This is a genomic window from Stappia sp. P2PMeth1, assembly GCF_900185735.1.
In the GTDB taxonomy this organism is placed as follows: domain Bacteria; phylum Pseudomonadota; class Alphaproteobacteria; order Rhizobiales; family Stappiaceae; genus Stappia.
In genome coordinates, this window is the sequence record NZ_FYAW01000022.1 from 396,156 (window position 1) to 451,416 (window position 55,261).

The following is a 55,261-nucleotide window of genomic DNA, read 5'->3' on the forward strand; positions in this document are numbered from 1 at the left end:
ACTGCATGATGGAGGGACGTATCACCCTGTCGGGACGGCCGGACGAGCTGTCGCGCGAGGCCATCCACGACGCCTATTTCGGGATAACGCATTCATGATCTGGCTGGACACGCTCATCCAGGGACTGCTGCTCGGCGGGCTCTATGCCCTTTTTGCCGCCGGCCTCAGCCTCGTGTTTGGCATTATGCGGCTGGTCAATCTCGCCCACGGCGACCTGATCGTGCTCGGCGCCTATCTTATACTGGGGATCGGTACCGCTCTTGGCCTCAATCCCTTCGTGGCGGCGCTGATCGCCTTGCCACTGATGTTCCTGCTGGGCTGGCTGTTGCAGACGGTTCTTCTGAACAGGGTGCTGGGCGACGACATCCTGCCACCGCTTCTCGTCACTTTTGGATTGTCGGTGGTCATCCAGAACGCATTGCTCGAACAGTTCACCGCCGACAGTCGCAGACTGCCTGTCGGCCCCATCGAGGCCAAGTCGCTTGCCTTCGGCTCGGTCAGCGTCGGGGTGATGCCGCTGATCACCTTCGCCTCGGCCATTCTCGTGATCCTGTGCCTTAACTGGATCTTCTATCGCACAGCGATCGGACGCGCCTTCCGGGCGACATCGGACGACTCCGTCACCGCGCAGCTCATGGGCATCCGTCCACGCCGGGTCTTTGCGCTCGCCACCGGCATCGCGCTGGTCGTCGCCACGATCGCGGCGCTCTATCTCGGCGCACGGGCGAATTTCGATCCATCGATCGGCCCGGCACGCCTGCTCTATGCATTCGAAGCGGTGATCATCGGTGGCCTCGGCAGCCTATGGGGGACGCTGATCGGTGGGCTCATCATCGGCGTCGCCCAGGCGTTCGGTGCGGCATTGAAGCTCGAATGGCAGATCCTGGCAGGCCACGTCGCCTTCGTTCTGATTCTGCTCGTGCGGCCGCGGGGGCTCTTTCCCCGCGCCCATGATTGAGGATCACAGATGAAGAACGCCCTAGGCCTCCTGTCGCTCCTCGTCATCGTCGCCGCTCTGGCCGTCGTCCCACTGTTCGGCCTGCGCGCGCTTGTCCAGGATCTCTTCATGGTCCTGTGCCTCCTGGTTCTGGCGCTCAATTGGAACATGCTGGCCGGCTTTGCCGGGCTTGTTTCCGTCGGCCAACAACTCTTCGTCGGTGTCGGCGCCTACGTGATGTTCGCCGCGGCCATTTTGTGGGGGCTCGACCCGCTCACCGGCGGTCTGATCGGCGGCCTCGTCGCCATGGTGCTTTCGGTGCCTGTCGCCTTCTTCGTTTTTCGCCTGAACGGCGCCTATTTCGCCATCGGCACCTGGGCGGTGGCGGATATCGCGCGTCTTTCCTTCAGCCAGTGGCAGGCTCTCGGCGGTGGCACGGGCACGGCGCTGCCACGTGGAGCTGCCCGTGACATGCCGGGTGTCCAGTTGCTGCGTGAGGTTCTCGGCGTTTCGCCCGCTGCTGCGGTCGACATGCTCACCTACTGGCTGGCACTCGGGCTGGTCGTCGCGATGCTGGTCGCCAGTTGGATCTTCCTGCGCTCGCGCATGGGGCTTGGGCTGCAGGCCGTGCGAGACAATCCCGTGGCGGCGCGCTCGGTCGGAGTCGATCCGGTCCGGCTGAAGGCGCTTGTTTTCCTGCTCACGGCGTTCGCCACAGGGCTTTGCGGTGCGCTCATCTTCATCCAGACGGGGCGCATTTCACCCGATGCCGCCTTTTCTGTCATCGATTGGACGGCCTTCGTCATCTTCATCGTCGTCATAGGCGGGATCGGCACACTGCCGGGACCGATCATCGGCGTGCTGGTGTTTTACGGATTGCAGCGCCTGCTGTCGGACTACGGCACGGTCTACCTCATCGTACTCGGCATGATCGGCATCGTGGTCATGCTTTTCGCGCGTCGCGGTCTGTGGGGCGGCTTCACGCAATGGACAGGCGTCAACCTGCTTCCGCTCGAACATGCGCCCCCGAAACGCCCGGACACCGGCATCCGGCGCAACACGCGATCCGTTCATGGAGAATAAGCTCATGAGTTATTTCACCGAAACCAATTCCGTTGAGACAGTCAATGCCCGCATGGGGGCGCAGACCGATCCGCGTCTTGCCGAGATCATGTCCAGTCTGGTGAAGCACCTTCATGGCTTCGCGAAAGACGTGAGTCTGACCCAGGAAGAATGGGATTTCGCCATTGGCTTTCTGACAAGAACCGGCCAGATGTGCTCAGGCGAACGGCAGGAGTTCATTCTGCTCTCCGACGTTCTCGGTTTCTCGATGCTGGTCGATGCGATCAACAACCGCCGGCCGGAAGGGGCGACGGAGAACACGGTCTTCGGGCCATTCCATGTCGCCGACGCGCCGATCCGGCAGATGGGCGATTCGATCAATCTCGATGGCAAGGGCGAAAGCTGTCTGTTCGAGGGCCGAGTGCTGGACCTCGACGGCCATCCGATCGAAGGTGCGTCGGTGGACGTCTGGTCGGATAACGCCGACGGCTACTATGACGTCCAGCAGCCCGACATTCAGCCGAAGTGGAACAATCGCGGCCGCTTCATTACGGCGGCGGATGGACATTACAGTTTTGTCGGCATCAAGCCCGTGAGCTACCCGATCCCCGATGACGGACCTGTCGGCAAGATGCTGGGTCAACTCGGCCGGCATCCCTACCGCCCGGCGCACATGCACTATCTTATCACGGCGCCCGGCTATCAGAAGCTCGTTACCCATACGTTTGTCGGCGGTGACGAGTATCTGGAGTCAGATGCCGTTTTCGGCGTGAAGACCACCCTGATCGCGCCTTACGAGAAGGTCGACAACGGTGAGACGCTCTGGCGGTCCCCCTTCGATTTCGTGCTCGTTCCACGGTGAGGACAGGATGCCCAACATCAAGATCTTCGTCGACGAGACACAGTACAGCGCGGTGAGGAGCGGGCTGGCTGCCTTGCTCCCGGATTTGCGGACCGCGCTGTGCTCCAGCCTCAGGGTCGACAATGCGGCGTTCCAGATTGCCGTTATCCCGGTTCTGGGAATGGCGGACCAGCCCCAGGTCAATGTCGAGATGCAGCTTATGCCGCGGCCCGAGCGCACCCGCGAGGTCGTATCCGAACTCGCAGGACAGTTGCGCGCGAGTGTCGCCAAAGCAACCGGTCAGTGCGTGGCGGTGCGCGTCGCCATGCTCGACGCCGCGACCTATGTGGCGTTGAAATAGAGGAAAAACTAAGCCGGTCAGCTCCGTCGGTGGGTGACTTGTTCGGCGTGGTCCATCCGCGCCTGCAACCGTTCCGACTCCGCCTGAAGGAAGGTGATGAATTGCTGTGCCGCAGGCGGTCTCTGTCTGTCGCTCTTGGTCAGGATTCCCAGTTGCCGGTCCGGGTGGTCGATCTTCAGCGGCAACACCGCGAGGGGGATGGTACGCCGTGTCTGGAAGACCACTGAGTAGGGCAGCACCGTCAGCGAATCCGATCCGGTCAGCACCGACTGGATGGATGCCAGCGTGCCGCCGGAAAAATTCACCATGAAGTCTTCTTGGCCGATGGATTTCAGCGCCCGTTCGAGGTCCCGATAAAGCGGGCTGTCGGCCGGCGGAGCAATCCACGGGTAATTGGCGATGTGAGACAGCGAGATCGCCTTGATCCGCGTGAGGGGGTGATCGACGCGGCAGGTAATGACATTGCGACCGGAGAGAAGCGGCAGGAAATCCATGTCCGGCGGCACCTGGCGCGGATGAAGCGGCAGGATGGCAATGTCGAGGCCGCCGTTCTTGAGGCCGGCTTCCAGCGTATCGAGATAGCCGTAGGACTGGTCGATATGGACATCCGAATTGCGAGACTGGAATTCGGCGATCATGGTGGCGATGACGCCATCGGTGAAGATCGGCGAGCCGCCGACGCGGAGCCTCCCGGCCAGTCCCTGGCGAAACCGGCGCACCAGAAGGCTCGCGTCCTTATTGGCGATGCGGATCCTGTTGCCGAGGCGCGCGAGGCTTGCGCCCAGTTCGGTCGGTCGCAGCGGACGGCGGCCCGGCTCGAAAAGCGGCATTCCGATGCGCTTCTCCAGCAGGGCCATGCTCCGTGAAACCGAAGGCTGCGACTTTCCGAGTTCGTCGGCGCCTTCGGTCAGGCCTCCCTTTTCGACGATGACCGCCAGGATCTCTAGATGTTCGCTGTCAATCTTCATAACTCAATGCGATATTATATTCCGCACATCCGATCAATATTCCTGTGTGGCTGGGCTAGCATCCGAGCTGAAATACAGAGCAGCGGAAGCCTGCAGGGGGAGCCTGGTGTCGTTTTTCCGGGAGGAGTTTATCGCGCGTAGCGCAGCCGTGCGCGTTCGCTTCGGTCCCGGCGTGCGCCGGTCCGTCGCAGAGGAGATGGAAGCGCTCGGGGCCCGGCGCGCGTTAATCCTGACCACGCCGCAGCAGGCCGAACTCGCCGATGAGTTCTCCGCCTATTGCGGCGGGCTCGCTGTGGGCAGCTATACCGGCGCAACGATGCACACCCCCGTGTCGGTGTCGGAGGATGCCACTAGGCTGGCGGGTGCACTCGGTGCGGATGTACTGCTTTCGGTCGGCGGAGGCTCGACGATCGGCCTCGGCAAGGCGATCGCGTTGAGGACGGACCTGCCCCAGATCGTTGTCCCCACCACTTACGCCGGTTCCGAGGCGACGCCCATCATCGGCCAGACGGAAAACGGCGTGAAGACCACGCAGTCGACTGCGAAGGTCCAACCGGAGGTCATCCTCTATGATGCCGAACTGGTCACCACGCTGCCGGTGGAAATGACCGTCACTTCCGCCCTGAACGCAATGGCTCATGCCGCCGAAGGGCTCTATGCCCGTGACCGCTCGCCGATCTCCACACTGATGGCAGTCGAGGGGCTGCGCGCCTTCCGCGATGGTCTGCCACGGGTGCTCGCCAATCCGGAGGACACGTCGGCGCGTGGCGAAACCCTCTACGGGGCGTGGCTTTGCGGAACCGTTCTCGGGCAGGTGGGCATGGCGCTTCATCACAAGCTGTGCCACACGCTGGGTGGTAGCTTCGACCTGCCGCATGCGCAGACGCATGCAATTGTGCTGCCGCATGCCATCGCATACAACGCGCAAGCTGCCCTCGAACAGCTCGCGCCGCTGGCCGAGCTTTTCGGCGACAGCAATCCCGGTCGGGGTCTGCGCAGCTTCGCCAAGCAGGTCGGCTCGCCGATGGCGCTGAGAGATCTGGGGCTGGCGGAGGCCGATCTCGACCGTGCGGCAGATCTTGCTGTCGCCAATCCCTACTGGAATCCGCGGCCGGTCGAGCGCGATGCGATTCGCAAGCTATTGCAGGCCGCATGGGCGGGAGAGGAGCTCGCCGTCTGACACTCTTCGGCGGCCCGCGCAGCCCGCCCTTTCGTTCTCTTGGGAGGAGACTACATGCCCGACATCACAACGGATGTCCTGATTATCGGCACAGGGCCCGCAGGTTCGGCAACGGCCGCGCTGCTTTCGACCTACGGCGTCGCAAACATGGCGGTCAATCGCTATCGCTGGCTGGCCAACACGCCGCGCGCGCACATCACCAATCAGCGTGCCATGGAAGTGCTGCGCGATCTCGGGCGCGAGGTCGAGGACGAGGCCTACATGTTCGCCACGCATCAGGACCTGATGGGCGAGAATATCTTCTGCGAGAGCCTCGCCGGTGAGGAGATCGGGCGGATGAAGGCGTGGGGCAATCATCCCCTCTCCAAGGCCGAACATCTGATGTCGTCGCCGACCAAGATGAACGACCTGCCGCAGACCTTCATGGAGCCGCTGCTGTTCAAGACGGCCTGCTCGCGCGGTACCCAGGCGCGGATGTCGACGGAATACCTCCGTCACATACAGGATGCCGAAGGCGTCACCACCACCTGCCTCGATCGTCTGACCGGCCGTGAGTTCACCATCCGCTCGAAATATCTCGTGGGAGCGGACGGCGGGAAATCGCTGGTGGCAGAGAACGAGAACCTGCCCTTCGAGGGCAAGATGGGCGTCGGTGGCTCGATGAACATCCTGTTCAGGGCAGACCTCTCCAAATACGTCGCCCATCGCCCGTCGGTGCTGTACTGGGTCATGCAGCCGGGTGCCGATGTCGGCGGCATCGGCATGGGGCTGGTCCGCATGGTCCGCCCGTGGAACGAATGGCTGATCGTCTGGGGCTACGACATCAACGCGCCCGAACCTGAGGTGACGCCCGAATTCGCCACCGGCGTCGCGCGTCAACTGATCGGCGACCCGGAGCTCGAAATCGAGCTGTTGTCGGCCAACACCTGGACCGTCAACAACTACTACGCCACCAAGACCTCCAACGGCCGCGTGTTCTGCATGGGCGATGCGATCCACCGCCATCCGCCGTCGAACGGTCTGGGCTCGAACACCTCCATCCAGGACGCCTTCAATCTCGCCTGGAAACTGTCGATGGTCCTGAAGGGACAGGCAGGCGAGCGGCTCCTTGACAGCTACGACGCCGAACGGGCGCCGATCGCCAAGCAGATCGTCACCCGTGCCAACCAGTCGATCGCCGAGACCGGCCCGATTTTCGCTGCGCTCGGCATGGCGGAAGGCGTCGACCCCGAGCAGATGCAGAAGAACCTCGAGGCCCGCACCGACGGGACCGCTGAGGCCGAAGCGCAGCGCGAGGCGATCCGCAAGGCGATCGCCTTCAAGAAATACGAGTTCGACGCCCACGGGGTGGAAATGAACCAGCGCTACCGTTCGAATGCGGTGGTGACAGACGGGCAGATCGAGCCGGCGTTCCAACTGGATGCGGATCTGCACTACCAGCCCACCACATGGCCGGGCGCGCGATTGCCGCATGTCTGGCTCTACCGACATAGCGACGGGGCCGAGACTTCCACGCTCGACATCTGCGGCCATGGCCGCTTCACCCTGCTGACCGGTCTGGGCGGAGAGCCTTGGGTGGATGCTGTTCAAAAGGTGGCTGAGGGACTGGGAATCGAGATCGTGACCCACGTGATCGGTCCGCGTCAGAACTACATCGACCACAGTGGCGAATGGGCGCGGCTCGCCGAAATCAGCGACAATGGTTGCCTGCTGGTCCGTCCCGACCACCACGTCTGCTGGCGCGCCACATCGCTTTCAGAAGATCCGAAAGCCGATCTGGGCCGGGTTCTGAAAGCCATTCTGGCGCGATAGTCGCCCCGCTGCGCCCAATCCGCCGTCGTCCGTGCCCGCGTTGCCCTCACGACGTTGAGCCAGGCGCGGTCGTTTCGGGCGCGGCTGGTTCGGGTCGCCAGGTCTGGCGGTGCCGTCGAGGATGGATGCCGAAGCGGATTGTCCGATCTGTCCGGAGACGTGGTCGAAGCACGGCTGGGCGATCCGGGGCAACGGCGTGATCGAATCCCGTCACCCGCTCCAGGTTTCCTGTACTGCAATATGTTACGCGAGGCCGCCGGGAGGCGGCCTTGCCGTTTCTGCCGCCGCTGGCAGGTCGTCTGCGGGAACTTTACCCCGTGCCCGGATCGCTGCGGCCGGCGTCAGTCTCCGCGCGGCCGCTTGCTGGCGCCCGGCACGGCGAAGCGACGGCCGACAACAGCGCGATGGCTGCGAGGGCCTTCTCGTCATGTCCCTGTCCGGACGCTGGCGACGCGGGAAGTGGTGCCGCTGAAGGGACTCGAACCCCCGACCCCATCATTACGAATGACGTGCTCTACCAACTGAGCTACAGCGGCGTATCAGACCGGGGCGGGAGCGCCCCGTATATGACGCGGCACCAGGCCGCGGTCCCGGCGGCGCGGAGCCGATCCGGTTGCTTGCCGAGCCGGTTGGCCGTGCCTGCCTTGTGTGAAGGCCCCGATGGCCGGAACCCTGTCTGTTCCGACAGGACGCTGCCACGGGAAAGGCGATGCCGGACGACCGGTCCGTCAAGGTGGCCGTGTGATAGCGGACAAGCGGGCGGCGCGCAAGAGGCTTTGCGCCCGCCGTCCCCGCTTCGGGCCGGAGCCTGCGGATCGGTGTTTCGCGCGCCTCAGCGCGACAGGTAGGTCGACTTGATCTGATTGGCGATGGCCTGGAACCGGCTGTTCAGCTCGGCGTCGTTCTCGGCCAGATAGTAGTCGCTCGGCGAGGAGGCGCAGTCGTTCATCACCTTCTTGGCCTGGGCATTGCTGCCGATCTGGAAGCCGACGGTGATGATCCTGATGCCGGACTTCTTGACGGCGTCGCACAGGGCGATGGCGCGGGTGGTGGAGGTCGTCGCCTGATCGAGCCGGGCGACCCAGTCATAGGTGGTCCTGGACACCGTCATCGGCCCGTCGAACCAGGTGTTGAAGTCGCCGTCCGTCATCAGCAGCATGTATTTCAGCACGCGCTCGTCGGAATAGGGGGCCGGCTTGCTGGCCGAAGGCCAAAGACCCGCCCATTTCTCCGACAGGGTGTACCAGCCCCAGGCGACGCCGGTCTGTCCGGCTGTGTTGCCGCTGGCCGCAAGATTGGCGATCGTGTGCAGCGGCGTGCCGGGCTTGGAGGAGGAGCCGGGATCGAGGGTCAAGGGAACCAGTTCGGCCTTCGGACAGACGAAGCCGGCGTGGTTGTTCATGCTGCGGCCGTCGTAGTAGTAGCCCCTTCCGCTGCTGGCCTGCTGAGCGCCCGGCCCAATGGCGGCGATGGTGTAGCTCGCGTCCGTATAGGCCTGGGCGCCCGTGCGCTCGGAGACGCAGCCGGGATAGGAGGTGCGGCTGGCATTCGCCCCCTTGGTGGCGAGGTTCGCCCGCGTGGAGCCGATATTGACGCCGCTGGCATAGGGCACCACGGCGATGCGGACCTTCTCGTTGGTCGCGACCGTGTCCGGCGGGACCAGCGTGTTGATGAAATTCGCCGCTGCGTTGCGCAGAGCAACGATGCGGCTGCCGGCCATGGAGCCGGTGACGTCGAGCACCAGCGTCGCCTCGACGCTCTTCGGATAGACCGCCTCGGCGCTGACGCTGACATTCAGCGCATCCGGCCCGAAGCCGGCAAGATGGATGAAATAGGTCGGCACGCTGGAGCGGGCCGAGACCTCGATCACCCGTGTCTCGGTGTTGATCTTCGGCTCGTCGATGATGATCTCGCCGCCGCCGCTGGAGCCCTTGATGTTGGCGCCGAAATAGGCCTGGTAGTTGGCGTCGAGATAGGCCTTGATCTCGCTTTCCGTCATGTTGCGCACGGACAGTTCGCGGGCGACCGCCAGCATCGCGGCATCGAGACCGCGGGCGATGGCCTGGCGCTGGTTGATGGCCCGTGCAAAGTCGAGCCCGGCGCCGCCGGCGACGATGATGAAGATCGCCAGAATGGCGAAGAGCGGCAGGATCGCGCCGTTGCGGTCCCTGCCGAAGCGGCGCGCCTGGCGCCTGAGCGCCGGAAGTTTTCCGTCCGAGTTGCAACTTGCCATCTTTACCCACTCCCGCGCCGGTACGACGACACGGCATTGCTGGCGGGACACTGGCACGAAGGAACGACCGGTTGGTTAAACCGGGTGCCGAAAGTCGGGGGTTTCTGCGGATCGGTTGACGAAGCGTTAAGGCATGAAACCAGCGACGCAGCGGCAGGACCGGGAGGGCAGGCGGACGGTCAGGGTTCGAGCTCGGTGTCCCAGTAGAGGAAGTCGAGCCAGCTTTCGTGCAGGTAGTTCGGCGGGAACAGGCGACCGTTGTTGTGCAGGTCCTGGACGGTCGGGGGGAAGGGCATGTGCATCGGCCACATGCCGATGTCGGCGCAGGACTTGTTGGCTTTGCGGAGATTGCAGGGCGAGCAGGCCGTGATCACGTTGTCCCAGGTGGTCTGCCCGCCTCTCGAGCGTGGGACGAGGTGGTCGAAGGTCAGTTCCTCGCGGGAGCCGCAATACTGGCACTGGAACCGGTCGCGCAGGAAGACGTTGAAGCGGGTGAAGGCGGGATGTCGGCTCGGTTTGACGTAGCTTTTCAGCGAGACGACGCTGGGAAGTCGGAACTCGCTGCTCGGACTTCGGACCGTGATGTCATATTCGGAGACGATATTGACCCGGTCCAGGAAGACGGCCTTCACCGCATCCTGCCACGCCCACAGCGACAGCGGGTAATACGCAAGCGGGCGATAGTCAGCATTGAGCACCAGGGCCGGATGAGCACCTGGAGAGACGGCGAGTGTCACACCTTCGCTCCTCATGCCTGCTTCGCCGACCTCGCGAAGGCGCATCGCAACCGCGATTCGCTTTCGGGCCGGACGACCGAACGCGGCGATAGTGTAGAGCGACAGTGACAGTCTTGTGAAGCCCGGCAACGCGCATGGCTTCACCCTGGCGACGCAGCGTCGCAGGAGAAGCGATCGGGCGCGGCACAGCGGAAAAAGCGCGGGTCCTTGCGGCCCGCGCTTTGCTGTTCCTGTGGTCTTGCGGCGGGCGTCAGCCGTGCGGCCACTCGCGGATGTCGACGAAATGGCCGGCGATCGCGGCCGCCGCCGCCATGGTCGGCGACACCAGATGGGTGCGGCCCTTGAAGCCCTGGCGGCCCTCGAAATTGCGGTTCGAGGTGGAGGCGCAGCGCTCGCCCGGCGCCAGCTTGTCGGCGTTCATGGCCAGGCACATGGAGCAGCCCGGCTCGCGCCAGTCGAAGCCGGCCTCGCGGAACACCTTGTCGAGGCCTTCCGCCTCCGCCTGGGCCTTCACCAGGCCGGAGCCCGGCACCACCATGGCATTGACGCTCTCGCGCACCTTGTGGCCGCGGATGACGGAGGCCGCGGCGCGCAGGTCCTCGATGCGGCCGTTGGTGCAGGAACCGATGAACACCCGGTCGACGGCGATGTCGGTGATCGGGGTGCCGGCGGTCAGGCCCATATATTGCAGCGCACGGCGCTTGGAGGCGCGGCGGTTCTCGTCCTCGATCGCCTCCGGATCCGGCACCCGGCCGGTCACCGAGACCACGTCCTCGGGGCTGGAGCCCCAGGTGACGATCGGCGGCAGGTTGGCGGCGTCGAGGCGGATCTCGGCGTCGAAATGGGCGCCCTCGTCGGTGAACAGCTTCTGCCAGTAGGCGACAGCCTTCTCCCAATCCGCGCCCTGCGGCGCCTTCGGACGGCCCTTGATATAGTCGAAGGTCTTCTGGTCGGCGGCGATCAGGCCGGCACGGGCGCCGCCCTCGATCGACATGTTGCAGACCGTCATGCGGCCTTCCATCGACAGCGCGCGGATAGCCTCGCCGGCATATTCGATGACATGGCCGGTGCCGCCGGCCGTGCCGATCTCGCCGATGATCGCCAGGATGATGTCCTTGGCGGTGACGCCGTCCGGCAGGGTGCCGTCGACGGTCACCCGCATGTTCTTGGCCTTCTTCTGGATCAGCGTCTGGGTGGCGAGCACATGCTCGACCTCGGACGTGCCGATGCCATGGGCGAGCGCGCCGAAGGCGCCATGGGTCGAGGTATGGCTGTCGCCGCAGACGATGGTCATGCCCGGCAGGGTGAAGCCCTGCTCGGGACCGACGATGTGGACGATGCCCTGGCGCAGGTCCGTTTCGCTGTAATACTCGACGCCGAATTCGGCGGCATTCTTCGCCAGCGTGTCGACCTGCAGCGCGGATTCCGGATCGTCGATGCCGTGGCTGCGGTCGGTGGTCGGCACGTTGTGGTCGACCACGGCCAGCGTCCGCTGCGGCTGGCGCACCTTGCGGCCGGTCATGCGCAGACCCTCGAAGGCCTGCGGGCTGGTCACCTCATGCACCAGATGGCGGTCGATATAGAGCAGGGCGGTGCCGTCTTCCTGGGTCTCGACGACGTGGTCGTCCCAGATCTTGTCATAGAGCGTGCGCGGAGCGTTCATCTGTCTCTCCTGGGATATCGGGTCCGGCGCGGGCCTTTAAGGTCTCCGGCCGGGTGCCGCTCGTGGCGGCGGAATGCGGTCTTGGGGAAACGTTTCGGCCTTTACCCGGCAGCGGCGCTGTCAGGCGAAAGGCCGGCGGTAAGGCCGGGATCGCCGGGCGAGGCGAAAAGCGCGTGGAACCGCGCCGGCAGGCGGCGGCGGTCGCCGATCTCGATGCGTTGCCAGCGGCGGGTGCGGGTCGGGCGCGGACGCGTGCAGGCCTGCGCGACCCGGGCGAGGCCGGCGGGCTGCGATGTCCTGCCGCGCGGCGGCGCGGGCGTCCTGTCACACGGTGCGACCGGCATGGTCTCCAGCGGCTCCAGCTTCCGACGCTGCCGGTCCCTCGCCGCCTCGGCGGGCGGCCGGCATGTCGATCGACAACGGGCCACGTCCGACGGCGGCGTCCGGCCCCTGGAGACCGCGCCTGCCGATGTGATGCCCGTTCCCTTTCATTTGCGCCGATTGCCTTGCCGGGTCAAGGCCGCAGTTGCCTGCGCGGCCCCGCCCGGGAGGAGCGTGCGACGGACATCAGCGCATCAAGCCCGGCAGCAGCAGCACCAGCGAGGGCACGGCGACGATCAGCGCCAGTCGGACGATGTCGACGAGGATGAAGGGAACGATGCCGCGGAAGATCCGCCCGAGCGGCACGTCCGGCAGCACCGTCTTCAGCACGAAGACGTTGAGGCCGACCGGCGGGGTGATCAGGCTGATCTCGGTGACCACGACGACGACAATGCCGAACCAGATCAGGTCGTAGCCGAGCGCGGCCATCATCGGCGCGAAGATCGGCACGGTGAGCAGCACCATCGAGAGGCTCTCCAGCACCATGCCGAGGCAGAGATAGACGCCGAGGACGGCGAGCAGGATGCCCCAGGGCGGCAGGTCGGACGCGGTCGCAAGGCCCGACAGGGCCGCCGGCAGGCCGGCGATATTGACGAAATTGGAGAAGATCAGCGCGCCGATCAGCACCATGAACATCATCGTCGTGGTGGCGGCGGTGTCGGCCAGCGTTTCCAGAAGCGTCGCGACGGTCAGCCGTCGGCGGGCGAGGGCAATGAGGAAGGCGCCGCTGGCGCCGATGCCGGCGGCCTCGGTGGCGGTGAAGACGCCGGCATAGATGCCGCCGATGACGAAGGCGAACAGGGCGGAGATGCCGGCGACGCCGGAGAGCGCCCGGAAGCGTTCGCGATAGGGCAGGCGTTCGGCCGGCGGGCCGGCTTCCGGGCGGAACCAGCAGACCGCGCGGACGGCGGCCATATAGCCGAGGACGCCGAGAATGCCGGGAATGATGCCGGCGATGAACAGTTTGGCGATGTCCTGCTGGGCGGTGACGCCGTAGAGCACCAGGATCACGGAGGGCGGGATCAGGATGCCGAGCGTGCCGCCGGCGGCGATGACGCCGCTCGCCAGCCCGTCGTCGTATTTGTAGCGGCGCATCTGCGGCAGGGCGACCTTGCCCATGGTCGCGGCGGTGGCGAGCGAGGAGCCGCAGACGGCGGAGACCCCGCCGCAGGCGACGGCGGTGGCCATGGCAAGGCCGCCGCGGCGATGGCCGAGCCAGGCGTGGCAGGCGGCGTAGAGCTCGTCGGAGAGCCCGGCGCGGGTGACCAGATTGCCCATCAGCACGAAGAGCGGCACCACCGACAGCGGATAGGACAGGCCGGTGTCGAAGGCGGTCTGCCCGACCATCGCCATGGCCGGGGCGAAGCCGAGGATCATCGTCAGGCCGAGACCGCCGACGGCGGCCATCGCGACGGCGATCGGCACGCCTGCGAACATCACGACAACGAGAATGACGAGGCCGGGAAGCCAGGTTTCCATGGTCTTGCGAGGTCCCTCGGGAGGTGGACGAGGCGGCCGTTCAGGGCTGCCGGCGCAGGATCAGCATGGCGGCGACGAGCGCGGAGACGCCGGTCAGGACCGCCATGACGAGGGCGACGGGTCCTAGCGGAATGCCGAGATAGACCGTGGCATCGCCATAGGAGGTGTAGTCGCGCCCGAGCAGGGCGAGCCGCCAGGTCAGCAGCGCCAGCACGGCCGCGGTGACGGCGAGCGACAGCCGCGCCAGAGAGCGCCGCGCCGCGCCCGGCAGCCGGCCGGTGAGAAGATCGACGGTGACATGCTCGCGCCGCGCGGTGACGATCGGCAGGCCGACGAAGACGACGAGCGCCAGCAGCACCTCGGTCAGCTCGAAGGCGCCGGGCAGCGGCCGGTTGAAGACATAGCGGCCGATGACGTCGACGAAGGTCACCGCCATCATCACCAGCAGCAGCAGCGCGGCGACGAGCTGGAGGAGGCGCGTCGCCACGGCGAGCGGCCGGAAGGGGCTTGCGCCCCCGCCGGTCGCGCCGTCGCGGGGCTCGCCGGTCATTTCGCCGCGGCGATCTCGGCCTTGAGCATGTCGATGGCGGCCTGGCCATCGATGCCGACGGCGGCGGCCGCATCGAGGAAGCCCTTCTCGACACCGGCGAGCTTGTCGGCGATGGCGGCGGTCATCGTCTCGTCGGCGGTGGTCTGGGCGACGCCCTTTTCCTCCATCACCTTGACGCCGGCCGCGTCGGCCGCGTCCCAGGCCTGGCCGGCCATGCGGGCCATGGCCTCGCCCGAGATGCCGTCGATGGCGGCCTTGTCCTCGTCCGAGAGCTTGTCCCAGGCGCCGCGGTTCATCACCACGAAGAAGGAGGTGTTGTAGAGGCCGCCGGGCACCGAGACGCCATGGCGGATCACCTCGTCGATGCGGAAGAAGGGCACGGACTCCGGCGGGAACAGGATGCCGTCGGCAACGCCGTTGGCGAGGATCTCGTAGACCTGCGGCGAGGGCGCCTGCACGCCGACCATGCCGAGCCGCGAGGCGATCTCGGCGACGATGCCGCCGCCGATGCGCATCTTCAGGCCCGCAAGGTCGTCGACCGAAGCGACCGGCTTGGCGGTGGTGTAGATGCCGCCCGGACCATGGGTGAAGACGGTGAGCAGCTTGACGCCCTCGTGCTCGTCGGCCTTCGACAGCATCGCCTCCTGCACCTTCCAGTAGGCGACGGACAGCGCCTCGGCGCTGTCGGACAGGAACGGTCCCTCGACCAGCGGCGTCAGCTTGAAGCGGCCGGGCGTGTAGCCGTGGACGCCGTAGCCGATGTCGGCGGCGCCGGAGCGGACCAGGTCGAACTGTGCCGGCGGCTTGCCGATCGGCGCGGCCATGATCTCGACCTTGACGCGCCCCTCGGTCGCCTTGGCGACCTCGTCGCCCCAGGGCGCCAGGATGTCCTTGACGATGGGGTGGGAGGGCGGCAGCCAGTTGGACACGCGCAAGGTGGTCTCGGCGGAGGCGGCAGTGGCGAGGCCAAGCGCCGCGACCGCGGTCAGCATCCCGATGAATTTCCGCATTTCAGTCCCCTCTGTCTGGTTCTTGCAATCCGGTCAGGCGCTTTGCTTCTTGCCGGATGCTTTGAGCGCATCCTCGGCTATTTTCCTGACCCTTTCCAGTTGGATCTTGCCGAGCGCATTGCGCGGCAATTCCTGCGCGAAAACGACGGATTTCGGGTGCTTGTAGCGCGCCAGACGCCCGTCGAAGCCTGCCAGCACCGCCTCCGCGGTGAGCTCTTCGTCCGGCTCGGCGACCACCACGGCGACCGGGCTTTCGCCCCAGCGCGGATCGGCGACACCGACCACGGCGGCTTCCTTCAGACCCTCGATCTCACTGAGCACCCGTTCCAGTTCGGCCGGGTAGATGTTCTCGCCGCCGGAGATGATGACGTTCTTCAGCCGGTCCTTGAACCAGAAGACGCCCGCCTCGTCGCAAAGGGCAAGGTCCCCGGTGCGGAACCAGCCACCCCGGAACGTGTCGGCGGTCGCCGCTACGTTGTTCCAGTAGCCTTGCGTGATGTTGCCGCCCTTCAGCTCGATCTCGCCGATCTCGCCGGGACCGGCATTGCGCTCGCCGAGGCGGATGCGGGCCCTGGTGTGCAGGCCGGGGCGGCCGATGGCGCCGAATTCGGCCGCCGGATCGCCACGCCGCTGGTAGATCGCCACCGGCCCGGTCTCGGTCGCGCCATAGACCTGCAACACCGGCACGCCGCGCTCGACGAAGGCGCGCATCAGGGCGTGCGGCACGTCGGAGGAACCGGTCGCCACCAGCCGCAGCGAGGACAGGTCCGCAGTCTCCCAGCCGGGATGGGCGATCAGCGCGGCCAGCATCGCCGGCACCAGGACGGTCAGGTCGGGACGCTGGTCGCGGATCGCGGCGAGCGTCGCGCCGGGATGGAAGCGGTCGTGCAGGATCACCGTTGCGCCGGCATAGAGAGCCGGCGTCGTCTGGATGTTGAGCCCGCCGACATGGAACATCGGCAGGACGGTCAGCACCGTGTCGGTGGCGGCGATCTCCTGCATGTGCAGGGCGTTCAGTGCATTGGCCTCGACGGCGGCCTGGGTCAGCACGGCGCCCTTTGGCCGACCGGTCGTGCCGGAGGTGTAGACGATGAGAAGGGGATCCTGCGCGCTGCCGTCGCCCTCGCCATGGGCGAGCGGCGCGACCTCCGCTGTCAGGCGGGCGAGCCCGCCCGTGGCCGGGTCGGCGAGGAGTGCCTCGGGAAGCGGGGCGATGGTAGCCATCGCGGCAAGGGTTGCGGCGAAATCCGGCTGGTGCACCAAGAGCCTGGCGCCGCTGTCGGCCACCGCATGGGCGAGTTCCGGCGGGGCCAGGCGCCAGTTCAGCGGCACGACGATGGCGCCGAGCCGGGCGGCGGCGAAGGTCAGCAGAAGCTGGTCGGGCGAATTGGTGCCGAGATAGGCGATCCGCTCGCCGCGCGTGATGCTATGGCGGACGGCTAGCGCGCCGGCCAGCCGGCCGATGCGGGCGGCGAGTGCGGCGTAGTCGATCCGCTCGTCGCCGAAGACCAGGGCCGTCTTGTCCGGGGTGAAGCGCGCATGCGCCTCGATCCAGTGGTCGATCGACGTCACTCGTCGGTTTCTCCCGGCAGGTAGAGGCTTTCGCGGCCGATCCGGTCGAGGCAGATCTCGGCGGTCCAGGGCAGCATCAGGGCGCCGCAGCGGCTGTCGCGATACAGCCGCTCCAGCGGCAGTTCCTTCAGCATCGACTGGCCGCCGCAGGTGCGGATGGCGAGCTGGCAGATCTCGTTGGCGTTCTCCATCACCGTGTAATGGGCGGCCCAGGCGCGCAGCATCTGCTCGCGCGAGGGATCGGGGCCGGCCTCGGTGATCGCCTGGAACCACAGCGCCTTGGTCTGCTCCAGCATCAGGTGCATCTGGGCGACGCCCATCTGCTTGGTCGGGAACATGCGCCGCTTGACCGGCGGCAGGCCGGGCCACTCGCCGCGCAGGTATTTCACGGTGAAGTCGAAGGCCGCCTGGGCGATGCCCATATAGGTCGGCGACAGGGTCATGAACATGTGCGGCCAGCGGCTGGCGGCCTGGTAGTAGACGCCGCGCGGCATCAATGCCTCGTCCTCGGAGACGAAGACGTCCTTGAACAGCAGGGTGCGCGAGACGGTGCCGCGCATGCCGAGCGGGTCCCAAGGGCCGACCACCTCGACGCCCTCGGCGGTTGCCGGAACGGCGATATACATCGTGTCGCGGCGCGAGGGCCGCTCGCCCTCCTTCATCTCGCCGCAGAGGATACCGTAATAGTCGGCATGGCCGGACAGGGAGGCGAAGATCTTCTTGCCGTTGATGATCCAGCCGCCGTCGACCTTGCGGGCGGAGGTGGAAAAGGGCACGGCGCCGGCCGCGGCCGCGCCGCCTTCCGAGAAGGGCTGCGAGTAGATAGCCCCGCCTTCCAGGATGCGCCTATAGTGAACGGCACGGCGCTGGCGATGCAATGCGCGCTCGCCGGCCTCGATTTCCAGGTCGTCGGTCAGCGCGCCGGTCCACAGGCAGGAGCAGACATGCATGTTCCAGGTCAGCGCCGTCGCGCCGCAATAGCGGCCGATCTCGGCCGCCGTCATCATATAGGCGCGGAACGGGGCGCCGTGGCCGCCGTCCTCCTTCGGCACGCAGATGCCGAGCAGGCCGGCCTCGTGCATGTCGCGGTAGTTCTGCGTCGGGAACACCGCGTCGCGGTCGACGGCTTCTGCACGCGGGGCGAAGCGGGACTTGGCCACCCGGCGGGCAAGGGCGGTCAGCTCCTCCTCCTGCTCGGTCAGGCGGAAGGCCTTGGGATCGAAGATCGGCTTGTCCATGTCGAGCGTCTCGAGATCGGCGACGGTCATCGGCCTGTTCCCTCTTGCGGCGTCGTTGCGCCGGTGGTCGTTTTCAGGAAATCGCGCAGCGCCGCCTCGAAGGCCTGCGGGCATTCCAGCGGCGCCAGATGACCGGTGCCGGGCAGCTCCATGTAGCGGGCATCGCGCAGCTTCTCGCCCATCCGGCGCATGGTCGGGGCGGGCGCGTTGCGGTCGACCTCGCCGGCGACGAGCAGCACCGGCACGGCGATGTCGGCCAGCGTGGCGCGCGCATCGAAGGTGGCAAGGCAGCGGATCGCCTCGCGATAGGTCGCCTCGGGCACCCGGCTCATGGCGTTGGTCGCGGCGGGCACGGCAGCGGGGTCGGCGGCCGGTCCGACGAGGTCCGGCACGAATTCGCGGGCAAGCTCGGGGATCGTGCGGCCGGCATCGAGCGGGGCCAGCCGCTCGGCGACGAAGCGCTTCTGGAACTCGCCGTCGCGGCTGCCGAAGGCGGCGGTGGTGGCGGACAGAACCAGGGTGCGCACGCGGCTCGGATGGCGGGCGACGAAGTCCTGCGCCAGCATGCCGCCGATGGAATGGCCGAGCAGGTCGACTTGGTCGAGTCCCAGCCGGTCGAGAAAGGCGAGCAGGGCCTCAGACAGGGCCGGGAAGGTCATCGGCGACAAGAGCGCAGTGCCGCCGTAGCCGGGCAGGTTCCAGCCGATGGCGTCGTGATCGCGGCCAAGCCCCTCGATCTGCGGCGCGAACATCTCCGCGTCGGCGCCGATGCCATGCAGCAGCACGACGGCGCGCTCGCCCCCGGTCCTGCGGATGTGGTCGGGGCGGCTCATCGCAGCGCCTCGATCAACTCGCCGTCCACCACCACCGGGTCGCCGTCGAGGGCGATGGTGCAGCCGCGCACCGGGATGTCGAAATGGCCCTTGGTGAAGCGGCCGGCGAACTCGTTGGCGCCTGTCGAGAACAGGAAATTGCCCGAATAGGCGCGCACTTCCGTGCCGTTGGTCTCGCGCTGGTCGTACATGGTCAGCGCCTCGTAGCGGGCGCCGGCATTCATGCCGAAGCCGACATGGGCGACCGCATAGGCCTCGCGCTCGCCCCAGGCGGCAAGATAGCGGCGGGTCAGCTCGGCATCGGTGCCCTCGCCCTCGATCTGCGTCACATAATCGTCGACGATGGTGAGGCGGACGGGGCGCTCGAGATAGCGCTTGAAGGTCAGGTTGATGTCGCCGGCATCCAGCACCAAGGTGCCGTTGACGCTGTGGGCGGCGGGGAAGCTGACGACGAGGCCGGCGGGCCAGTGGGCGACGGAGCCCGGCCGGTCGCACCAGCCCCAGACGCCGACGGTCGAGGCGCCGGTCATGGCGACCTTGAGATCGGTGCCGGCGGCCGACGTGACGGTCATCTCGCGCGCCGCGCGGATGCGGGCGACCGCCTCGCGCACCCGGTCCTTGTCGCGCGGCTGCGGCAGCAGGCGCTCCAGCGCGTCCGGATGTTCGTTTGAAATCATCAACATGCGGGCGCCGCCAGCAATGATGCGCGGCAGCTCGGGCGCGTGCAGCAGGCCCTCGACCGTCAGGTCGACGACAAGGCCGCTGGCGGCAAGGGCGGCAATCGCCGCGTCCTGTCCGGTGAGCGCTGCCGAGGCGCCGGTCGAGCGCACCGGCACCGGCGCATCCTGCGGCGGCGTCGGCACGACCACATGGAAGGGGCGGGCGCCGAGGCGCTGCAAGGCGAGTTCGGCGATGTGGACGTTGAGGGCGCGCGATTGGGTTTCGGAGAGGATCGCGACACTCTCCCCCGGCGCCACCTTGCACAAGGAGAAGACGGCCGCGAAGGCGTCGATCCACTTTCCCTCGATCCTGTCGGCGAGCATCAGATCCTCCTCCCGATCCGTCCTGCCAATCGCTGTGCGCCGGTCGGGCCCGGCACGGCCCGACCCGTGCCAATCGGCGCTTTGTTGCGCCGACGGGGCATTTTCCGCAGCAAGCGAAAAGAACTTGGAGGATCCTAGCAATTTCATTATTGTATGAAAAGGAATAATTTTGAGCATGAAGTTGTTGCCGGCCGGCAACGGCAGCCCGAAACCCCGACGGCGCGAGGACAGGCCATGATCAGCGACCACCGCAGCTTCCGCAGCGCCCTCGGGCGGTTCGTCACCGGCGTCACCATCGTCACCACGCTGGACGAAGCCGGCCGGCCGGTCGGGCTGACGGCGAATTCGTTCAATTCGGTCTCGCTCGATCCGCCGATGGTGCTGTGGAGCCTGGCGCGAAAATCGCAGAATCTCGCCGTTTTCCAGCGGTCCCGGCACTATGCGGTGAACATTCTCGCCGCCGATCAGCGGGCGCTGTCCGAGCGATTCGCGCGGCCGGTGGAGGACCGTTTCGCCGGGGTTTCGTGGCGACCGGGGGCCTGCGGCGTGCCGGTGCTGGCGGGGGTAACCGCGGTGTTCGAGTGCCGCAACGAGACCCGGGTGGAGGGCGGCGACCACCTGGTTTTCCTCGGGAGGGTCGAGGCCTTCGACCATGCCGACCGCGCGCCGCTGATCTATCATTCCGGACGCTACGCGACCGCGAGCTATGCCGATCCCTCGGCTGTCCTGCCCGAATGAGAGGCGTGCAATGACCGACACCGCGGCAGACGGCCCGTCCGGGCGCTTCGTCGACGGCTATCTGCTCTACCTGCTGGCACGGGCGTCGAGCGTCGCCAGCGCCGAATTCCACGAGGAAGTGCGGGCGCGCGGCGTGCCGGTCGTGGTGTGGCGGGTCCTCGCCTCGCTGAAGGGGGCGGACGAGGGGCTGACCGTCGGCGATCTGGCGAAAAGCTGCCTCGCCAAGCAGCCGGCGATCTCCAAGACCGTCGACAAGCTGGTCGGCAAGGGGCTGGTCGACCGCCACGAGGACGCCGAGGACCGGCGCCGGGTGCGGGTGCGGCTGACGCCGGCGGGCGAGGCGCATGTCGACGAGCTTATCCTCGCCGCAAGGGCGCATCAGGCGCGGCTGGTCGAGGCGATCGGAAAGGGGGAAATCGAGACGCTGCGCCGCGCCCTGCTGCGGCTGATCGAGCGGGCGGGAGCGGGTGCTCCGCCCGTCGAGGTCGATGCGATCCCGGATGAATAGCTATTTAATTTCAGTGTGTTACCAATATTGAGAAAAATTGAGACGGATTTTGCAAAATTCCGTCTCAAAATCCCGAAAAGTTGCGCTGTTGCATCCAAACGCCGCAACGGGTTCAATCGGCCCGCACGCCCCGCCGGGGTCTGCCGCAGGCGGGTCAGCATGTATCTCGACGTCCAGCACCAGCGTACCTTCTACGACCTGCCGCTCGGGCGGATGATGCGGGTGCTGGTCGGCGCGCGGATCCGCGCCCGCTGGCCCGACCTGACAGGGCGGGCGCTGCTCGGGGTCGGCTACGCCGCGCCCTACATGCGGCCGTATCTGGAAGAGGTGGAGCGGTGCATCGCCGCGATGCCGGCGGCGCAGGGCGTGGTCGCCTGGCCGCGCGGCGGGCGCAACTCGGCGGTGCTGGTCGACGAGACCGAACTGCCGTTCCCCGATCACGTCTTCGACAATGCGCTGGTCGTCCACTGCCTCGATCATTGCGGGGATGCGGAAGCGCTGTTGCGCGAGATCTGGCGGGTGCTGGTGCCGGGCGGGCGGATGATCGTCGTCGTCGCCAACCGGCGGGGATTGTGGGCGCGCTCGGAGATATCCCCGTTCGGCTACGGCCGGCCGTTCTCGCGGGGGCAGATCGAGGGGCTGCTGCGCGCCTGCCAGTTCCGCCCGTCGGGAAGCGACGAGGCGCTGTGCCTGCCGCCGACCCGCTCGCGGCTGGTGCTGCGCAGCGCGCCGGCCTGGGACCGGATCGGCCGCCGGCTGTGGCCGGCCTTTGCCGGGCTGCTGGTGATCGAGGCGGAGAAGCAGTTGTTCCGCGGCGCGCCGGCCGGCGGCGAGACGCGGCTGCTGAAGGCGCTGCGCCCGGTCTTCGTGCCGGAGGGCGCCGCGCCCGGCATGAACGGGCGCGCCGGCTCCGGGTTCAGCAAGTCCGGCCTTACGAGCGTTTCAGCAGGAACAGCGCCTGTTCGCCGATCAGGTTCCAGACCCACCAGGGCGCGGTGAAGCCGACCGGCCGGCCGCGCGCATCCAGCGCCATCGACTTGACGATCCGCGCATCGGCCTCCTGGCACAGGGCGACGAAGTCGCGGATCGTGCAGAAATGGATGTTCGGCGTGTCGTACCAGGAATAGGGCAGGTAGTCGGTGACCGGCATGCGGCCGCCGAGCAGCAATTGCAGCCGGTTGCGCCAGAAGCCGAAATTCGGGAAGGAGACGATGACGTTGGAGCCGATCCGCAGCAGCTCCTCCAGCACCCGGCGCGGCGCGTAGGTCGCCTGCAGGGTCTGGCTGAGGATGACGAAGTCGAAGGCATCGTCCGGATAGTCGGCAAGGTCGCGGTCGGCGTCGCCCTGGACGACGGAGAGGCCGCGCGCGACGCAAGCATTGACGCCGGCCTGCGACAGTTCCAGCCCCCGCCCGTCGACCTGTTTCTCGCGGATCAAAAGGTCGAGCAGCTCGCCCTCGCCGCAGCCGATGTCGAGCACCCGCGAGCCGGGCGCGACGAGATCGGCGACGAGGCGATGGTCGCCGCGCGCGCCGCCGCCCGCCGCCTGCGGCGCGGTGGTCGGAACCGGCGGCGCGTCCACCGCCGCCTCGGGTGTGCTGATGGCCGTCACGCTCATGCGATCCCTCCCGCCGGCGGGGCGATCCCGCGCGCATGCGCCGCGCCGGTCAGGAAGCCGAGCACGGTGCGGAACATTTCCGGCTCGTCGAGCAGGAAGGCGTCATGGCCGCGGTCGCTCTCCACCTCGACGAAGGAGACGTTGGCGGCGGCCGCGTTCAGCGCCTTGACCACCGCCTTGCTCTCGGCCGTGGGAAACAGCCAGTCGGAGGTGAAGGACATGACGCAGAAGCGGGTCGGCGAATGCAGGAAGGCGCGCGGCAGCGAGCCGCCGAAATCCGCCGCCAGGTCGAAATAGTCCATCGCCCGGGTGACATAGAGATAGGAATTGGGGTCGAACCGGTCGACGAAGGTCATGCCCTGGTGGCGCAGGTAGCTCTCGATCTGGAAATCGGCGTCGAAGCCGAAGGTGATCGCCTCGCGGTCCTGCAGGTTGCGGCCGAACTTGCGGTGCAGCGCCGGGTCGGAGAGATAGGTGATATGGGCGGCCATGCGCGCCACCGCCAGCCCCTTGGAGGGGCGCACGCCGCGCTCGAAATAGCGCCCGCCGCACCAGTTGGGATCGGCCATCACCGCCTGGCGGCCGACCTCGTGGAAGGCGATGTTCTGCGAGGAATGGCGGGCGGCGGCGGCGATCGGCACGGCGGAGAACACCCGCTCGGGATAGCTCACCGCCCATTGCAGCACCTGCATGCCGCCCATCGAGCCGCCGACCACGGAAAACAGCGTCTCGATGCCGAGATGGTCGAGCAGCACCGCCTGGGCGCGGACCATGTCGCGGATCGTCACCAGCGGCAGGTCGAGGCCCCAGCGCCGGCCGGTCGCCGGATTTGTCGAGGCCGGCCCGGTGGTGCCGAGGCAGCCGCCGAGCACATTGGCGCAGATGACGAAGAAGCGGTCGGTGTCGACCGGCCTGCCGGGGCCGACGAGCAGCGACCACCAGCCGGGCTTGCCGGTCAGCGGGTTGCGCGAGGCGACATACTGGTCGCCGGTCAGCGCGTGGCAGACGAGAATCGCGTTGCTGCGGTCCTCGTTCAGCGTGCCATAGGTCTCGTAGGCGATCTGCCAGGGATCGAGCACGGTGCCGCAATCGAGCTGCAAGGCCCTGTCGCCGCCGAACTTCTCGACGCGGCTCGACGGCGTGTCAGCCTCGCTGGCGGGCGCGGCCCGCAGCTCCGGCGGGCCCTGGTCCAGTGGGCTCTGTTCGGCGGTCGTGTCCTTGCTCATCTGCGCCGGACATCCTCCTGATGGCGTTCCTATAGCGGCGTTCCGTTGGCGGCGTGGCAGCGGCCCGAAACCCTTCGGCGCGCCGGCTGCAACGCGCCCGCAGGCCCGTTCCGGCTCCTTGCCGGTTCCTGGCCGGGCCCCGTCCTGGCTCCCGTCCGGGCTCCCGGCCTGCGGGACCACGAGACGTAGGAGCACGTCCCGACAAGGTCAATGTTTTCTTTTGCTTTCGCAAGGCGCACTGCCTATGAGTATGCGCTGGCCGGCGCCTGCTCGAAAGCGGGCGCCGGCCGGTGTTCTTGCAAGCGGCCGGCCTGCCCGCCGGCCGAGACAGCCCGCAGTCAGGAATTTCGGCCATGCTGACGACCGCCGATCCCCGTTCCCCGTCCCGTCCCGAGCCGCGTCCCGGCATTCTCGACATCGCCGCCTATGTGCCCGGCCGGACCAAGTCGACGGGGGGCGCCAAGCTCCACAAGCTGTCCTCCAACGAGACGCCGCTGGGCCCGAGCCCGCGCGCCGTGGAGGCGTTCAGCGCCTGCGCCGGCCATCTGGAGCTCTATCCGGACGGCGGCTCGACGGGCCTGCGCGAGGCGATCGCCGATGTCTATGGCCTCAACCCGGAGCGGATGATCTGCGGCAACGGCTCGGACGAGATCCTGGAGCTGGTGGCGCGCGCCTATATCGGCCCGGGCGACGAGGGGCTCTACAGCGAATACGGTTTCCTGGTCTACAAGATCGCCGTGCTGGCGGCCGGCGGCACGCCGGTGGTCGCGCCGGAGCGGGACCTGACGGCGGATGTGGATGCGCTGCTGGCGCGGGTGACGCCGCGCACCAAGGTGGTGTTCCTCGCCAATCCGAACAATCCGACCGGCACCTACCTGCCCTTCGACGAGATCCGCCGCCTGCATGCCGGCCTGCCGCCGCATGTGCTGCTGGTGCTGGACGCGGCCTATGCGGAGTATGTCCGTCGCAATGACTACGAGGCCGGCGTCGAACTGGCGGCGACGGCGGAGAACGTGCTGATGACCCGCACCTTCTCCAAGATCTATGGCCTTGCGGCGCTGCGCATCGGCTGGGGCTATGGCCCGGCGCATGTGATCGACGCGCTGAACCGGGTGCGCGGGCCGTTCAACGTCTCCGCCGCGGCACAGGCCGCCGGCATTGCTGCGGTGCGCGACCGCGCCTTCCTGGAAACCGCCGTCGCCCATAACGACACCTGGCTCGCCTGGGTGAGCCGGGAAGTGGCGGCGCTGGGCCTTGCGGTCACGCCGAGCGTCGGCAATTTCGTGCTGATCCACTTCCCCGAGGAGCCCGGCCGCACGGCGGCGGAGGCCGATGCCTATCTGAGCGCGCGCGGATGCGTGCTGCGGGCCGTCGGCGCCTATGGGCTGCCGAATGCGCTGCGCATGTCGATCGGCAGCGAGGAGGCCAATCGCGAGGTCGTCTCGGTGCTGAAGGAGTTCCTCGCCGGGCGCTGAGGCGTCCCGGCGATGGCCGCCGCGCCCGGCGCCGGCGGCCGCAAGTGTCAGGCCTTTTCATGTCAGATCCGAAATTCCGCCGCCTTGCCCTGATCGGCATCGGCCTCATCGGCTCTTCGATCGCGCATGCGGCGCGGCGCGAGGGGCTGGCCGGAGAGATCGCCATTTCCACCCGCTCGGAGCAGACGCTGCGCCGGGCCGAGGAACTGGGGCTCGGCGACAGCTATCATCTCGATGCCGCCGAGGCGGTGAGCGGTGCCGATCTCGTCATCCTCTGCGTGCCGGTGGGCGCCAGCGAGGCGGTGGCGAAGTGGATCGCCCCGGCGCTGGCGCCGGGCGCCATCGTCACCGATGTCGGCTCGACCAAGGCCTCGGTGGTGCGGCAGATGGCGCCGCATCTGCCGGACGGGGTGCATTTCATCCCCGGCCATCCGATCGCCGGCACCGAACATTCGGGCCCGGATGCGGGCTTCGCCGAGCTGTTCCGCAACCGCTGGTGCATCCTGACGCCGGTGCCGGGCACCGACCCTGCGGCGCTGGAGCGGCTCTCGGCCTTCTGGCGGGCCTGCGGCTCGATGGTCGACACGATGGATGCCGAGCATCACGACCTGGTGCTCGCCATCGTCTCGCATGTGCCGCATATCATCGCCTATAACATCGTCGGCACCGCCGACGACCTGGAGACGGTGACCAAGTCGGAAGTGATCAAGTATTCCGCCTCGGGCTTCCGCGATTTCACGCGGCTTGCCGCCTCCGATCCGACCATGTGGCGCGACGTCTGCCTGCACAACAAGGACGCGATCCTGGAAATGCTGGCGCGCTTTTCCGAGGACCTGTCGGCCTTGCAGCGGGCGGTGCGCTGGGGCGACGGCGAGGCGCTGTTCGAGCTGTTCACCCGCACCCGCGGCATCCGCCGCTCGATCGTCGAGGCGGGCCAGGAGACCGACGCGCCGAATTTCGGCCGCGACGCCAAGCGGTAGGCGGATTTCGGCGGATCGGTCGGGGCGGGATCGCTCGCGGCCAGGATCAGTCTCTGATGGGGTGGACCTCGTCGCGGCCGGGGCAGGTGGCGAGCGCCTGGCGCGCCGTGCGGCCGTCGCCGAGCGGCGCATCGGGCCAGATCTCGGCCAGCGGCACCAGCACGAAGGCGCGCTCGCCCATGCGCGGATGCGGGATGGTCAGGCCGTCCTCCTCGATCCGCGTGTCGCCATAGATCAGCACGTCGATATCGATGACGCGCGGGCCCCAGCGGACATCGCGGACGCGGCCGAGGCCGCGCTCGATCTCCAGGCAGCGGTCGAGCAGGGCGCGCGGCGACAGCCGGGTCTCGATCACCACGCAGGCATTGCGATAGTCGTCCTGCGGCACCGGCCCCCAGGGCGGGGTGCGGTAGTCGGAGGAGCGGGCGACGACGACGATGCCGGGCGTTGCGGCCAGCGCGGCGAGCGCCGCCTCCAGATGGCCGAGCGTGTCGCCGATGTTCGATCCGAGGCCGAGCGCGGCGCGCACCAGATCCTCGTGTTGGGCTGCGCTCATCCGGCGTGCTCGCTCATGGTGGCATGGGCGATGCGGGCGGCATCGACATGCGGCTGGACATTGTGGACGCGGACCATCGCCGCGCCCTTGATGAAGGCGATGGTGTGCAGGGCGAGGGAGCCGTAGAGCCGGTCTTCGGTGTCGACGTCGAGCACGGCGCCGATCAGCCGCTTGCGCGAGGCGCCGACCAGCAGCGGCAACCCGTGGCGGGCGAAATGCTCCAGCCGGTTGATCGTCTTGTAGCTCTGGTCCGGCGTCTTGCCGAAGCCGATGCCGGGGTCGAGCATCTGCCGCTCCGGCGGAATGCCGGCACGGGCGGCGAGCTCCATCGAGCGCTCGAAGGAGCGGTCGATATCGGCGATGATGTCGAGGCCGGGATCGGTGGTGTCGCGGTTGTGCATCATGATCACGGCGGCGCCGGTCTCGGCGATGGTGGCGGCCATCGCCGGATCCTTCTGCAGGCCCCAGATGTCGTTGACGATGACCGCGCCGAGGGCGCAGGCCTTCGCGGCGACGTCGGCCTTGTAGGTGTCGATGGAGACGGGCGCGCCGAGGGCGATGATCGCCGCCAGCACCGGGGCGAGGCGGCGCCATTCCTCCTCGGCCGGCACCGGCAGGGCGTTCGGCCGGGTGCTCTCGGCGCCGACATCGATGACGTCGACGCCATGCGCGATCATCCGCCGCGCGCTGGCGAGCGCATCGTCGCGGGCAAGGAAGCGGCCGCCGTCGGAGAAGGAGTCCGGCGTGATGTTGAGGATGCCCATCACCCGCGGCCGGTCGAACGGCAGCACGCCGCGGCTATGGCGCAGGAGGCGCGGCGCCCGTGCCTGCGGGGCCGGCGAAGGGGACCCGTGCTCCCGGTGAGATGATGTCATGCGCGATGCCCCGGCTTGTGCGATGCCCCGGTCTGGCGCGGACCCGCTGCGGCGCGAGGTCCCGGCCCGGCACCACGGCCGGGGCGTTTCGCTCGCGGGTTTGCGACGTTCGCCCCGCCGCGTCAAGGCCCAATCGCATGACGCGGCATGCCGCAGCGTCAGGCCTTGCCCGGCGCCGCGTCGCGGCGGGCGTTGATCCGGCCGAGCAGCAGATAGGAGGCGACCGCGACGAACAGCATTGCCGGCGGCACCAGGGTGATGCCGAGCAGCGGATTGCCGAGCGCGGCGATCACCAGGCTGCCGAGGAGACCGGCGCCGAATTGCAGGAAGCCCATCAGCGCCGAGGCGGCGCCGGCCATGCGCGGAAAGCCCTGCAGCGCCGCGCTGGTGGTGGAGGGAAGCGACAGGGCGAGGGAGAAGGCGAAGGCCCCGACCGGCAGCATCACCCCGAGAAAGGTCGGCGGCAGCAGCAGCAGCGAGGCGAGCAGCGCCGTGGCGGCGACGACCATGCCGGTCATGCCGAAGGGCAGCAGCCGCGCCGCGTCGACCCGGCGCATGGCGATGCCGGCGACGATGGTGCCGGAGATGAACGAGCCGGACTGCACCATCATGCCGAAGCCGAACTGGCTCGGCGTCAGGCCGACATGGTCGATCATCACGAAGGGCAGCACCGAGGCGAGGGTGTAGATGGTGCCGATGCCGAAGCCGACCAGCAGGCTGGGCTGCATGTAGCGCGGGTCGCTCAGCAGCGCCCAGTAATTGCGCAGCAGCACCCGCGGCCGCAGGTTGGCGCGGTCGATATAGGGATTGGTCTCGCGCAGGCAGGCGAGCACCGCAAGGCCGAGGACAAGGCCGTAGATCAGCATCGCCCAGAAGATCTCGCGCCAGCCGAACAGTTCCAGCGTGACGCCGCCGATGGTCGGCGCCAGCGCCGGGCCGACCGCCAGCATCATGGCGATGGTGTTCATGATCCGGGCCGAGGTCTGGCCGGTGAACTGGTCGCGGACGATGGCGCGGGCGACGGCGACGCCGACCGAGGCGCCGACGCCCTGCAGGGTGCGGGCGACGATCATCCATTCGATGGTGGGGGCGAAGGTCGCAAGCACCGTCGAGGCGAGATAGAGCGCCAGGAAGACGATTGTGACCGGCCGGCGGCCGAAGGCGTCCGACAGCGGGCCGCAGACGAGCTGGGTCAGCGCGAAACCGGCGAAATAGGCGGTCAGCGTCAGCTTGACCGCGCCCTGCGTGGTGCCGAAGGCCTCGGCCAGCACCGGCATCGCCGGGGTGTAGAGGGCCATGGTGATCGGCCCGATGGCGACCAGCGCGGCGCCGAGCAGCGAGGTGTGCATCTCGCTCATGATCGGGCCGCCGTCCGGCGGGGCCGGCCGCCCGGTCTGCGCGCGCGGGGCGCCGGGGGCAAGGGCGGGGTCGAGCGGGGGAAGGCTGTCGATCGCCTGGGAAACGGGGGCGGTGCTGCTCATGCGCGGTCCGATTGGTCGGGTGTCTGGTCTGATGCGGGGTCTGATGCCGGGTCGGGGGAGGCGTGCAGGTTGGCGTGCATGCGCTCGAGCAGGGCATAGACCGCGTCCATCTCCGGCCGGCTCATGCCGGCCAGGGCGGCGCGGCGGATGGCAAGGCCCTCGGCATGAATGCGGTCCAGCACCGGTTCGGCCGCCGCCGTCAAGGCGACGAGCTTGGCCCGCCGGTCGGACGGGTCGGGGCGGCGGGCGACGAGGCCGGCCGCCTCCAGCCGGTCGAGGAAGCCGCACATGGTCATCGGCTCGACGCCGAAGCGCTCGGCCAGCGCGCCCTGGCGCTGGTCGGGATAGTGCTCGACGAAGGCGAGGGTGCGGGCCTCGCCGACGGTGAGGCCGGTGTCGGCCTCAGCCAGCGCCTTCTCGAAGCGGCGGCGCAGCAGCCGGGCGATGTCGCCGACGAGAAACCCGAGCGGCCGGGTCGGGAGATCGGGTTCCATAAGCTTCCCAGATAATATGGCTGCCTTATCAAATGCGCCCGTCCCGCGCGCCTGTCAAGCCGGCGCCGCGTAATGCTGCGTTGCAAGAATCCGGCTCTGACTGTATAGAGGGCGCGAAAATCCGCGGGTCCCGGTGGGCCCGCGTTGTCATTTCCGGAGCAGCCAGCACATGGACTTGCGCAATATCGCCATCATCGCGCACGTCGATCATGGCAAAACCACCCTGATCGACGTGCTGCTGAAGCAGTCGGGCGCCTTCCGCGACAACCAGCGCACGGAAGAGCGGATGATGGATTCCAACGACCTGGAGCGGGAGCGGGGCATCACCATTCTCGCCAAGGTCACCTCGCTGACCCATGGCGACACGCGCATCAACATCGTCGATACGCCCGGCCACGCCGATTTCGGCGGCGAGGTCGAGCGCATCCTGCACATGGTCGACGGCGTGGTGCTCCTGGTCGACGCGGCCGAGGGGCCGATGCCGCAGACCAAGTTCGTGCTCGGCAAGGCCTTGAAGCTCGGCCTTCGCCCGATCGTCGCGATCAACAAGATCGACAAGCCGGACCAGCGCGCCGAGGAGGTGCTGGACGAGGTGTTCGACCTCTTTGCCGCGCTCGACGCCAACGAGGAGCAGCTCGACTTCCCGGTGCTCTACGGCTCGGCCAAGCAGGGCTGGATGGCGAGCGATCCGGAGGGTCCGAAGGACTCCATGGACCCGCTGTTCGATCTGGTGCGCGCCCATGTCAAGCCGCCGAAGGCGGAGCCGGGCGCCTTCCGCATGCTGGCGACGACGGTGCAGGCCAACCCGTTCCTCGGCCGCATCCTGACCGGGCGCATCGTCTCGGGCGAGGCGGTGCCGAACATGGCGGTCAAGGCGCTGTCGCGCGACGGCAAGCTGGTCGAGACCGGCCGCATCTCCAAGGTGCTGGCCTTCCGCGGGCTGGAGCGCCAGCCGATCGACAAGGGCGAGGCGGGCGACATCGTCTCGATCGCCGGCCTCAGCGAGGCGACCGTGTCCGACACGATCTGCGCGCCCGAGTTCAGCGAGCCGCTGCCGGCCCAGCCGATCGATCCGCCGACCCTGTCGATGACCTTCCGCGTCAATGACGGGCCGCTGGCCGGTACCGAGGGCGACAAGGTGCAGTCGCGCGTCATCCGCAAGCGGCTGATGGACGAGGCCGAGGGCAATGTCGCGCTGAAGATCGAGGACAGCACCGAGGCCGACGCCTTCATCGTCGCCGGCCGCGGCGAGTTGCAGCTCGCGATCCTGATCGAGAACATGCGCCGCGAGGGCTTCGAACTGTGCGTCGGCCGTCCGCGCGTGGTGTTCCGCACCGGCGAGAACGGCGAGCGGCTGGAGCCGATCGAGGAAGTGATCATCGACGTCGACGAGGAGCATTCCGGCGTCGTCGTGCAGAAGCTGTCGGAGCGCAAGGCCGACCTCCTGGAAATGCGCCCGTCGGGCGCCGGCCGTACCCGGCTGGTGTTCCACGCGCCGACGCGCGGCCTGATCGGCTACCAGTCGGAGCTCTTGTCCGACACGCGCGGCACGGCGATCTTCAACCGCCTGTTCCACGACTACGCGCCGTACAAGGGCGAGATCGCCGGCCGTCACACCGGCGTCTTGATCTCCAACGGCGACGGCGAGGCGGTGGCCTATGCGCTGTTCAACCTGGAAGAGCGCGGACCGATGCTGATCGATCCGGGCGTCAAGGTCTATCGCGGCATGCTGATCGGCGAGCACACGCGCGGCAACGACCTGGAAGTCAACGTGCTGAAGGGCAAGCAGCTCACCAACGTGCGCGCGTCCGGCAAGGACGAGGCGGTGCGGCTGACGACGCCGATCCGCCTGTCGCTGGAGGCGGCGCTGTCCTACATCAACGACGACGAGCTGGTCGAGGTGACGCCGAAGACCATCCGCCTGCGCAAGGCGCTGCTCGACCCGCATGACCGCAAGCGGGCGGAGCGGGCGGCGACCAAGCAGAGCGCCTGAGGCGCCTCGCAAAGCGCCATCGCCGGATTTGGAGCGGGGATTTGAAGCGGGCGGGGGGAAACCCCGCCCGTTCGCGTTTCGGGCCCGCTTTCGTTTCCGGAGTGATCAGTGCGGCCGGTCGGCGACCCGCGACAGCAGGGCAAGGCCGGCGGCGAAGAACAGCAGGATCACCGCCATGCCGGCCGCCTGGCTGGCGGTGGCGGCGGTGACGAGGCCGACGAGGAGCGGGGCGAGGAAGCTCGTCACCTTGCCCGACAGGGCGAAGAGGCCGAAATAGCGGGTCATTGCGCCGGGCGGCGAGACATGCACCAGGAGCGTGCGCGAGGCGGCCTGCAGGGGACCGGCGGCGGCGCCGAGGAGGCCGCCGAGCACCAGGAAGATCTGTTCCGGCAGGCTGGAGAAAAGGCCGGCTCCCGGCTGCGCGGGAGCTGTCTCGATGACGAAGAACACCGTGTCGCGGTCGACCGAGACGAGGCCGAGGCCGCACAGGATCAGCACGAGAAGGGCGCCGGAGATCACCCGCTTCGGCCCGAGCCGGTCGTCGAGCCGGCCGCCGATCACCGCGCCGAACGTGCCGGTGATGGTCAGCAGGATGCCGAAGGTGCCGATCTCGATGGAGGACCAGCCGAGCACGCCGGCGGCATAGATGCCGCCGAAGGCGAAGAGCGCGACCAGCCCGTCCTTGTAGACCATGTTGGCGGCGAGGAAGAGCACCATGCGGCGGTCGGCGCGGGCCTCGCGCAAGGTGGCGGCGAGGTCGCCGAGGCCCTGGCGCACGGCGGCGCCCAGCGTCACCGGCCGGCGCGGCACGTCCGGCACCAGGAGGAACAGCGGCAGCACGAAGACGACATACCAGATCGCCGAGAACGGACCGGAGGCGCGGTCGCCGGCGCGCGTCGCCGGATCGAGCCCGAAGATCGGCTCCAGCCCCAGCATCGTCAGCCCGGTCTGCGGGCTGGCTGCCATCAGGCCGAGGGCGATGACCAGCGAGACGAGGCCGCCGGCATAGCCGAGCGCCCAGCCGTTGCCCGACAGCCGGCCGAGCCGGGCGCGGGGCACGAGGTCCGGCATCATGGCGTTGTTGAAGACGGTGGCGAATTCGACGCCGAGCGTCGCGACGGCAAAGCCGACAAGCGCGATGGCGATGGCCCATGGCTCGCCCGGCACGGCGAACCACAGGGCGGCGGAGCCGACGAGCAGCGGCACCGAGAAGCCGGCGATCCACGGCTTGCGGGCGCCGGTGCGGTCGGCGATGGCGCCGAGGACCGGCGCGAGCAGGGCGATGGAAAGGCCGGCGGCGGCGGTGGCATAGCCCCACAGCGCCTGGCCTTGCGCCGGCGTTGCGGCCAGCGCGGAGGCGAAATAGGGCGCGAAGACGAAGGTGGTGACCAGCGTGAAGAAGGGCTGGGCCGCCCAGTCGAAGAACAGCCAACTGACCACCGCGCCCCGGCGCGGCGGCAGCAGGCCCCCCTCGCCGGAGTGCGCGACATGCGCCTCCCCGGCGAGGTCGGCGGCGGCTTGCGATGCGCTCATCCGGCAAGCTCGGCGAGCAGGCCGGCGGCGACCGAGAATTTCGACACCGACAGGTCGCCCTCGATGATCTCGCCGGCCGCCCGCGCGGTGCGCGCGACGCGCGCCTCGTTGGCGGCGAGCCAGGCGTCGAAGCCGCCGGCGGCCAGCGCCTCGGCGGTGACGTCGCGATGGGCGCCGGCCAGCGTCGCCCGCGCCCGGTCGAGCGCCAGCCCGTCATAATAGTCGGAGATCTTCAAGGCCCGCGCCTTGGCCTCCATCGCGCCGAGGCGGAAATGGCCGGCGACGCGGAAGAACACCTCGGCGACGTCGGTCAGCTCGCGCCCGGTCTGCTCGGCGATCAGCACGATGTCGGGCAGCGCCGCCTCGACCGGCAGGCGGGCGATGCGGGCGGCCAGCGGATCGGGGACGCCGGCATCGCAAAGACGCTGGGTCTGCGCCTCAATTTCGGCCTTGAGCGCCGGCTGCACCAGCCCGGCCAGCGTCGGGGCGAGGGCGGCGATGCCGGTGCCGAAGCGCGAGACGACGGATTCAAGGCCGCCGGCGAAGGAGACGTTGCGCAGGAACCACACCGACTGCTCCAGCACCAGATCCTGCACCGCGCGGTAGAGGCCGAGCTGGACCTGGCCGTCGATCAGGGTGTCGAGCGCGTCGATCTCGCCGTTGAGGATGGTCAGGCCATAGGCGTCGCGCACGGCGGCGAAGGCCTGGGCGATCTGCGCCGGCTCGGCGCCGGTCTGGTCGGCGATGCGGGTGAGGAAGGTCGGGCCGCCGCGGTTGATCATCGAATTGGCGAGCATGGTCGAGATGATCTCGCGCCGCAGCCGGTGCCCCTCGATCTCCGCCGCATAGGCCTCCTGCATTTCCGGCGGGAAGTAGCGGAACAGCTCGCGCGCCAGATAGCTGTCGTCCGGCACCGAACTGTCGAGCAGCCGGTCGAACAGGGTGATCTTGGCATAGGCGAGCAGCACGCCGATCTCGGCGCGGGTGAGGCCGGTCTCGCTAGCTGCAAGCTCGTCGAGCGCCGCCTCGTCGGGCAGTTGCTCGACCGCGCGGTCGAGCAGGCCAGCCTGCTCCAACTGGCGCATCATCCGCCGCTGGTAGCCGAAATCCTCCATGCCGCGCGCTTCCGTCAGGCTGATCGCCAGCGTCTGCAGGTAGTTGTTGCGCAGCACCAGGTCGGCGACCTCGTCGGTCATCGCCGCCAGCAGCACGTTGCGGTCGGCGACGGTCAGCCGGTTGGCGCGCACGGCGGCGCCGAGCGCGATCTTGATGTTGACCTCCATGTCGGAGGAATTGACGCCGGCCGAATTGTCGATGGCGTCGGAATTGCTGCGCCCCCCGCGCCGGTTGAAGGCGATGCGGGCAAGCTGGGTCATGCCGAGATTGGCGCCCTCGCCGATGACCCTGGCCCCGACCTCGCCGGCGGTGACGCGGATCGCGTCATTGGCGCGGTCGCCGACATCGGCATCGCTCTCCTCCGCCGCGCGGACATAGGTGCCGATGCCGCCGAACCACAGCAGGTCGACCTGCATCTTCAGGATGGCGTTCATCACCTCCTGCGGCGTCGCCTTGGCCTTGGCAAGGCCGAGCATCTCCTGCGCCCGCGGCGACAGCGGGATCGACTTCGACTGGCGCGAGAAGACGCCGCCGCCCTCCGAGATCAGCGCGGTGTCGTAGTCGTTCCACGAGGAGCGGCCGAGGTCGAAGACGCGCTTGCGCTCCTCCCAGCTCGTGGCCGGATCCGGATCGGGATCGAGGAAGATGTCGCGGTGGTCGAAGGCGGCGACCAGGCGGATCGCCTTCGACAGCAGCATGCCGTTGCCGAAGACGTCGCCCGACATGTCGCCGACGCCGGCGACGGTGAAGGGCTCGCGCTGGATGTCGCGGTTCATCTCGCGGAAATGCCGCTTGACCGCCTCCCAGGCGCCGCGCGCGGTGATCGCCATCTTCTTGTGGTCGTAGCCGGCCGAGCCGCCGGAGGCGAAGGCATCGCCGAGCCAGAAGTTGCGGCTCTCCGAAATGCCGTTGGCGGTGTCGGAGAAGGTCGCGGTGCCCTTGTCGGCGGCGACCACCAGATAGGGGTCGTCCTCGTCGTGGCGGACGACGCGCTCGGGCGGCCAGACCTTGTCGCCGGACAGGTTGTCGGTGACGTCGAGCAGCGAAGAGATGAAGATCTTGTAGGCCTTGGTGCCCTCGGCGAAGACCTCGTCGCGGCTGCCGCCCTCGGGGAGCAGCTTCGGCACGAAGCCGCCCTTGGCGCCTACCGGCACGATCACCGCGTTCTTCACCTGCTGCGCCTTGACGAGGCCGAGCACCTCGGTGCGGAAGTCCTGCGCCCGGTCGGACCAGCGCAGGCCGCCGCGCGCCACCTTGCCGAAGCGCAGGTGCACGCCCTCGACCCGCGGGCTGTAGACGAAGATCTCGCGGAAGGGTCGCGGCAGCGGCAGGTCCTCGATGCGCTGCGGATCCAGCTTGAAGGCGAAGGTCGGCTTCGGCTGGCCATGGGCGTCGAGCTGGAAGAAATTGGTGCGCAGCATCGCCGCGATGATGTTGCCGAAGCGGCGCAGGATGCGGTCGTCGTCGAGACTGTCGACCTTGTCGAGCGCGTCGGTGATCTCCTGCTCGACGCGGGCCGCGCCAAGGGCGCGGTCGGCGCCGTCGAGGCCGGGATCGAAGCGCAGGTGGAACAGCTCGACCAGCCGGGCGGCGACGTCGCTGTAGCGGTTCAGCGTCCGCCACATGTAGTCCTCGGAAAAGCGGATGCCGGCCTGGCGCAGATAGCGCGACAGGGCGCGCAGCATGGCGATGTCGCGCCAGGCGAGCCCGGCATTGAGGACAAGAGCGTTGTAGCCGTCGGATTCCGCCTGGCCGCGCCACACCGCCAGGAAGATCGCCTCCAGCCGGCCGCGCAGGTCGTCGGTGAGGTCGATGTCGCCGCCGCCGGCCGGCTCCAGCGTCAGCTCGTGCAGATAGGCGAGCGGCCGGTCGGACGGGGTGATGCGGTAGGTGCGCTCGTTGATCACCTTGAAGCCGATATTCTCCAGGATCGGCACGCGCGCCGACAGCGGGATCGGCCGCAGGTGGTGATAGACCTTGAGCACGACCCGGCTGGGCGCATCCTCCGGCCGGCGGGAGAAGGCAAGCGCGGTGTCGGAGGCTTCGCCCAGCTTCTCGACGATGCGGATGTCCGCGAGCGCCGTCTCGCCGCCATAGAGCTCGCGGTAGCCGGCCTGGAAGGCGTCGGCATAGCGCGTCGCCTGTTCGAGCGCCTTGTTGCCGCCATAGGCGGCGCGCAGCGCCTCGCGGAAGCCGTCGGCCCAGGTGCGGACGATGCCGGCGACGTCCTGCTCCAGATCCTCCTGGGCGGGGTCGGGCGTCTCGCCCCGGTCGCGGCCGACGATGAAGTGGACGCGGGCGAGCGGGCCTTCCGGATAGGTGACGTACCAGGCCGACAGGCGGCCGTCATAGACCCTGGCGAGATAGGCGCCGATCTTCAGCCGCACCTCGGTGGTGTAGCGGTCGCGCGGCACGTAGCACAGGATCGAGACGAACCGGTCGAAGCGGTCGCGCCGGGCCAGCACGCGGATGCGCGGGCGCTCGTCGAGCTGCAGGATGGCGAGGGCGAAATGATAGAGCAGGTCCGGGTCGATCTGGAACAGCTCGTCGCGCGGATAGCTCTCCAGCACGTTGGTCAGCGCCCGGCCCGAATGGCTGTCGGGATCGTAGCCGGCGCGCGCCAGCACGCTGTCGACCTTGCGCCGCAGGAAGGGAATGCTGCGGGTGGAGAGCGTGTAGGCGGTGGCGGTGAGCAGGCCGACGATGCGCAATTCGCCGGCGAGCTCGCCGGTCTCGTCGAACACCTTGACGCCGACATAGTCCATGTGGACGCGGCGATGCACCCGGCTCTTGACGTTGGCCTTGGAGACGATCAGCGGCTCCGGCTTCATCAGGAATTCGCGGATCTCCGGCGTGATGACGACGAATTCCGAGCCGCGGCGCAGCACGCGCACGTCCGGATCGGCGAGCAGGCCGAGGCCCGAGCCGCGCCGGTGCGACAGCTCGCCCTCGGCGACGCCGCCCTCGAAATAATATTCGCGCATGCCGAGCAGGGTGAAATTGTCGGCGGCGAGCCATTCGAGGAACTGGATCGCCTCGGCGAGCTCGTCGACCGGCACCGGCGGTGGAGTGTTCTTGTAGGTGGCGATGGCGGCGGCAAGGCGCTCGCGCATCGGCACCCAGTCGGTGACGGCGGCGCGAACGTCCTTCATCACCTGGTCGAGCCGTTCGGCGAGCTGCTCGCGCTCGATGCTGGCGTCGATCCGCCCGACATGGATGTGGATGACGCTCTCGCGGCGGGTGCCCTCGGCCTTCGCCTTGGCCGTGCCGTGGAAGGCGAGGAGCCGGCCGTCGGCGTCGCGCTCGACCGTCAGGATCGGATGCAGCACCAGGCGGGCCTCGAAGCCGCTCGCCTGCAGCTCGCCCATCACCGAATCGACGAGGAACGGCATGTTGTCGTTGAAGATCTCGACGAGGGTGACCTCGTCGAAGCGGCTGTCCTCGCCGGTCGGCGCGGGATTGTAGATGTGGACGCGGTGGGAGCCGAGCGGGTGGCTCGCCATCTCGGCCCAGGCGGTGCGGGCGATGGCCATCAGGTCGCCGGCCGGATAGCTGATGAGATCCTCCGCCGCGCCGCGCGCGAACAGGTCGCGCGCAAACCCTCCCACATCGGGTTCGAGCGCGCCCGCCACCGTGTCGATCAGTTGGGCTTTTGCTTGCTCACGTGCTTCGGGCATTGGTCCCCCACCATCCGGGTCATGTCTGAACGGGTGTCATCCCATCGCGCCCGGTTCTCGTGTTTGCACCGGGCTTGGCTGGCGCGGGGTGCATCCCGCGGTCGCCGCCGGTAGCACGGCATGCTAGAGCGAGTAGGGGCGCGAGGGAATCCTTTCCCGAACCGGATTCACCGCTATCGGTCAAAGGTGTCCGAATTCGGAAGGGCTTACCGATATCGCCGCAAGATCTAAGGGAGGAGCATGACATGGACGCAACGGACCGGCCGATCGCGCTGGCGATCGCGGACGAGGGCGAGCTCAGCGAGGCGACGCGCGCCTATTTCGACAAGTGCCGCGAGAAGCTCGGCATGGTGCCGAACGTGCTCGCCGCCTATGCGTTCAACGAGGCGAAGCTTGCCGCCTTCACCCAGATGTACAACGACCTGATGCTGGCCGACAGCGGCCTCAGCAAGCTGGAGCGCGAGATGATCGCCGTGGCGGTGTCGGCGGTGAACCGCTGCTTCTACTGCCTGACCGCGCATGGCGCGGCGGTGCGCCAGCTCTCGGGCGAGCCGGAACTCGGCGAGCTGATGGTGATGAATTACCGCGTCGCCGAACTGTCGCCGCGCCACCGGGCGATGCTCGATTTCGCGGTGAAGCTGACCGAGCGGCCGGCGGAAATGCAGGAGGGCGACCGGCAGTCCCTGCGCGATGCCGGCTTTTCCGACCGGGACATCTGGGACATTTCGGCGGTGGCGGCCTTCTTCAACATGTCGAACCGGGTGGCCGCGGCGACCGACATGCGCCCCAATCCCGAGTATCACGCGATGGCGCGCCAGCCGGCGACCGCCTGAGACCGCGATCCGCCGCACCGGCTCGACCGGCGCACATGACAGGGGCCGCGCCCTGGTGTAGAACGCAAGCCGATGCCCGCGACCGGAGCCCCTTCGGCCGCCGGCAGAGCATTGGCTGCCCGGAACGCTGTCGCTCCGGAGGGGCCCCTTTCACGGAGACGAACCATGGTCGCGAAAGTGTTCATCGACGGCGAAGCCGGCACGACGGGTCTGCAGATCCGCGAGCGCCTGGCCCGTCGCCGCGACCTCGAACTCCTGTCCATCGCGCCGGAGCGGCGCAAGGACCTCGGCGCCCGCGCCGAGCTGCTCAACGCCTGCGACGTGACGATCCTGTGCCTGCCGGACGATGCGGCGCGCGAGAGCGTCGCCCTGATCGAGAACGACACCACGCGGGTGATCGACGCCTCGACGGCGCACCGGGTCACCGAGGGCTGGGACTATGGCTTTGCCGAGATGACGGCCGGGCAGGGCGCGGCGATCGCCGCCTCGAAGCGCGTCGCCAATCCGGGCTGCTATCCGCAAGGGGTGATCGCCTGCCTGCGGCCGCTGATCGATGCCGGGCTGCTGCCGGCCGACCATCCGGTGACGGTCAACGCCATCTCCGGCTATTCCGGCGGCGGGCGGCAGATGATCGAGGCCTATGAGGCGGAAGGGGCGGCCAAGCCGGCCTTCCTGCCCTACGCGCTGACGCTCAACCACAAGCACCTGCCGGAGATGACGCGCTTTGCCGGCCTCGCCGCAACGCCGATCTTCGTGCCGGCGGTCGGCAATTTCGCGCAAGGCATGGTGACGGCGGTGCCGCTGCGGCTCGAGAGCCTTGCCAAGGCGCCGACGGGGGCCGAGATCCACGCCGCGCTGGAGGCGCATTACGGCGCGCTGGAAGGCTCCTTCGTCGATGTCGCGCCGCTCAGCGGTTCCGACAAGGCGCCGGACCTCGATCCGGAGATCTTCAACGGCACCAACCGGATGCGCCTGCATGTCTTTGCCAATGACGCAAGGGCGCAGGTGGTGCTTATGGCCGTCTACGACAATCTCGGCAAGGGTGCCTCGGGGGCGGCCGTGCAGAACCTCAACCTGATGCTCGGTGTCGACGCCGCCACCAGCCTTGCCGCCTGATCGCGTCCGTTTTCGCAGGAGAAACGCCCATGGAGAAATTCACCACGCTGACCGGGGTCGCCGCGCCGCTGCCGATCATCAACATCGACACGGACATGATCATCCCGAAGCAGTTCCTCAAGACGATCAAGCGCACGGGCCTTGGCTCCGCGCTGTTCCACGAGATGCGGACGCTGGACGACGGCGCCGAGAACCCGGATTTCGTGCTGAACCAGCCGGCCTATCGCAAGGCGCAGATCCTGGTCGCCGGCGACAATTTCGGCTGCGGCTCGAGCCGCGAGCACGCGCCCTGGGCGCTGCTCGACTTCGGCATCCGCTGCGTGATCGCGACGAGCTTCGCCGACATTTTCTACAATAACTGCTTCAAGAACGGCATCCTGCCGATCGTCGTCAGCCCGGAAGACCTGGAGAAGCTGATGGACGACGCCAAACGCGGCGCCAACGCGACGCTGACGGTCGACCTGGAAGCCCAGGAGATCCGCGGTCCGGACGGCGGCTCGATCGGCTTCGACATCGACCCGTTCCGCAAGCACTGCCTGCTCAACGGTCTCGACGACATCGGCCTGACCATGGAGAAGGCCCCGTCGATCGGCGCCTTCGAGAGCAAGGTCGACGGCGAGCGCCCCTGGATCTGAGGGCGGAGCGTTTTTCGTTGCCAGGGCCGGCGCTTGCGTCGGCCCTTATTGGTTGTGAAGCGCCGGCGCATGCGCCGGTCCTTTTTTGGCTGTGAAGGGCTGGCGCTTGCGTCGGCCTTTTTGGTTGTGAAGAGTTGGCGTGATCGTCGGCTCTTTTTGTTTTTGGGGGGTGCATTGGGGGAGCGCTGTCGAGAGGCCCTCGGCTCGCCGGTCCCGGGTCGCGCTTCGCTTGCCCGGGAGGACGCCGGGAGAGGTGTGCGTCTGGGAGGAAGACGGGAGGGTGCGTGTCCTCGCCGCCGCTCTGGGAACGAATGGGCCCCGGCGCGCGGCTTCGCCTTGGCCGGGGTGACGGCCGAGAGGATGCAAGGTGCTGCCACCCTCTCGGAGGTCATCCCGGTCCAGCGCAGCGCAGAACCGGGACCCATTGGCACCCTTGGCAAGCATGAGACGGGCGGCGCTCGTTCCACCCTCCGCTGTCACGCCTGCGCAGGCAGGCGTCCAGTATCCGCTGGGGCGGATGGTGGCGCGAAGCTAGCCGCCACCGGCGTTCCGGCGGCCGTCGGCGACCCTGTGGCACCGTCACGGCTCGAACCGCGCGACCTGGGGTTACTGGTTCCCGGTCTCTGGCAAGCCTGAACCGGGATGACATCCTGCGGGTGGGGCTCGCGCGGACGTGTCCTCGCCGCCGCTCTGGGAACGAATGGGCCCCGGCGCGCGGCTTCGCCTTGGTCGGGGTGACGGCCGAGAGGATGCAAGGTGCTGCCACCCTCTCGGAGGTCATCCCGGTCCAGCGCAGCGCAGAACCGGGACCCATTGGCACCCTTGGCGGGCATGAGACGGGAGCGCATCGCCACCTCCACGGCTGTCACGCCTGCGCAGGCAGGCGTCCAGTATCCGCTGGGGCGAATGGTGGCGCGAAGGCAGCCGCCACCGGCGTTCCGGCGGCCGTCGGCGACCCTGTGGCACCGTCACGGCTCGAGCCGCGCGACCTGGGGTTACTGGTTCCCGGTCTCCGGCAAGCCTGAACCGGGATGACATCCTGCGGGTGGGGCGGACGTCGGAGGATCGCTTCCGCCGTTCCTGCGCTCCAACCCCTCCCGGCGTCCTCCCGGACGGCACGCCAGCGCCGAGCCGGGATCGGCGAGCCAAGGGTAGACGGGGCGCGCGCCCGGATGTCCCCACAACCGCCGTGCCTCTCCGGTCCCGCATCTCCGCTGCGCTGCGTGCGGGATGACGAGGGGAGAGGTTGTACGAGCGGGGCTTTTCCTCACGGCGGTGCAGGGCGGCTTCACCAAAGCTTGAACAGGCGTGCCGCGACCGGCACCCTGCAAGGGGATATGTCTCCCGTGACAGGCCCCGGACACGGCCCGGGGTGGGGCTAGAGGCAAGCGGGTGGACGCGGCGCGAATGGACAGGCAGATGCAGGCTCCACACTCTGGCGACCGAGGGCAGCAGGTCCCACGGCCGGGGCGGCCGCGATACCAGATCTCTCTCCCGTGGCGGGAGCGCAACGGGCGCTTCTCGCCGCTGGGGCTCGTCGTGCTGCTGGCGATCCTGCTGCCGGGCGCGCATCTCGCCTATGGGCTGCTCGCCGGCACGCTCGGCGCCAAGCCGGTGACCGCGGCGCTGCACGGGGCCGGCGACTGGGCGATCCGCTTCCTGCTGCTGTCGCTGCTGGTGAGCCCGCTGCGGCGGGTGACCGGCTGGGGCAAACTGATCGGCATCCGCCGGATGCTGGGCCTTGCGGCGGCAGGATACGCGCTGGCGCATCTGACCCTTTATGCGGCCGACCAGTCCTTCGATCTTGCCAAGGTCGCAAGCGAGATCGTGCTGCGCATCTATCTGACCATCGGCTTCGTCGCGCTGGTCGGACTGCTGCTGCTGGCCGCGACCTCGACCGACGGGGCGATCCGCCGGATGGGCCAGAACTGGCACCGGTTGCACCGGCTGACCTATGGGATCGCCGTGCTGGCAGTGATCCACTTCTTCCTGCAATCGAAGGCGGATGTGACCGAGGCGGTGCTGATGGCCGGCTTCCTGTCGGCGCTGTTCGCCTGCCGCATCGCCCACAAGCTGGGCCTGAAACTGACGTCGCCCTTGGTGCTGGCGGGGATCGCGGTCTTTGCGGGGCTCGCCACCGCCGGCATCGAATACCTGTGGTACGCGCTGGCAACGGGAATTCCGGCGGAGCGGGTGCTCGCCGCCAATCTCGACTTCCGCTACTCGATCCGCCCGGCCTGGTGGGTGTTCGGTGTGATGCTCACTGTTGCCGCCCTGCCCTTGGTGCTGAGGCTCGGGTCCTGGGCACGGCAGGCGGCCGCGCCAGGCGCGGCGGGGCGCGGCTGATCCTTCGCGCGGCGGATTTTCGTCATTTTTCCGGGAAAGGCTGCGAGAGGATCGGGCGAGAAAAATAAATCGTACACAATTATATTGTGCACGATCTAATTTGCCCCTATATAGGGGCGGCACCGAGCCACACTCGGCGATGCAGCAACGCACACGCAAGGAGACCGATATGGCCATTCTCTACACCGCCCACGCTTCCGCCACGGGCGGGCGCACCGGCAATGCCAAGTCCGACGACGGCCGCCTGGAGGTGACCCTGTCGACGCCGAAGGAACTCGGCGGCGACGGCGGCGCCGGCACCAATCCGGAGCAGATGTTCGCGGCCGGCTATTCGGCCTGTTTCCTCGGCGCGATGAAATTCGTCGCCGGCCAGCAGAAGCTGAAACTGCCCGAAGAGACGCAGGTCGCCGCGGATGTGGGCATCGGCCCGCGCGACGACGGCACCGGTTTCGGCATCGCCGTGACGCTGACCGTCACCATCCCCGGCCTCGACAAGGCCGAAGCGCAGACCCTGGTGGAAAAGGCGCATGTGGTGTGCCCCTATTCGCACGCAACGCGGGGCAACATTCCGGTGACGCTCAACGTCGCCTGAGCGCGACCTCAGGTCCCGCCGTTGCCCTCGCCGTTCTGCGCGGCGCGGCGGGACTCGCGAAAGGCGCTGTGCTCGCGCTCCAACTGCTCCAGCACGGTGCCGACACGGGCCAGCGCCCCGGCGGTCGCGCGGAAGCGGCCCGCCCGCGCCTCGAACAGGCGGCGGGCGATCTCGGGAAATTCCTGCAGCATGCGCTTGAACAACGCCCGGCGGATGCGGATCACCTCGGTGGGGCCGACGGCGACGGCGCGGGCCGGGCGGCGCGTCTCGACCAAGAGCGCCGTCTCGCCGATCAGGCTGCCGGGGCCGAAACTGCCGAGCTCCTGGCGGTCCTCGCCCTCGCCCTCCAGCAGCACCGCGCCGCTGGCGACGACAAGGCCGGCATCGGCGCGCTCGCCGGCGATGAACAGCACCTCGCCGTCGCGATAGGAGACATTCTCGGCCGAGAAGGCGAGCAGGCGCATCTGCTCGTCCGGGAATTCGGCGAGCAACGGCACCTGGCGCAGCAATTCCATATCCCGGGCGAGACTCATGTCTTGAGCATTACGCCGAAGCCGGCAGGCTGCACAAGCCCGGAAACCGCTTCGCCCGGCCGGCGGGCGGACTGCCGGTGGACAGTCGGCCCGGCTGGGCAAGGTGCCGCCGGGCGGCAAGACCTTCCGCGGGGATCAGGGAACCAGCTTATAGCCGCCGGCCTCGGTCACCAGCAATTCGGCATTGGAGGGATCGCGCTCGATCTTCTGCCGCAGCCGGTAGATATGGGTTTCCAGCGTGTGGGTGGTGACGCCGGAATTGTAGCCCCAGACCTTGGTCAGCAGCACGTCGCGGGTCACCGGCTGTTCGCCGGCCCGGTAGAGGAACTTCAGGATCGAGGTTTCCTTCTCGGTCAGGCGGATCTTGCCGCCGGCCTCGTCGGTCATCAGTTTCTGCGCCGGGCGGAAGGCATAGCGGCCGATGGTGAAGACCGCGTCCTCGCTCTGTTCGTGGCTGCGCAGATGCGCCCTGAGGCGGGCGAGCAAAACGGCGAACTTGAACGGCTTGGCGACATAGTCGTTGGCGCCGGCCTCCAGCCCGAGGATCGTGTCGCTGTCGGTGTCGTGGCCGGTCAGCATGATGATCGGCGCCTTGAAGCCCTTCTTGCGCAGCAGCTTCACCGCCTCGCGGCCGTCGATATCGGGCAGGCCGACATCCATCAGCAGCAGGTCGGTATGACCGTCCTCGGCCAGCTTGATGCCGGTGGCGGCATTGGACGCCTCGCGCGTCTCGAACTCCTCGTAGAGCGAGAGCTGCTCGACCAGCGCCTCGCGCAGATCGTCGTCGTCGTCGACGATGAGGATTTTGCGTGCGGGCATGGACGTGTCCTTTCCTGAGCGAAGGGCATGGCGCGGAATCTGCACCGGTTTTCCTGACATAAGCAAGCGGACACGATTGCGCGAGGGCGGATTGACGCAAAGCCCGGCTTGCGCCAACACATCCTGCTCACGCAACCTTGAGACCCGTGTGAGGACGCATCCGCCATGACGCTGGACCTTGTCGCGCCGCGCCGCCGCCCCGCCCTGCCGCGGGAGGGACAACGGGGCGAAACCTTGCGGGTCCGCACGCTTTCGGCGGGTGCGACGCGCGGGGTGCTGCAGTTCGGCGGGATCGTCGTGCCGTGTGCGCTCGGGCGCGGCGGGATTTCCCGCTTCAAGCGCGAGGGCGACGGGGCAACGCCGGCCGGACGCTTCGAGCTGCTGCAGGTCTATTATCGCCGCGACCGGGGCGGGCGTCCGCGCTCGGCCCTGCCGGTTGCGCCGCTGCCGCGCGCCGGCTGGTGCGACGCGCCGGGCCATCCGCGCTACAACGCGCTGGTGCCGCTGCCCTGTGCCGCCTCGCACGAGGATCTGTGGCGGGACGATCCGCTCTATGACATCGTCGTGGTGCTCGACTGCAACCTCCATCCGGCGGTGCCGGGACTGGGCAGCGCCATCTTCTTTCACCTGGCGCGGCCCGGCTACACGTCGACGGAAGGCTGCGTCGCGGTGGCGCGGGCGGATATGGAACGGCTGCTTTCCGCCTGCGGTCCGGGGGCGGCCATCGAGATCGGCTGAACGGCGGGGCGCGATTGTCGTCCGCGCGTTGAACACTGCGTCCAGCGGCCGGGCACTGTTACGATGGGGCAGGGCGCCTATCTTTGGCGAAACGATCCGCAACGCCCGCCTTGCAGAGGGCGGGAGAAAGGCGAAGTCCCATGTCCGTCAGACCCGTGACCCATCTGGAGACGGCGAAGCCGACGCTGGAAGGCGCCGGCGTCAAGCTGCACCGCGCCTTCGGCTTCGGCGATCCGACTGCGCTCGACCCGTTCCTGCTGTTCGACGATTTCCGCAACGAGCGGCCGCAGGACTACAAGGCCGGCTTTCCCTGGCATCCGCATCGCGGCATCGAGACCATTACTTATGTTCTGGCCGGCACCGTCGATCATGGCGACAGCCTCGGCAACCAGGGCACGCTGGGGGCGGGCGACATCCAGTGGATGACCGCCGGCAGCGGCATCATGCACCAGGAGATGCCGCAGGGCGATGCGAAGGGGCGGATGCACGGCTTCCAGCTCTGGGCCAACCTGCCCTCCGCGCTGAAGATGACCAGCCCGCGCTACCAGGACGTGCCCTCGACCGAGATCCCGGAAATCACCGACGACGACGGCACCCATGTGCGCGTCATCTGCGGCGAGTTCTGGGGCCGGCGCGGCCCGGTCGACGGCATCGCCGCCGACCCGAACTATGCCGACATCTTCGTGCCGGCCGGGCGCACCAAGCGCTTCAAGGTCGACACCTATCGCAAGGCCTTCGCCTATATCTTCGAGGGCTCGGGCACGTTCCGCGATGCCTCGCAGCCCTTCGGCGTGCTGCTGGAGAAGGAGGTCGACGGCGAGGAGGTGCATGTGCGCGACGAGAGCGGCGACCGCACCCTGGTGCGCTTCGGCACCGGCGACGAGGTGACCGTGACCGCCGGGCCGAACGGCATCCGCTTCCTGCTGGTCTCCGGCGCGCCGATCCGCGAGCCGGTGGCCTGGCACGGGCCGATCGTCATGAACACCCGCCAGGAGCTGATCCAGGCGGTGAGCGAGCTGCAGAACGGCACCTTCATCCGCGAGGGTGCCCGGCGCTGACCGACGCGCCGGGGAACACGTCCGGGCGGCAGGTCCGCCCGGACGCTGCCGTCCCGTCCCGGCTTTCTGCGGCCCGCCAGTGCGGCGAAACACGCGAAGACTGGAACCGCGCGGCCTTTTCCGCCATATAGACGGGAACGGCCGGTCGCGCCTTGCCCGATATCGGGTGGCGCGCCGCAGATGGCCTGCCCCGAGCGACAGGCGGCGGGCGGCGAGATGGACGATTTTCGCGATGAGCGAGCGCAGGATTCCCTTTCTGAAGATGAACGGGCTCGGCAACGATTTCGTTGTCTGGGACGCCCGTGAGGCCCCCGTGCGCCTCGATCCGCAAGCGATCCGCCAGATCGGCGCGCGGGATGGCGGCATCGGCTTCGACCAGATGATCACGGTGGAGCGCAGCCCCGCCGGGGCGGATGCCTTCATGCGCATCCACAACCGCGACGGCGGCGAGGTCGACGCCTGCGGCAATGCCACGCGCTGCATCGGCCGGCTCCTGATGGAGGAGAGCGGCGGCACGGCCGCCACCATCGAGACCAATGCCGGGCTGCTGAAGGCCCTGGCGACGGACAGTCCGCGCCGGGTCACGGTGGACATGGGCCGGCCGCGCTTTGCCTGGAACGAGATCCCGCTGGCCGAGGAATTCCACGACACGCGGGCGATCGAGCTGCAGATCGGGCCGATCGACGCGCCGATCCTGCACACGCCCTCGGTGGTCAATGTCGGCAACCCGCATGCGATCTTCTGGGTGCGCGATCTGGATGCCTACGATCTTTCGCGCATCGGGCCGATGCTGGAAAACCATCCGATGTTCCCGGAGCGGGCGAATATCTCGCTCGCCCATGTCCTGTCGGACAAGGAGGTCGAGATCCGGGTGTGGGAGCGCGGCGTCGGGCTGACAAGGGCCTGCGGCACGGCGGCCTGCGCCGTCGGCGTTGCCGCCGCGCGCGACCTGCGCACCGGGCGCAAGGTGCGGGTGCTGCTGCCGGGCGGGCCGCTCGACATCGAGTGGCGCGAGAGCGACGACCACATGCTGATGACCGGCGACACCGAGGTGGAGTTCGAGGGGCTGCTCGACCCGGAGACGCTGACCTTCGAGAAGACCGCCCCCGGCGACCGGCCGATCCTCGAGGTGGTCCGGTGAGCATCGACGTCGTCACGTTCGGCTGCCGCCTCAACGCCTACGAATCCGAGGTGATGAAGCGGGAGGCGGAGGCCGCCGGCCTCAAGGATGCGATCCTGATCAACACCTGCGCGGTGACGGCGGAGGCGGTGCGCCAGGCGCGCCAGTCGATCCGCAAGGCCCGGCGCGACAATCCGGGCGCGCGCATCATCGTCACCGGCTGCGCCGCCCAGACCGAGGCGGAAACCTTCGCCGGCATGGCGGAGGTCGACCTCGTCCTCGGCAATTCGGAGAAGCTGGAGCGCGCCTCCTACGGCCGCGTCGCGCAGTTCGGCCTCGACGACAGCGAGAAGATCCGCGTCAACGACATCATGAGCGTGCGCGAGACGGCCGAGCACCTGATCGACGGGCTGGAGGGCCGGGCCCGCGCCTTCGTGCAGGTGCAGAACGGCTGCGACCATCGCTGCACCTTCTGCATCATCCCGTTCGGGCGCGGCAATTCCCGCTCGGTGCCGATGGGCGTCGTCGTCGACCAGATCGCACGGCTGGCGGACAACGGTTACCGCGAAGTGGTGCTGACCGGCGTCGACATCACCAGCTACGGCGCCGACCTGCCGGGGGCGCCGAAGCTCGGCGATCTCGTCGCCAAGATCCTCAAGCTGGTGCCGGGGCTCGACCGGCTGCGGCTGTCCTCGATCGATTCCATCGAGGCGGACCCGGCCCTGATGCGGGCGATCGCCGAGGAAGAACGGCTGATGCCGCATCTGCACCTGTCGCTGCAGGCCGGCGACGACATGATCCTCAAGCGGATGAAGCGGCGGCACCTGCGCGCCGACACGATCGGCTTTTGCGAGGAAGTGCGCCGGCTGCGCCCGGACGTGGTGTTCGGCGCCGACATCATCGCCGGCTTCCCGACCGAGACCGAGGCGATGTTCGCCAATTCGCTCGCCATCGTCGACGATTGCGGGCTGACGCATCTGCATGTCTTCCCCTTCTCGCCGCGCAAGGGCACGCCGGCGGCGCGCATGCCGCTACTGCCCCGCCAGGTGGTGAAGGAGCGTGCCGCGCGGCTGCGCGAAAAGGGCGAGGCGGCGCTGCTCGCGCATCTGGAAGCCGAGCAGGGGCGCGAGCGGCAGGTCCTGATCGAGCGCGAGGGGCTGGGGCGCAGCGAACAGTTCACCCAGGTGGAGTTCTCGCCCGAGGCCGCGGACGGCAAGGCGGCGGGCGACCTTGTCAGGCTGCGCATTGCCGGGCATACCGGGCGGCACTTACTCGGCGTAACCACCGGTCGACAGGCGGCATGACGGCATGAGCGAGCAGAAACGCGGGTTCCTCGGACGCCTGTTCGGCGGACGGGAGGCGCCACCGCGCCCCGAAGCGCCGGAAACGCCCGAGACGCCCGAGACGGGCGCACCCCTGCCGGAGACCGGGGCTGGCGCCGAGGCGGCGCCCGAAGCACTGCCTGAAGCAGTGCCCGAAGCGCTACCCGAAGCCGCTCCCGAGGCCCGGCCGGACGACCTGCCCGATGCTGCGGCCGACGAGCCGGCGGCCGACGCGGCTGTTGAAGAGCCCGTTGAGGCACCCGTCGAGGCGCTCGCCGAAGAACCGGCCGAAGAGCCCGCCGAAGACCCCGAGACACAGCCGGAGCCCGAAGCCGGGCCCGAGCCCGAGCCGCGCCGCTCCTGGCTGTCGCGGCTGACGGCGGGCCTGTCGCGCTCCTCGGCCTCGCTGACCGGGGGCATCTCCTCGCTCTTCACCAAGCGCAAGCTCGACGCGGCGACGCTGGAGGAGCTGGAGGACCTGCTGATCCAGGCCGATCTCGGCGTCGAGACGGCGATGGCGATCACCGAGCGCATTGCCGAGGGTCGCTTCAACAAGCAGATCTCGCCGGACGAGGTGCGCCGGATCCTGGCCGAGGAAGTGACCAAGGTGCTGGCGCCGGTGGCCCGGCCGCTGGTCGTCGAGACCGGGGACAAGCCGCATGTGGTGCTGGTGGTCGGCGTCAACGGCACCGGCAAGACCACGACCATCGGCAAGCTGGCGGCGAAACTGACCGCCGAGGGCCGCAAGGTGATGCTGGCGGCGGGCGACACGTTCCGCGCCGCCGCCGTCGAGCAGTTGAAGATCTGGGGCGCGCGCACCGGTGCGCCGGTGATTGCCCGCGACACCGGCGCCGATGCGGCCGGCCTCGTCTTCGACGCCATGCAGGCGGCGCGCGCGGCGGGCTGCGACGTGCTCCTGATCGACACGGCCGGGCGGCTGCAGAACCGCGCCGAGCTGATGGCGGAGCTGGAGAAGGTGGTGCGGGTGATCCGCAAGCACGACCCGTCCGCCCCGCACAGCGTGCTGCTGACGCTGGACGCGACGACCGGCCAGAACGCCATGAACCAGGTCGAGATCTTCGGCCGCACGGCCGGCGTCACCGGCCTCGTGATGACCAAGCTCGACGGCACCGCACGCGGCGGCATCCTCGTCGCCATCGCCGCGAAACATGCCCTGCCGGTGCATTTCATCGGCGTCGGCGAGGGCATCGACGATCTCGAACCCTTTACCGCGGAGGAGTTTGCCTCCGCCATCGCCGGCAAGGAAACGGAGAGCTGATGGAATTCGAACAGGGACCCAACGCGCCGGGCCGCAAGGAGCTGTCGCCGCTCCTGAAGCTGGCGCTGGAACTGGGGCCGCTGGTCCTGTTCTTCCTCGCCAATGCGCGCGGAGACCTGCTCTACGAGCGGTATCCGGCCTTGTCCGTGCTGGGCGCGCCGATCTTTCTCGCCACCGCCGTGTTCATGGTGGCGATCACCGTGTCGCTGGCCGTTTCCTATGCGCTGACGCGGCGCCTGCCGGTGATGCCGGTGGTGTCCGGCATCGTCGTGCTGGTGTTCGGCGCGCTGACCCTGTGGCTGCATGACGAGCTGTTCATCAAGCTCAAGCCGACCATCGTCAACGCGCTGTTCGGCTCGGTGCTGCTCGGCGGGCTGCTGTTCGGCAAGGCGCTGCTCGGCTATGTCTTCGACAGCGTCTTCCGCCTCGACGACGACGGCTGGCGCAAGCTGACCTTCCGCTGGGGGCTTTTCTTCTTCTTCCTCGCCGTCCTCAACGAGGTGGTCTGGCGGGCCTTCTCCACCGACTTCTGGGTGTCGTTCAAGGTGTTCGGCGTCATGCCGATCACCATCGCCTTCACCCTGTTCCAACTGCCGCTGATCCAGCGCCACGCGCTGGAGGACGAGACGGACCGCGCCGGCTGAAAGTGCCGGCGGCGGCCTCGTCCCGCCGTCAGTTCAGGCTGTCGAACCAGATCTTCCATTGCGGCACGGCGCTGGCGAAGGTGCCGCGATGCGAGGTGGGGCCGGTGGTGACCGCCTCGACATTCGGATTGCCGGCGCCCATCGCCTGCTGATAGGTCATCGCCAGCCGGCCGAGACCGGTGGCGATCGCCTCGTCCGCCTCGCCGTAATAGGTGCGCACCGGCGTCGCGTAGAGCCAGCGATAGACCTCCGTCCCCGCGACCAGGCGGCCATAGGCCGAGGCGGCGAAGAAGCGGGCGTCGAAATACTCCGCATTGAGCAGCTCGTGCAGGTCGGTCGGGATCTTCGTCGGATCGACCGGCTCGCGGGCATAGGCCTTGCGCGCCAGTTCGTAATGCTCGTCCTTGATCAGCGACCGGGCAAGGCCGGGCACGCCATAGTAATTCTCGAAAGAGAAGGCGGAGAGGATGAACAGGCTGTTGACCCAGTCGGCATCGTTGGCGCGCGGATAGCTGAGAAAGCCGTTGAGCGCGGCGAAGACGTCGATCGGCGCGCTGGCGGTGGCGGTGGCCTTCACCGAGGTGCCGGACTGCTCCAGCCGCTCCAGCATGGCGAGGGTGACGAAGCCGCCCTGCGACCAGCCGCCGAGATAGAGCCCGTCATCGGCAAGGCCGAGATGGGCGATCCCCGCGCGGCCGGCGCTGAGCATGTCCTGCGTCGCCTGCTGGTGGCTGGCCTTGACCATGTAGCCCTCCGGCTCCGCCGAGGTGCCGAGGCCGAAATAATCCGCACCGATCAGCAGGTAGCCCTGGCCGGCGAACTGGGCGATCATCAACTGGGTTTCCGGCGACTGGTCGGCGAAGGAGGGCACCTGCTCCTTTCCGTAGACCGTGCCATGCTGGTAGGAGACCAGCGGCAGGCGCGTCGCCTCGACCTCCGGCACCGCCAGCAGGCCGCTGGCCACAGTCGGCCGGTTGCCCTGTTCGGGGATCACCGAGCCATAGGTGACCCGGTAGAGGCGCACGGCGTTTGTCGCCGGCGTGTAGGCGACTTTGATGCCGAAGAATTTCGGCGTGTCGACGCTCAGGATCGTGTTGAGCGCGTCGACATCGAGCCGGCCGACCAGTTGATAGCTGACGGTGGAACTGACCTCGACGGGGGGCTCAAGAGGCGCCGCGGCGGGTTGATCGGCGCTGACGCCGGGCGAGGCGACGGCTCCGCCGAAGAGGAGCGCCAGGACGGCGATTGCGCGGCGGGGCAACAGGCGGGCAAGCTGCATGAGATCCGGTCTCCCGATAAGGCCCCAAGCGGGCGCCTCATCGGTACACCGGATATGCGAAGATATCGTTGCCGGCCGCGACGCGCTCAGTAGTCGCCGAGCTTCATCTCCGGCTCGTAGTCGACGCCGTCGACTTCCTTGATCACCGCCTGGCCGCAGATCGTCAGCCCGCGCACCGCGTCGAAGGAGAGCTGCGGCGAGCCGTGCAGGTGCCAGCCCTTGTTGAGCGCGGCGGTGACCCGGTGGCAGAAGGCGCTGTCGTCGGGGCCGGTGATGAAGCGATAGAGTCTCATGGGGGTGTTCCTTGCTGCTGGATCAGGCGTTGCGCGCGGCGATGGCGTCGGCGATGGCGACGAGGCGGGCGCCCATTTCGGCGTGAAGCCGCTCGACCATGCGGCCCTCGACCTGGATCGCGCCCTTGGCGGCGTTTTCCGGCCGCTCGAACTCGGCGATGATGCGGCGGGCCCAGGCGATGTCGGCCTCCGCCGGGCTGAAGGCGGCGTTGCAGGGGGCGGCCTGCTTCGGGTGGATCAGCGTCTTGCCGTCCATGCCCATTTCGGCGCCCTCGCGGCATTCGGCGGCAAAGCCGGCCTCGTCGTCGAGCGTGTTGTAGACGCCGTCGACAATGTCGATGCCATAGGCTCTGGCGGCGGCGAGACAGGTCATCAGCCAGGGCCGCATCGGCGCGCGCCCCGGCACCAGGGCGGCGCGGGTTTCCTTGGCCAAATCGTTGGTGCCCATGACGAAGCAGGCAAGCCGCGTTTCCGGATTTGCGGCGGAAGCGGCGATGGCGGCGGCGTTCAGCATGGCGAGCGGGGTTTCCATCATCGCCCAGAGCCGGACGTTTGCTGGCACGCGTGCGGCGTTGAGCTTGTGCGCGACGCGCTCCAGATCGGCCGGCGAGGAGACCTTGGGCAGCAGGATCGCATCCGGCCGGGCGGCCATCGCCATGTCGAGATCGGCCGGCCCCCAGGGCGTCGACAGGCCGTTGATGCGGATCACCACTTCGCGGTGGCCGTAGCCGCCCTGCGCCAACGCTTCGCGGATCTGTTCGCGGCCGGTCTCCTTGGCGTCAGGCGCGACCGCGTCCTCCAGGTCGAGGATCAGCGCGTCGACGTCGAGGCTGCGGGCCTTGTCCAGCGCGCGGGCGTTGGAGCCGGGCATGTAGAGGACGCTGCGGCGGGGGCGGATCGTGGCGGGTGCGGTCATCGGGCCTCGTCTCCTCAAGGTGGCGCGGGTGAGCGTCTTCCTCTAGGCGCTGGTTTCCTCCTCCGCCAGCCGTCTTTTCGTCGGAGAGCGGAAGATCATGTCCTTTGCGGCAACCACCGCGCCGAGGGTGACGAGGGCGCAGGCGAGCGCCACCACGGTGGTGAAGGCGCCGAAGCCGAAGGCGATCAGCAACAGCGTCGACAGAACCGGCGCGGCATAGGCGCCGGCGCCGAGCACCTGGATGTCGCCGCGCTTGACGCCGATGTCCCAGACGAAGAAGGCAAGGCCGACCGGGAAGGCGGCGAGCGCCAGCACGGCGCCCCATTCGCCGGGACCGGCCGGCCAGACGGTCGTCTCGAAGGCGAGATGGGCGGCGAGCGACAGGGCCGAGGTGCCGAGGCAGAAGCCGGCGACGGCCTCCGTCGGCACCTTGCCGAGCCGGCGCGAGAGCACCGAATAGCTCGACCAGAACAGCGCCGAGGCGCAGGCCGCGAGATAGCCCGGCACATGGGCGGGATCGAGCGCCAGCCCCTTGCCGCCGGTGACCAGCAGCGCGGCGCCGGCAAGGCCCAGCAGCGTGCCGAGGATGTGATGGGCCTTGAGCCTTTCGCCCGGCAGCAGCGCCGAGAACACGACGATCAGCAGCGGCCAGGTGTAGTTGATGAGGTTGGCATCGACCGGCGGGGCGTTGCGGATGGCGGTGAAGTAGAAGAAATGGAAGCCGAACAGGCCGAGCGTGCCGAAGGCCATCACCCCGAGCGACTGGCGCATCCGGGCAAGGCGGCCGGTCAGGCCGAGCCAGAGCGTCGCGGCAAGACCGGACAGGCCGAAGCACAGCGCGTTGAGCAGGAAGGGCGGCACCTTACCCGAGGCGGCGCCGAACAGGCCGAGGGTCGACCACATCAAGACGGCGGTGAGACCGATCAGGGTGGCGCGCAGGCGGCCGGAGGCGGCAAGGCTGGGCTCGGACATCGGGCGGGTTCCGGATGGAAGATGGCAGGTCGACGACTATTCGCAGCCAGCCGCGCCGGCGTCAATCGCGCGCCTACGCGCTGTTACCATGCAGACCATCTGGCAGTTGAAATCGCGGCGTCATTCGGGGCAAGGTGACGGCCCGGTCCGGCATGGCCCGGCAAACCAATCCCTGTTTCGGAGTGTTCATGAGCACCATCGCCATCAAGCAGCTCGGCCCGGATGACGCACCGGCGCTGGCCCCGCTGATCGCCGAATACGCCCAGGCGCTGAAGCGCGGTGCGCCGCGCCGGCCCGACCAGTTCTACGCCGAGCGCATCCTTGGCGACCGGACGGCGGAAGTGATCGGCGTCGAATACGAGGGGCGGCTGGTGGGCTTTGCCATCTATTTCGACCTGCCGGAGATCATTTCCGGCCTGCGCACCGGCCAGTTGGACGAGATCTACGTGCATCCGGACACCCGCAACAAGGGGCTGGCGCGGCGGATGATCGAATGGCTGGTCAGTGAGGGCGCGCGGCGCGGCTGGTACGAGCTGCGCTGGATCGTGCCGGGCAAGAACGTGCCGGCCGTCACGCTCTACGATCAGATCGCCGAG

The 55,261-nt window shown here is 68.4% G+C and carries 51 protein-coding genes, 1 tRNA gene and 1 pseudogene (2 of these 53 only partly in view); 25 read left to right on the forward strand and 28 right to left on the reverse strand.

What is annotated here, in order from left to right:
* The 5 genes in view from P2PM1_RS17385 to P2PM1_RS17405 are tightly spaced (at most 9 nt apart) and all read left to right on the forward strand, a layout consistent with a single transcriptional unit that may run on beyond the window.
* A protein-coding gene (locus tag P2PM1_RS17385) for an ABC transporter ATP-binding protein (protein ID WP_186399910.1) crosses the window boundary here: on the forward strand, positions 1–98 show its end. 616 nt of this gene lie to the left of the window's left edge; 98 of the gene's 714 nt are visible here — the last part of the coding sequence; its start codon lies off the left edge, out of view; it ends in the stop codon at positions 96–98.
* Positions 95–958, forward strand: a complete 864-nt coding sequence (locus P2PM1_RS17390; RefSeq protein WP_186387627.1) for a branched-chain amino acid ABC transporter permease — start codon at positions 95–97, stop codon at positions 956–958. The genes P2PM1_RS17385 and P2PM1_RS17390 overlap by 4 nt, the downstream gene beginning before the upstream one ends.
* A gap of 9 nt (positions 959–967) precedes the next feature.
* Positions 968–2,020 (forward strand): branched-chain amino acid ABC transporter permease, encoded by a 1,053-nt coding sequence (locus P2PM1_RS17395; protein WP_186399911.1) that lies wholly within the window; start codon positions 968–970, stop codon positions 2,018–2,020.
* Positions 2,021–2,024: 4 nt separating this feature from the next.
* Complete coding sequence (locus P2PM1_RS17400; RefSeq protein ID WP_186387625.1) at positions 2,025–2,861, forward strand: intradiol ring-cleavage dioxygenase; 837 nt, start codon at positions 2,025–2,027, stop codon at positions 2,859–2,861.
* 7 nt (positions 2,862–2,868) lie between these two features.
* Positions 2,869–3,201, forward strand: coding sequence for a hypothetical protein (locus P2PM1_RS17405; RefSeq protein ID WP_186394080.1), 333 nt, complete (start codon positions 2,869–2,871; stop codon positions 3,199–3,201).
* A 17-nt stretch (positions 3,202–3,218) separates the two neighbouring features.
* Here the strand turns inward: P2PM1_RS17405 and P2PM1_RS17410 are convergent, their stop codons facing one another.
* A complete protein-coding gene (locus P2PM1_RS17410; protein ID WP_186387623.1) occupies positions 3,219–4,169 on the reverse strand; it encodes a LysR family transcriptional regulator in 951 nt (316 codons plus the stop codon).
* 106 nt (positions 4,170–4,275) lie between these two features.
* Here P2PM1_RS17410 and P2PM1_RS17415 point away from each other — a divergent pair, with 106 nt between their 5' ends.
* Positions 4,276–5,349 (forward strand): maleylacetate reductase, encoded by a 1,074-nt coding sequence (locus P2PM1_RS17415; RefSeq protein ID WP_186399912.1) that lies wholly within the window; start codon positions 4,276–4,278, stop codon positions 5,347–5,349.
* Between the two features lie 54 nt (positions 5,350–5,403).
* Positions 5,404–7,161: an FAD-dependent monooxygenase gene (locus P2PM1_RS17420; protein WP_186399913.1), complete on the forward strand. Its 1,758-nt coding sequence runs from the start codon at positions 5,404–5,406 to the stop codon at positions 7,159–7,161.
* A 108-nt stretch (positions 7,162–7,269) separates the two neighbouring features.
* On the opposite strand, the pseudogene P2PM1_RS25520 reads toward P2PM1_RS17420, so the two are convergent.
* The 13 genes and pseudogenes from P2PM1_RS25520 to P2PM1_RS17480 all read right to left on the reverse strand — a co-directional run.
* Positions 7,270–7,359 (reverse strand): annotated as a pseudogene (locus tag P2PM1_RS25520) (IclR family transcriptional regulator); the annotation flags it as partial.
* A gap of 262 nt (positions 7,360–7,621) precedes the next feature.
* Positions 7,622–7,697, reverse strand: a tRNA-Thr gene (locus P2PM1_RS17425).
* 296 nt (positions 7,698–7,993) lie between these two features.
* Positions 7,994–9,394: a TadE/TadG family type IV pilus assembly protein gene (locus P2PM1_RS17430; RefSeq protein ID WP_186399914.1), complete on the reverse strand. Its 1,401-nt coding sequence runs from the start codon at positions 9,392–9,394 to the stop codon at positions 7,994–7,996.
* Positions 9,395–9,573: 179 nt separating this feature from the next.
* A complete protein-coding gene (locus P2PM1_RS17435) occupies positions 9,574–10,131 on the reverse strand; it encodes an HNH endonuclease (RefSeq protein ID WP_208984908.1) in 558 nt (185 codons plus the stop codon).
* Between the two features lie 250 nt (positions 10,132–10,381).
* On the reverse strand, positions 10,382–11,794 hold the full coding sequence (gene leuC, locus P2PM1_RS17440; protein WP_186387619.1) for a 3-isopropylmalate dehydratase large subunit: 1,413 nt from the start codon (positions 11,792–11,794) through the stop codon (positions 10,382–10,384).
* A 101-nt stretch (positions 11,795–11,895) separates the two neighbouring features.
* Positions 11,896–12,138, reverse strand: coding sequence for a hypothetical protein (locus P2PM1_RS17445; protein WP_186387618.1), 243 nt, complete (start codon positions 12,136–12,138; stop codon positions 11,896–11,898).
* A gap of 223 nt (positions 12,139–12,361) precedes the next feature.
* Positions 12,362–13,654, reverse strand: coding sequence for a TRAP transporter large permease (locus P2PM1_RS17450; RefSeq protein ID WP_186399915.1), 1,293 nt, complete (start codon positions 13,652–13,654; stop codon positions 12,362–12,364).
* A gap of 40 nt (positions 13,655–13,694) precedes the next feature.
* Positions 13,695–14,204 carry a TRAP transporter small permease gene (locus P2PM1_RS17455; protein WP_186399916.1) on the reverse strand — a complete coding sequence of 170 codons (510 nt, stop codon included), beginning with the start codon at positions 14,202–14,204 and terminating at the stop codon, positions 13,695–13,697.
* The gene (locus P2PM1_RS17460; RefSeq protein ID WP_186399917.1) at positions 14,201–15,214 is read right to left on the reverse strand and encodes a TRAP transporter substrate-binding protein; all 1,014 of its coding nucleotides are present in this window, start codon (positions 15,212–15,214) and stop codon (positions 14,201–14,203) included. Before P2PM1_RS17460 ends, P2PM1_RS17455 begins: the two co-directional genes overlap by 4 nt.
* A 33-nt stretch (positions 15,215–15,247) precedes the next feature.
* Positions 15,248–16,786: a class I adenylate-forming enzyme family protein gene (locus P2PM1_RS17465; protein WP_244301549.1), complete on the reverse strand. Its 1,539-nt coding sequence runs from the start codon at positions 16,784–16,786 to the stop codon at positions 15,248–15,250.
* Positions 16,783–18,054 (reverse strand): acyl-CoA dehydrogenase family protein, encoded by a 1,272-nt coding sequence (locus P2PM1_RS17470; protein WP_186399918.1) that lies wholly within the window; start codon positions 18,052–18,054, stop codon positions 16,783–16,785. Before P2PM1_RS17470 ends, P2PM1_RS17465 begins: the two co-directional genes overlap by 4 nt.
* Positions 18,051–18,857: an alpha/beta fold hydrolase gene (locus tag P2PM1_RS17475; RefSeq protein ID WP_186399919.1), complete on the reverse strand. Its 807-nt coding sequence runs from the start codon at positions 18,855–18,857 to the stop codon at positions 18,051–18,053. Before P2PM1_RS17475 ends, P2PM1_RS17470 begins: the two co-directional genes overlap by 4 nt.
* Positions 18,854–19,900 (reverse strand): peptidase M29, encoded by a 1,047-nt coding sequence (locus P2PM1_RS17480; protein ID WP_186399920.1) that lies wholly within the window; start codon positions 19,898–19,900, stop codon positions 18,854–18,856. The genes P2PM1_RS17475 and P2PM1_RS17480 overlap by 4 nt, the downstream gene beginning before the upstream one ends.
* A gap of 234 nt (positions 19,901–20,134) precedes the next feature.
* On the opposite strand from P2PM1_RS17480, the gene P2PM1_RS17485 reads away from it, so the two are divergent.
* The 3 genes from P2PM1_RS17485 (at position 20,135) to P2PM1_RS17495 (ending at position 22,145) form a co-directional block, all read left to right on the forward strand.
* Positions 20,135–20,638, forward strand: a complete 504-nt coding sequence (locus P2PM1_RS17485) for a flavin reductase family protein (protein ID WP_244301550.1) — start codon at positions 20,135–20,137, stop codon at positions 20,636–20,638.
* A gap of 10 nt (positions 20,639–20,648) precedes the next feature.
* Positions 20,649–21,146 carry a MarR family winged helix-turn-helix transcriptional regulator gene (locus P2PM1_RS17490; protein ID WP_186399921.1) on the forward strand — a complete coding sequence of 166 codons (498 nt, stop codon included), beginning with the start codon at positions 20,649–20,651 and terminating at the stop codon, positions 21,144–21,146.
* Between the two features lie 159 nt (positions 21,147–21,305).
* A complete protein-coding gene (locus P2PM1_RS17495; RefSeq protein ID WP_186399922.1) occupies positions 21,306–22,145 on the forward strand; it encodes a methyltransferase domain-containing protein in 840 nt (279 codons plus the stop codon).
* On the opposite strand, the gene metW is transcribed toward P2PM1_RS17495, so the two are convergent.
* Positions 22,078–22,764 (reverse strand): methionine biosynthesis protein MetW, encoded by a 687-nt coding sequence (metW, locus tag P2PM1_RS17500; RefSeq protein ID WP_186397255.1) that lies wholly within the window; start codon positions 22,762–22,764, stop codon positions 22,078–22,080. The two genes, P2PM1_RS17495 and metW, sit on opposite strands and share 68 nt — an antisense overlap.
* Positions 22,761–23,990, reverse strand: coding sequence for a homoserine O-acetyltransferase (locus P2PM1_RS17505; RefSeq protein ID WP_186399923.1), 1,230 nt, complete (start codon positions 23,988–23,990; stop codon positions 22,761–22,763). The genes metW and P2PM1_RS17505 overlap by 4 nt, the downstream gene beginning before the upstream one ends.
* 353 nt (positions 23,991–24,343) lie before the next feature.
* On the opposite strand from P2PM1_RS17505, the gene hisC reads away from it, so the two are divergent.
* Together hisC and P2PM1_RS17515 are read left to right on the forward strand one after the other, a co-directional pair.
* On the forward strand, positions 24,344–25,465 hold the full coding sequence (gene hisC, locus P2PM1_RS17510) for a histidinol-phosphate transaminase (protein WP_186399924.1): 1,122 nt from the start codon (positions 24,344–24,346) through the stop codon (positions 25,463–25,465).
* 59 nt (positions 25,466–25,524) lie between these two features.
* Entirely contained in the window at positions 25,525–26,445 is a 921-nt protein-coding gene (locus P2PM1_RS17515) for a prephenate/arogenate dehydrogenase family protein (RefSeq protein WP_186387605.1), read from the forward strand.
* Between the two features lie 46 nt (positions 26,446–26,491).
* Here the strand turns inward: P2PM1_RS17515 and folK are convergent, their stop codons facing one another.
* From folK to P2PM1_RS17535, 4 genes are all read right to left on the reverse strand, one after another.
* Positions 26,492–27,001 carry a 2-amino-4-hydroxy-6-hydroxymethyldihydropteridine diphosphokinase gene (gene folK / locus P2PM1_RS17520; RefSeq protein WP_186399925.1) on the reverse strand — a complete coding sequence of 170 codons (510 nt, stop codon included), beginning with the start codon at positions 26,999–27,001 and terminating at the stop codon, positions 26,492–26,494.
* The gene (gene folP / locus P2PM1_RS17525) at positions 26,998–27,876 is read right to left on the reverse strand and encodes a dihydropteroate synthase (protein ID WP_208985317.1); all 879 of its coding nucleotides are present in this window, start codon (positions 27,874–27,876) and stop codon (positions 26,998–27,000) included. The genes folK and folP overlap by 4 nt, the downstream gene beginning before the upstream one ends.
* Before the next feature lie 158 nt (positions 27,877–28,034).
* Positions 28,035–29,357: a multidrug effflux MFS transporter gene (locus P2PM1_RS17530; RefSeq protein ID WP_208985318.1), complete on the reverse strand. Its 1,323-nt coding sequence runs from the start codon at positions 29,355–29,357 to the stop codon at positions 28,035–28,037.
* Positions 29,354–29,851: a MarR family winged helix-turn-helix transcriptional regulator gene (locus P2PM1_RS17535; RefSeq protein ID WP_186399926.1), complete on the reverse strand. Its 498-nt coding sequence runs from the start codon at positions 29,849–29,851 to the stop codon at positions 29,354–29,356. The genes P2PM1_RS17530 and P2PM1_RS17535 overlap by 4 nt, the downstream gene beginning before the upstream one ends.
* A gap of 169 nt (positions 29,852–30,020) precedes the next feature.
* Between P2PM1_RS17535 and typA the strand changes: the two genes are divergently transcribed.
* Positions 30,021–31,844, forward strand: a complete 1,824-nt coding sequence (gene typA, locus P2PM1_RS17540) for a translational GTPase TypA (protein WP_186387602.1) — start codon at positions 30,021–30,023, stop codon at positions 31,842–31,844.
* A gap of 105 nt (positions 31,845–31,949) precedes the next feature.
* Here typA and P2PM1_RS17545 read toward each other — a convergent pair whose 3' ends face one another.
* On the reverse strand, positions 31,950–33,377 hold the full coding sequence (locus P2PM1_RS17545; RefSeq protein WP_186399927.1) for an MFS transporter: 1,428 nt from the start codon (positions 33,375–33,377) through the stop codon (positions 31,950–31,952).
* Entirely contained in the window at positions 33,374–38,170 is a 4,797-nt protein-coding gene (locus P2PM1_RS17550) for an NAD-glutamate dehydrogenase (protein ID WP_186399928.1), read from the reverse strand. The genes P2PM1_RS17545 and P2PM1_RS17550 overlap by 4 nt, the downstream gene beginning before the upstream one ends.
* Before the next feature lie 245 nt (positions 38,171–38,415).
* Here P2PM1_RS17550 and P2PM1_RS17555 point away from each other — a divergent pair, with 245 nt between their 5' ends.
* The 5 genes from P2PM1_RS17555 to P2PM1_RS17575 all read left to right on the forward strand — a co-directional run bounded on the left by P2PM1_RS17555 (position 38,416) and on the right by P2PM1_RS17575 (position 43,692).
* A complete protein-coding gene (locus P2PM1_RS17555; protein ID WP_186399929.1) occupies positions 38,416–39,003 on the forward strand; it encodes a peroxidase-related enzyme in 588 nt (195 codons plus the stop codon).
* 165 nt (positions 39,004–39,168) lie between these two features.
* On the forward strand, positions 39,169–40,119 hold the full coding sequence (gene argC / locus P2PM1_RS17560; RefSeq protein ID WP_186399930.1) for an N-acetyl-gamma-glutamyl-phosphate reductase: 951 nt from the start codon (positions 39,169–39,171) through the stop codon (positions 40,117–40,119).
* A 29-nt stretch (positions 40,120–40,148) separates the two neighbouring features.
* Positions 40,149–40,754, forward strand: a complete 606-nt coding sequence (leuD, locus tag P2PM1_RS17565) for a 3-isopropylmalate dehydratase small subunit (RefSeq protein ID WP_186387597.1) — start codon at positions 40,149–40,151, stop codon at positions 40,752–40,754.
* A 1,419-nt stretch (positions 40,755–42,173) separates the two neighbouring features.
* Complete coding sequence (locus P2PM1_RS17570) at positions 42,174–43,100, forward strand: sulfite oxidase heme-binding subunit YedZ (protein WP_186399931.1); 927 nt, start codon at positions 42,174–42,176, stop codon at positions 43,098–43,100.
* Between the two features lie 169 nt (positions 43,101–43,269).
* Complete coding sequence (locus P2PM1_RS17575) at positions 43,270–43,692, forward strand: organic hydroperoxide resistance protein (RefSeq protein ID WP_186387595.1); 423 nt, start codon at positions 43,270–43,272, stop codon at positions 43,690–43,692.
* An 8-nt stretch (positions 43,693–43,700) separates the two neighbouring features.
* Here P2PM1_RS17575 and P2PM1_RS17580 read toward each other — a convergent pair whose 3' ends face one another.
* Together P2PM1_RS17580 and P2PM1_RS17585 are read right to left on the reverse strand one after the other, a co-directional pair.
* Positions 43,701–44,225, reverse strand: a complete 525-nt coding sequence (locus tag P2PM1_RS17580) for a cyclic nucleotide-binding domain-containing protein (RefSeq protein ID WP_186399932.1) — start codon at positions 44,223–44,225, stop codon at positions 43,701–43,703.
* Between the two features lie 135 nt (positions 44,226–44,360).
* Entirely contained in the window at positions 44,361–45,044 is a 684-nt protein-coding gene (locus tag P2PM1_RS17585) for a response regulator transcription factor (protein ID WP_186399933.1), read from the reverse strand.
* 165 nt (positions 45,045–45,209) lie between these two features.
* On the opposite strand from P2PM1_RS17585, the gene P2PM1_RS17590 reads away from it, so the two are divergent.
* The 6 genes from P2PM1_RS17590 to P2PM1_RS17615 all read left to right on the forward strand — a co-directional run bounded on the left by P2PM1_RS17590 (position 45,210) and on the right by P2PM1_RS17615 (position 51,205).
* On the forward strand, positions 45,210–45,782 hold the full coding sequence (locus P2PM1_RS17590) for a L,D-transpeptidase (RefSeq protein WP_186399934.1): 573 nt from the start codon (positions 45,210–45,212) through the stop codon (positions 45,780–45,782).
* Positions 45,783–45,922: 140 nt separating this feature from the next.
* Positions 45,923–46,840, forward strand: a complete 918-nt coding sequence (locus P2PM1_RS17595) for a pirin family protein (RefSeq protein WP_186399935.1) — start codon at positions 45,923–45,925, stop codon at positions 46,838–46,840.
* A gap of 232 nt (positions 46,841–47,072) precedes the next feature.
* The gene (gene dapF, locus P2PM1_RS17600) at positions 47,073–47,981 is read left to right on the forward strand and encodes a diaminopimelate epimerase (RefSeq protein WP_186399936.1); all 909 of its coding nucleotides are present in this window, start codon (positions 47,073–47,075) and stop codon (positions 47,979–47,981) included.
* On the forward strand, positions 47,978–49,264 hold the full coding sequence (gene mtaB, locus P2PM1_RS17605) for a tRNA (N(6)-L-threonylcarbamoyladenosine(37)-C(2))-methylthiotransferase MtaB (protein ID WP_186399937.1): 1,287 nt from the start codon (positions 47,978–47,980) through the stop codon (positions 49,262–49,264). The genes dapF and mtaB overlap by 4 nt, the downstream gene beginning before the upstream one ends.
* A 4-nt stretch (positions 49,265–49,268) precedes the next feature.
* On the forward strand, positions 49,269–50,561 hold the full coding sequence (gene ftsY / locus P2PM1_RS17610; RefSeq protein ID WP_186399938.1) for a signal recognition particle-docking protein FtsY: 1,293 nt from the start codon (positions 49,269–49,271) through the stop codon (positions 50,559–50,561).
* Complete coding sequence (locus P2PM1_RS17615; RefSeq protein ID WP_186387587.1) at positions 50,561–51,205, forward strand: septation protein A; 645 nt, start codon at positions 50,561–50,563, stop codon at positions 51,203–51,205. Before ftsY ends, P2PM1_RS17615 begins: the two co-directional genes overlap by 1 nt.
* A gap of 28 nt (positions 51,206–51,233) precedes the next feature.
* On the opposite strand, the gene P2PM1_RS17620 is transcribed toward P2PM1_RS17615, so the two are convergent.
* From P2PM1_RS17620 to P2PM1_RS17635, 4 genes are all read right to left on the reverse strand, one after another.
* Positions 51,234–52,484, reverse strand: coding sequence for a S9 family peptidase (locus P2PM1_RS17620; protein WP_186399939.1), 1,251 nt, complete (start codon positions 52,482–52,484; stop codon positions 51,234–51,236).
* Between the two features lie 86 nt (positions 52,485–52,570).
* Positions 52,571–52,777 (reverse strand): DUF1737 domain-containing protein, encoded by a 207-nt coding sequence (locus P2PM1_RS17625; protein WP_186387585.1) that lies wholly within the window; start codon positions 52,775–52,777, stop codon positions 52,571–52,573.
* 22 nt (positions 52,778–52,799) lie between these two features.
* Positions 52,800–53,693: a CoA ester lyase gene (locus tag P2PM1_RS17630; RefSeq protein WP_186399940.1), complete on the reverse strand. Its 894-nt coding sequence runs from the start codon at positions 53,691–53,693 to the stop codon at positions 52,800–52,802.
* A 42-nt stretch (positions 53,694–53,735) separates the two neighbouring features.
* On the reverse strand, positions 53,736–54,665 hold the full coding sequence (locus tag P2PM1_RS17635; protein ID WP_186399941.1) for a DMT family transporter: 930 nt from the start codon (positions 54,663–54,665) through the stop codon (positions 53,736–53,738).
* Positions 54,666–54,853: 188 nt separating this feature from the next.
* Between P2PM1_RS17635 and P2PM1_RS17640 the strand changes: the two genes are divergently transcribed.
* Positions 54,854–55,261: the 5' portion of a GNAT family N-acetyltransferase gene (locus P2PM1_RS17640; protein WP_186387582.1), read on the forward strand. The gene runs 54 nt beyond the window's last position; only the first 408 of its 462 coding nucleotides appear in the window; its start codon is at positions 54,854–54,856; the stop codon falls past the right edge of the window.

What these genes read in the sequence shown, in the direction of transcription:
- P2PM1_RS17555 (WP_186399929.1), top strand. Translation starts at nt 38,416, where the DNA reads ATGGACGCAACGGACCGGCCGATCGCGCTGGCGATCGCGGACGAGGGC.
- leuC (WP_186387619.1), bottom strand. Translation starts at nt 11,794, where the DNA reads ATGAACGCTCCGCGCACGCTCTATGACAAGATCTGGGACGACCACGTC.
- P2PM1_RS17505 (WP_186399923.1), bottom strand. Translation starts at nt 23,990, where the DNA reads ATGAGCAAGGACACGACCGCCGAACAGAGCCCACTGGACCAGGGCCCG.
- P2PM1_RS17625 (WP_186387585.1), bottom strand. Translation starts at nt 52,777, where the DNA reads ATGAGACTCTATCGCTTCATCACCGGCCCCGACGACAGCGCCTTCTGC.
- P2PM1_RS17460 (WP_186399917.1), bottom strand. Translation starts at nt 15,214, where the DNA reads ATGCGGAAATTCATCGGGATGCTGACCGCGGTCGCGGCGCTTGGCCTC.
- P2PM1_RS17515 (WP_186387605.1), top strand. Translation starts at nt 25,525, where the DNA reads ATGTCAGATCCGAAATTCCGCCGCCTTGCCCTGATCGGCATCGGCCTC.
- metW (WP_186397255.1), bottom strand. Translation starts at nt 22,764, where the DNA reads ATGAGCGTGACGGCCATCAGCACACCCGAGGCGGCGGTGGACGCGCCG.
- P2PM1_RS17410 (WP_186387623.1), bottom strand. Translation starts at nt 4,169, where the DNA reads ATGAAGATTGACAGCGAACATCTAGAGATCCTGGCGGTCATCGTCGAA.
- P2PM1_RS17430 (WP_186399914.1), bottom strand. Translation starts at nt 9,394, where the DNA reads ATGGCAAGTTGCAACTCGGACGGAAAACTTCCGGCGCTCAGGCGCCAG.
- P2PM1_RS17445 (WP_186387618.1), bottom strand. Translation starts at nt 12,138, where the DNA reads ATGCCGGTCGCACCGTGTGACAGGACGCCCGCGCCGCCGCGCGGCAGG.
- hisC (WP_186399924.1), top strand. Translation starts at nt 24,344, where the DNA reads ATGCTGACGACCGCCGATCCCCGTTCCCCGTCCCGTCCCGAGCCGCGT.
- folP (WP_208985317.1), bottom strand. Translation starts at nt 27,876, where the DNA reads ATGACATCATCTCACCGGGAGCACGGGTCCCCTTCGCCGGCCCCGCAG.
- ftsY (WP_186399938.1), top strand. Translation starts at nt 49,269, where the DNA reads ATGAGCGAGCAGAAACGCGGGTTCCTCGGACGCCTGTTCGGCGGACGG.
- P2PM1_RS17545 (WP_186399927.1), bottom strand. Translation starts at nt 33,377, where the DNA reads ATGAGCGCATCGCAAGCCGCCGCCGACCTCGCCGGGGAGGCGCATGTC.
- P2PM1_RS17630 (WP_186399940.1), bottom strand. Translation starts at nt 53,693, where the DNA reads ATGACCGCACCCGCCACGATCCGCCCCCGCCGCAGCGTCCTCTACATG.
- P2PM1_RS17390 (WP_186387627.1), top strand. Translation starts at nt 95, where the DNA reads ATGATCTGGCTGGACACGCTCATCCAGGGACTGCTGCTCGGCGGGCTC.
- argC (WP_186399930.1), top strand. Translation starts at nt 39,169, where the DNA reads ATGGTCGCGAAAGTGTTCATCGACGGCGAAGCCGGCACGACGGGTCTG.
- typA (WP_186387602.1), top strand. Translation starts at nt 30,021, where the DNA reads ATGGACTTGCGCAATATCGCCATCATCGCGCACGTCGATCATGGCAAA.
- P2PM1_RS17535 (WP_186399926.1), bottom strand. Translation starts at nt 29,851, where the DNA reads ATGGAACCCGATCTCCCGACCCGGCCGCTCGGGTTTCTCGTCGGCGAC.
- P2PM1_RS17480 (WP_186399920.1), bottom strand. Translation starts at nt 19,900, where the DNA reads ATGCTCGCCGACAGGATCGAGGGAAAGTGGATCGACGCCTTCGCGGCC.
- P2PM1_RS17470 (WP_186399918.1), bottom strand. Translation starts at nt 18,054, where the DNA reads ATGACCGTCGCCGATCTCGAGACGCTCGACATGGACAAGCCGATCTTC.
- P2PM1_RS17550 (WP_186399928.1), bottom strand. Translation starts at nt 38,170, where the DNA reads ATGCCCGAAGCACGTGAGCAAGCAAAAGCCCAACTGATCGACACGGTG.
- P2PM1_RS17590 (WP_186399934.1), top strand. Translation starts at nt 45,210, where the DNA reads ATGACGCTGGACCTTGTCGCGCCGCGCCGCCGCCCCGCCCTGCCGCGG.
- P2PM1_RS17420 (WP_186399913.1), top strand. Translation starts at nt 5,404, where the DNA reads ATGCCCGACATCACAACGGATGTCCTGATTATCGGCACAGGGCCCGCA.
- P2PM1_RS17455 (WP_186399916.1), bottom strand. Translation starts at nt 14,204, where the DNA reads ATGACCGGCGAGCCCCGCGACGGCGCGACCGGCGGGGGCGCAAGCCCC.
- P2PM1_RS17595 (WP_186399935.1), top strand. Translation starts at nt 45,923, where the DNA reads ATGTCCGTCAGACCCGTGACCCATCTGGAGACGGCGAAGCCGACGCTG.
- P2PM1_RS17400 (WP_186387625.1), top strand. Translation starts at nt 2,025, where the DNA reads ATGAGTTATTTCACCGAAACCAATTCCGTTGAGACAGTCAATGCCCGC.
- P2PM1_RS17405 (WP_186394080.1), top strand. Translation starts at nt 2,869, where the DNA reads ATGCCCAACATCAAGATCTTCGTCGACGAGACACAGTACAGCGCGGTG.
- P2PM1_RS17580 (WP_186399932.1), bottom strand. Translation starts at nt 44,225, where the DNA reads ATGAGTCTCGCCCGGGATATGGAATTGCTGCGCCAGGTGCCGTTGCTC.
- P2PM1_RS17585 (WP_186399933.1), bottom strand. Translation starts at nt 45,044, where the DNA reads ATGCCCGCACGCAAAATCCTCATCGTCGACGACGACGACGATCTGCGC.
- P2PM1_RS17395 (WP_186399911.1), top strand. Translation starts at nt 968, where the DNA reads ATGAAGAACGCCCTAGGCCTCCTGTCGCTCCTCGTCATCGTCGCCGCT.
- P2PM1_RS17485 (WP_244301550.1), top strand. Translation starts at nt 20,135, where the DNA reads ATGATCAGCGACCACCGCAGCTTCCGCAGCGCCCTCGGGCGGTTCGTC.
- leuD (WP_186387597.1), top strand. Translation starts at nt 40,149, where the DNA reads ATGGAGAAATTCACCACGCTGACCGGGGTCGCCGCGCCGCTGCCGATC.
- P2PM1_RS17530 (WP_208985318.1), bottom strand. Translation starts at nt 29,357, where the DNA reads ATGAGCAGCACCGCCCCCGTTTCCCAGGCGATCGACAGCCTTCCCCCG.
- P2PM1_RS17635 (WP_186399941.1), bottom strand. Translation starts at nt 54,665, where the DNA reads ATGTCCGAGCCCAGCCTTGCCGCCTCCGGCCGCCTGCGCGCCACCCTG.
- P2PM1_RS17620 (WP_186399939.1), bottom strand. Translation starts at nt 52,484, where the DNA reads ATGCAGCTTGCCCGCCTGTTGCCCCGCCGCGCAATCGCCGTCCTGGCG.
- P2PM1_RS17490 (WP_186399921.1), top strand. Translation starts at nt 20,649, where the DNA reads ATGACCGACACCGCGGCAGACGGCCCGTCCGGGCGCTTCGTCGACGGC.
- P2PM1_RS17570 (WP_186399931.1), top strand. Translation starts at nt 42,174, where the DNA reads ATGCAGGCTCCACACTCTGGCGACCGAGGGCAGCAGGTCCCACGGCCG.
- P2PM1_RS17450 (WP_186399915.1), bottom strand. Translation starts at nt 13,654, where the DNA reads ATGGAAACCTGGCTTCCCGGCCTCGTCATTCTCGTTGTCGTGATGTTC.
- P2PM1_RS17575 (WP_186387595.1), top strand. Translation starts at nt 43,270, where the DNA reads ATGGCCATTCTCTACACCGCCCACGCTTCCGCCACGGGCGGGCGCACC.
- P2PM1_RS17615 (WP_186387587.1), top strand. Translation starts at nt 50,561, where the DNA reads ATGGAATTCGAACAGGGACCCAACGCGCCGGGCCGCAAGGAGCTGTCG.
- folK (WP_186399925.1), bottom strand. Translation starts at nt 27,001, where the DNA reads ATGAGCGCAGCCCAACACGAGGATCTGGTGCGCGCCGCGCTCGGCCTC.
- P2PM1_RS17495 (WP_186399922.1), top strand. Translation starts at nt 21,306, where the DNA reads ATGTATCTCGACGTCCAGCACCAGCGTACCTTCTACGACCTGCCGCTC.
- dapF (WP_186399936.1), top strand. Translation starts at nt 47,073, where the DNA reads ATGAGCGAGCGCAGGATTCCCTTTCTGAAGATGAACGGGCTCGGCAAC.
- P2PM1_RS17475 (WP_186399919.1), bottom strand. Translation starts at nt 18,857, where the DNA reads ATGAGCCGCCCCGACCACATCCGCAGGACCGGGGGCGAGCGCGCCGTC.